This is a genomic window from Solibacillus kalamii, assembly GCF_002174535.1.
Lineage (GTDB): Bacteria > Bacillota > Bacilli > Bacillales_A > Planococcaceae > Solibacillus > Solibacillus silvestris.
Genome location: NZ_NHNT01000015.1, coordinates 1 through 57,671 on the forward strand (window position 1 = coordinate 1; position 57,671 = coordinate 57,671).

At 39.0% G+C, this 57,671-nt stretch carries 50 protein-coding genes and 1 other annotated feature (1 of these 51 running past the window's edge); of the genes, 15 read left to right on the forward strand and 35 right to left on the reverse strand.

The window, feature by feature from the left end:
- The coding region (locus tag CBM15_RS17105; protein WP_140405563.1) for an IS3 family transposase at positions 1-116 on the forward strand (116 nt) is incomplete at its 5' end.
- 61 nt (positions 117-177) lie between these two features.
- On the opposite strand, the gene dnaE is transcribed toward CBM15_RS17105, so the two are convergent.
- Together dnaE and CBM15_RS17115 are read right to left on the reverse strand one after the other, a co-directional pair.
- Positions 178-3,252 (reverse strand): DNA polymerase III subunit alpha, encoded by a 3,075-nt coding sequence (gene dnaE / locus CBM15_RS17110; RefSeq protein ID WP_087618413.1) that lies wholly within the window; start codon positions 3,250-3,252, stop codon positions 178-180.
- Positions 3,253-3,271: 19 nt separating this feature from the next.
- Entirely contained in the window at positions 3,272-4,216 is a 945-nt protein-coding gene (locus tag CBM15_RS17115) for a DHH family phosphoesterase (RefSeq protein ID WP_014823114.1), read from the reverse strand.
- Positions 4,217-4,308: 92 nt separating this feature from the next.
- Here CBM15_RS17115 and CBM15_RS17120 point away from each other — a divergent pair, with 92 nt between their 5' ends.
- On the forward strand, positions 4,309-4,620 hold the full coding sequence (locus CBM15_RS17120) for a YtpI family protein (RefSeq protein WP_087618414.1): 312 nt from the start codon (positions 4,309-4,311) through the stop codon (positions 4,618-4,620).
- A gap of 47 nt (positions 4,621-4,667) precedes the next feature.
- Here the strand turns inward: CBM15_RS17120 and CBM15_RS17125 are convergent, their stop codons facing one another.
- The gene (locus CBM15_RS17125) at positions 4,668-5,975 is read right to left on the reverse strand and encodes a DRTGG domain-containing protein (RefSeq protein ID WP_087618415.1); all 1,308 of its coding nucleotides are present in this window, start codon (positions 5,973-5,975) and stop codon (positions 4,668-4,670) included.
- Positions 5,976-6,190: 215 nt separating this feature from the next.
- The gene (locus CBM15_RS17130) at positions 6,191-6,871 is read right to left on the reverse strand and encodes a metal-dependent hydrolase (protein ID WP_087618416.1); all 681 of its coding nucleotides are present in this window, start codon (positions 6,869-6,871) and stop codon (positions 6,191-6,193) included.
- 118 nt (positions 6,872-6,989) lie between these two features.
- On the opposite strand from CBM15_RS17130, the gene CBM15_RS17135 reads away from it, so the two are divergent.
- Together CBM15_RS17135 and CBM15_RS17140 are read left to right on the forward strand one after the other, a co-directional pair.
- A complete protein-coding gene (locus CBM15_RS17135) occupies positions 6,990-8,078 on the forward strand; it encodes a M24 family metallopeptidase (RefSeq protein ID WP_087618417.1) in 1,089 nt (362 codons plus the stop codon).
- 281 nt (positions 8,079-8,359) lie between these two features.
- Positions 8,360-8,995: a 5,10-methylene tetrahydromethanopterin reductase gene (locus CBM15_RS17140; protein ID WP_087618418.1), complete on the forward strand. Its 636-nt coding sequence runs from the start codon at positions 8,360-8,362 to the stop codon at positions 8,993-8,995.
- Positions 8,996-9,071: 76 nt separating this feature from the next.
- On the opposite strand, the gene ald is transcribed toward CBM15_RS17140, so the two are convergent.
- Entirely contained in the window at positions 9,072-10,205 is a 1,134-nt protein-coding gene (gene ald, locus CBM15_RS17145; RefSeq protein WP_014823109.1) for an alanine dehydrogenase, read from the reverse strand.
- Positions 10,206-10,538: 333 nt separating this feature from the next.
- Here ald and CBM15_RS17150 point away from each other — a divergent pair, with 333 nt between their 5' ends.
- Positions 10,539-10,985 carry a universal stress protein gene (locus CBM15_RS17150; protein WP_008407782.1) on the forward strand — a complete coding sequence of 149 codons (447 nt, stop codon included), beginning with the start codon at positions 10,539-10,541 and terminating at the stop codon, positions 10,983-10,985.
- A 58-nt stretch (positions 10,986-11,043) separates the two neighbouring features.
- On the opposite strand, the gene CBM15_RS17155 is transcribed toward CBM15_RS17150, so the two are convergent.
- From CBM15_RS17155 to ezrA, 9 genes are all read right to left on the reverse strand, one after another.
- Positions 11,044-11,985, reverse strand: coding sequence for a class I SAM-dependent methyltransferase (locus CBM15_RS17155; RefSeq protein WP_087618419.1), 942 nt, complete (start codon positions 11,983-11,985; stop codon positions 11,044-11,046).
- 146 nt (positions 11,986-12,131) lie between these two features.
- Positions 12,132-12,638 carry a thiol peroxidase gene (gene tpx / locus CBM15_RS17160; RefSeq protein ID WP_014823107.1) on the reverse strand — a complete coding sequence of 169 codons (507 nt, stop codon included), beginning with the start codon at positions 12,636-12,638 and terminating at the stop codon, positions 12,132-12,134.
- A 189-nt stretch (positions 12,639-12,827) separates the two neighbouring features.
- Positions 12,828-13,319, reverse strand: coding sequence for an RDD family protein (locus CBM15_RS17165; RefSeq protein ID WP_087618420.1), 492 nt, complete (start codon positions 13,317-13,319; stop codon positions 12,828-12,830).
- A gap of 14 nt (positions 13,320-13,333) precedes the next feature.
- Positions 13,334-14,344, reverse strand: coding sequence for a signal peptide peptidase SppA (gene sppA, locus CBM15_RS17170; protein ID WP_087618421.1), 1,011 nt, complete (start codon positions 14,342-14,344; stop codon positions 13,334-13,336).
- A gap of 249 nt (positions 14,345-14,593) precedes the next feature.
- Positions 14,594-16,156 carry an acyl-CoA synthetase MbcS gene (gene mbcS, locus CBM15_RS17175; protein ID WP_087618422.1) on the reverse strand — a complete coding sequence of 521 codons (1,563 nt, stop codon included), beginning with the start codon at positions 16,154-16,156 and terminating at the stop codon, positions 14,594-14,596.
- 171 nt (positions 16,157-16,327) lie between these two features.
- Positions 16,328-16,534 carry an alpha/beta-type small acid-soluble spore protein gene (locus CBM15_RS17180; RefSeq protein ID WP_008407794.1) on the reverse strand — a complete coding sequence of 69 codons (207 nt, stop codon included), beginning with the start codon at positions 16,532-16,534 and terminating at the stop codon, positions 16,328-16,330.
- Between the two features lie 110 nt (positions 16,535-16,644).
- Positions 16,645-17,856 carry a tRNA uracil 4-sulfurtransferase ThiI gene (gene thiI, locus CBM15_RS17185; protein WP_008407795.1) on the reverse strand — a complete coding sequence of 404 codons (1,212 nt, stop codon included), beginning with the start codon at positions 17,854-17,856 and terminating at the stop codon, positions 16,645-16,647.
- Entirely contained in the window at positions 17,853-19,001 is a 1,149-nt protein-coding gene (locus CBM15_RS17190; protein ID WP_087618423.1) for a cysteine desulfurase family protein, read from the reverse strand. The genes thiI and CBM15_RS17190 overlap by 4 nt, the downstream gene beginning before the upstream one ends.
- A gap of 184 nt (positions 19,002-19,185) precedes the next feature.
- The gene (gene ezrA, locus CBM15_RS17195) at positions 19,186-20,889 is read right to left on the reverse strand and encodes a septation ring formation regulator EzrA (protein ID WP_087618424.1); all 1,704 of its coding nucleotides are present in this window, start codon (positions 20,887-20,889) and stop codon (positions 19,186-19,188) included.
- Positions 20,890-21,030: 141 nt separating this feature from the next.
- Between ezrA and hisJ the strand changes: the two genes are divergently transcribed.
- Positions 21,031-21,834, forward strand: coding sequence for a histidinol-phosphatase HisJ (gene hisJ, locus CBM15_RS17200; protein ID WP_087618425.1), 804 nt, complete (start codon positions 21,031-21,033; stop codon positions 21,832-21,834).
- Between the two features lie 12 nt (positions 21,835-21,846).
- Entirely contained in the window at positions 21,847-22,326 is a 480-nt protein-coding gene (locus CBM15_RS17205; RefSeq protein ID WP_087618426.1) for a GAF domain-containing protein, read from the forward strand.
- Between the two features lie 44 nt (positions 22,327-22,370).
- Here the strand turns inward: CBM15_RS17205 and CBM15_RS17210 are convergent, their stop codons facing one another.
- Positions 22,371-24,233, reverse strand: coding sequence for a sensor domain-containing diguanylate cyclase (locus CBM15_RS17210; RefSeq protein WP_087618427.1), 1,863 nt, complete (start codon positions 24,231-24,233; stop codon positions 22,371-22,373).
- 484 nt (positions 24,234-24,717) lie between these two features.
- On the opposite strand from CBM15_RS17210, the gene rpsD reads away from it, so the two are divergent.
- Positions 24,718-25,320, forward strand: coding sequence for a 30S ribosomal protein S4 (rpsD, locus tag CBM15_RS17215; protein ID WP_008407801.1), 603 nt, complete (start codon positions 24,718-24,720; stop codon positions 25,318-25,320).
- Between the two features lie 170 nt (positions 25,321-25,490).
- Positions 25,491-25,652, forward strand: a complete 162-nt coding sequence (locus CBM15_RS17220; RefSeq protein ID WP_008407802.1) for a YjcZ family sporulation protein — start codon at positions 25,491-25,493, stop codon at positions 25,650-25,652.
- A gap of 244 nt (positions 25,653-25,896) precedes the next feature.
- Here CBM15_RS17220 and CBM15_RS17225 read toward each other — a convergent pair whose 3' ends face one another.
- The 3 genes from CBM15_RS17225 to tyrS all read right to left on the reverse strand — a co-directional run bounded on the left by CBM15_RS17225 (position 25,897) and on the right by tyrS (position 29,145).
- Positions 25,897-26,508, reverse strand: coding sequence for a Yip1 family protein (locus CBM15_RS17225; protein ID WP_008407803.1), 612 nt, complete (start codon positions 26,506-26,508; stop codon positions 25,897-25,899).
- Between the two features lie 97 nt (positions 26,509-26,605).
- On the reverse strand, positions 26,606-27,778 hold the full coding sequence (locus CBM15_RS17230; protein ID WP_087618428.1) for a substrate-binding domain-containing protein: 1,173 nt from the start codon (positions 27,776-27,778) through the stop codon (positions 26,606-26,608).
- A gap of 95 nt (positions 27,779-27,873) precedes the next feature.
- Positions 27,874-29,145, reverse strand: a complete 1,272-nt coding sequence (gene tyrS / locus CBM15_RS17235) for a tyrosine--tRNA ligase (RefSeq protein WP_087618429.1) — start codon at positions 29,143-29,145, stop codon at positions 27,874-27,876.
- Between the two features lie 72 nt (positions 29,146-29,217).
- Positions 29,218-29,425: a binding site (T-box leader), on the reverse strand.
- Between the two features lie 102 nt (positions 29,426-29,527).
- On the opposite strand from tyrS, the gene CBM15_RS17240 reads away from it, so the two are divergent.
- Positions 29,528-32,401: a transglycosylase domain-containing protein gene (locus CBM15_RS17240; RefSeq protein WP_087618430.1), complete on the forward strand. Its 2,874-nt coding sequence runs from the start codon at positions 29,528-29,530 to the stop codon at positions 32,399-32,401.
- A gap of 52 nt (positions 32,402-32,453) precedes the next feature.
- On the opposite strand, the gene CBM15_RS17245 is transcribed toward CBM15_RS17240, so the two are convergent.
- The 5 genes from CBM15_RS17245 to acsA form a co-directional block, all read right to left on the reverse strand.
- The gene (locus tag CBM15_RS17245; protein ID WP_008408241.1) at positions 32,454-33,605 is read right to left on the reverse strand and encodes an acetylornithine transaminase; all 1,152 of its coding nucleotides are present in this window, start codon (positions 33,603-33,605) and stop codon (positions 32,454-32,456) included.
- A complete protein-coding gene (gene argB, locus CBM15_RS17250; protein WP_087618431.1) occupies positions 33,602-34,378 on the reverse strand; it encodes an acetylglutamate kinase in 777 nt (258 codons plus the stop codon). The genes CBM15_RS17245 and argB overlap by 4 nt, the downstream gene beginning before the upstream one ends.
- Positions 34,341-35,564, reverse strand: a complete 1,224-nt coding sequence (gene argJ, locus CBM15_RS17255) for a bifunctional ornithine acetyltransferase/N-acetylglutamate synthase (RefSeq protein WP_087618432.1) — start codon at positions 35,562-35,564, stop codon at positions 34,341-34,343. Before argJ ends, argB begins: the two co-directional genes overlap by 38 nt.
- 74 nt (positions 35,565-35,638) lie before the next feature.
- A complete protein-coding gene (gene argC / locus CBM15_RS17260) occupies positions 35,639-36,673 on the reverse strand; it encodes an N-acetyl-gamma-glutamyl-phosphate reductase (RefSeq protein ID WP_087618433.1) in 1,035 nt (344 codons plus the stop codon).
- A gap of 210 nt (positions 36,674-36,883) precedes the next feature.
- On the reverse strand, positions 36,884-38,611 hold the full coding sequence (gene acsA, locus CBM15_RS17265; RefSeq protein ID WP_420820154.1) for an acetate--CoA ligase: 1,728 nt from the start codon (positions 38,609-38,611) through the stop codon (positions 36,884-36,886).
- 164 nt (positions 38,612-38,775) lie between these two features.
- Here acsA and CBM15_RS17270 point away from each other — a divergent pair, with 164 nt between their 5' ends.
- The 3 genes from CBM15_RS17270 to CBM15_RS17280 are packed head-to-tail and all read left to right on the forward strand — an operon-like array spanning position 38,776 to position 41,241.
- Positions 38,776-39,408, forward strand: a complete 633-nt coding sequence (locus CBM15_RS17270; protein ID WP_087618434.1) for a GNAT family N-acetyltransferase — start codon at positions 38,776-38,778, stop codon at positions 39,406-39,408.
- Between the two features lie 25 nt (positions 39,409-39,433).
- Positions 39,434-40,081, forward strand: a complete 648-nt coding sequence (locus CBM15_RS17275; RefSeq protein WP_008408235.1) for an acetoin utilization AcuB family protein — start codon at positions 39,434-39,436, stop codon at positions 40,079-40,081.
- The gene (locus CBM15_RS17280; RefSeq protein ID WP_087618435.1) at positions 40,078-41,241 is read left to right on the forward strand and encodes an acetoin utilization protein AcuC; all 1,164 of its coding nucleotides are present in this window, start codon (positions 40,078-40,080) and stop codon (positions 41,239-41,241) included. The genes CBM15_RS17275 and CBM15_RS17280 overlap by 4 nt, the downstream gene beginning before the upstream one ends.
- Before the next feature lie 79 nt (positions 41,242-41,320).
- Here the strand turns inward: CBM15_RS17280 and ccpA are convergent, their stop codons facing one another.
- Together ccpA and CBM15_RS17290 are read right to left on the reverse strand one after the other, a co-directional pair.
- Positions 41,321-42,319: a catabolite control protein A gene (gene ccpA, locus CBM15_RS17285; RefSeq protein ID WP_087618436.1), complete on the reverse strand. Its 999-nt coding sequence runs from the start codon at positions 42,317-42,319 to the stop codon at positions 41,321-41,323.
- Positions 42,320-42,606: 287 nt separating this feature from the next.
- The gene (locus tag CBM15_RS17290; protein WP_008408231.1) at positions 42,607-43,692 is read right to left on the reverse strand and encodes a bifunctional 3-deoxy-7-phosphoheptulonate synthase/chorismate mutase; all 1,086 of its coding nucleotides are present in this window, start codon (positions 43,690-43,692) and stop codon (positions 42,607-42,609) included.
- A gap of 177 nt (positions 43,693-43,869) precedes the next feature.
- Here CBM15_RS17290 and CBM15_RS17295 point away from each other — a divergent pair, with 177 nt between their 5' ends.
- Positions 43,870-46,026, forward strand: coding sequence for a cell division FtsA domain-containing protein (locus tag CBM15_RS17295; RefSeq protein WP_087618437.1), 2,157 nt, complete (start codon positions 43,870-43,872; stop codon positions 46,024-46,026).
- Positions 46,027-46,062: 36 nt separating this feature from the next.
- On the opposite strand, the gene CBM15_RS17300 is transcribed toward CBM15_RS17295, so the two are convergent.
- From CBM15_RS17300 to CBM15_RS17340, 9 genes are all read right to left on the reverse strand, one after another.
- Positions 46,063-46,545 (reverse strand): YtxH domain-containing protein, encoded by a 483-nt coding sequence (locus CBM15_RS17300; RefSeq protein WP_087618438.1) that lies wholly within the window; start codon positions 46,543-46,545, stop codon positions 46,063-46,065.
- 38 nt (positions 46,546-46,583) lie between these two features.
- Complete coding sequence (locus CBM15_RS17305; protein ID WP_087618439.1) at positions 46,584-47,093, reverse strand: DUF948 domain-containing protein; 510 nt, start codon at positions 47,091-47,093, stop codon at positions 46,584-46,586.
- A 423-nt stretch (positions 47,094-47,516) separates the two neighbouring features.
- On the reverse strand, positions 47,517-48,815 hold the full coding sequence (gene murC, locus CBM15_RS17310) for a UDP-N-acetylmuramate--L-alanine ligase (RefSeq protein ID WP_065215490.1): 1,299 nt from the start codon (positions 48,813-48,815) through the stop codon (positions 47,517-47,519).
- A 147-nt stretch (positions 48,816-48,962) separates the two neighbouring features.
- Positions 48,963-52,136, reverse strand: a complete 3,174-nt coding sequence (locus CBM15_RS17315; RefSeq protein WP_087618440.1) for a DNA translocase FtsK — start codon at positions 52,134-52,136, stop codon at positions 48,963-48,965.
- Positions 52,137-52,347: 211 nt separating this feature from the next.
- A complete protein-coding gene (ytpR, locus tag CBM15_RS17320; protein WP_087618441.1) occupies positions 52,348-52,962 on the reverse strand; it encodes a YtpR family tRNA-binding protein in 615 nt (204 codons plus the stop codon).
- On the reverse strand, positions 52,959-53,774 hold the full coding sequence (locus CBM15_RS17325) for a DUF1444 domain-containing protein (protein WP_087618442.1): 816 nt from the start codon (positions 53,772-53,774) through the stop codon (positions 52,959-52,961). Before CBM15_RS17325 ends, ytpR begins: the two co-directional genes overlap by 4 nt.
- A 119-nt stretch (positions 53,775-53,893) precedes the next feature.
- Positions 53,894-54,412: a hypothetical protein gene (locus CBM15_RS17330; RefSeq protein WP_087618443.1), complete on the reverse strand. Its 519-nt coding sequence runs from the start codon at positions 54,410-54,412 to the stop codon at positions 53,894-53,896.
- Between the two features lie 71 nt (positions 54,413-54,483).
- A complete protein-coding gene (locus tag CBM15_RS17335) occupies positions 54,484-55,098 on the reverse strand; it encodes a DUF84 family protein (RefSeq protein WP_065215487.1) in 615 nt (204 codons plus the stop codon).
- A 79-nt stretch (positions 55,099-55,177) separates the two neighbouring features.
- Positions 55,178-56,254, reverse strand: coding sequence for a M42 family metallopeptidase (locus CBM15_RS17340; RefSeq protein ID WP_065215486.1), 1,077 nt, complete (start codon positions 56,252-56,254; stop codon positions 55,178-55,180).
- Between the two features lie 146 nt (positions 56,255-56,400).
- On the opposite strand from CBM15_RS17340, the gene CBM15_RS17345 reads away from it, so the two are divergent.
- Entirely contained in the window at positions 56,401-56,715 is a 315-nt protein-coding gene (locus CBM15_RS17345; RefSeq protein ID WP_008408209.1) for a hypothetical protein, read from the forward strand.
- Between the two features lie 157 nt (positions 56,716-56,872).
- Here CBM15_RS17345 and CBM15_RS17350 read toward each other — a convergent pair whose 3' ends face one another.
- On the reverse strand, positions 56,873-57,671 hold the 3' portion of the coding sequence (locus CBM15_RS17350; RefSeq protein WP_087618444.1) for a YtnP family quorum-quenching lactonase. 62 nt of this gene lie beyond the right edge of the window; 799 of the gene's 861 nt are visible here — the last part of the coding sequence; the start codon falls outside the window, past its right edge — the gene reads right to left on this strand; its stop codon occupies positions 56,873-56,875.

A 57,671-nucleotide genomic window follows, 5' to 3' on the forward strand; every position in this document is an offset into this window, starting at 1 on the left:
ACTTCAAGCTTGAACTTGAATTGTATATTGAATATTACAATCACAAACGTATTAAAGGAAAATTAAAAGGATTGAGTCCGGTACAATACCGAATTCAATCCTCCGAAGCTGCTTAACTTAATAATGTCTAACTTTTTGGGGTCACTTCAGCTATTAGAAAGCGCTCTTTATTGCTATTTATTTTATAATAATCTGTTTAACTTTTATTTGTTGTTTATTAAATCGGTGCTCGTAAAAGCCCTCTATATAAAGCAATCCTTCTTCTCGGATTTTCCCGACAACCTGTTCATATTCTTTTGGGAACAAGGTTAAGGATACTGTTCCATACTCATCTTCCATTTGTACAAATGCCATCAATTCACCGCGCTTTGTGCGGAGCTGGCGCATTTCCTTGACTTGACCGATCATTTTTACAAATGCATTGTCTTTATGTTGCGCCAATGTTTGAACAGTTGCAGTTACTTCAGGGAATTGACTTCGTAATTTTACAATTGGATGGTCCGATAAATAAAAACCGAGCACATCCTTTTCGTATTGCAGCTTAATTTTTTCCGGTATTGGCGATGTTTCACTATATTTCGGTTTGCCAAATGCCAGTAATGCCCCTTCAAACAAGTCATCCCCGCCTGGACGTACAAAATCAGCCTGTTTTTGCGCGCCTTCAATAGTTGCAAGTAGTGTGGCACGATCTTTCCCGAATTCATCAAGTGCACCTGCTTTAATGAGCGGTTCGATAATTTTTCTGTTGAAATTTGCTGTCGTCAACGTCACCGCCAAATCAAAAATAGAATCAAACGGCTTTTGTCTTTCTTCACGTGCAAGTAACAGTTTTTGCATAAAAGGCTGTGGTACACCTTTAATGGCTGACAAACTAAATCGGATTTTCCCGCTTTCCACTTTAAAGTGACGCATACTTCGATTAATCGATGGTGGTAAAATTTCGATTCCCTTTGCTTTTGCCTCCATTAAAATTTGGGCAAGCTTGTCCGGGTTTCCTGTTGCATTTGTCAAAAGGGCAGCATAAAAATTCACAGGATAATTGGCTTTTAAGTACGCCATTTGATAAGAAATAATACTATAGGCAACGGCATGGCTTTTCGGGAAACCATAATCGGCAAAACGTACAATTAATGCATACACTTCTTCGGCTGCCTGCTGTGTATAGCCTTTTGTTAAGGCTCCTTTTACGAAAGAAGCTCGCTGCTGCTCCAACACGTCACGTTTCTTTTTACTCACAGCACGACGCAGCAAATCAGCCTGTCCAAAAGAAAAGCCCGCCATTATATTTGCAATTCGCATGATTTGCTCCTGATAAATAATAACGCCGTATGTCTCCTCCAAAATCGGTGTTAAATGCGGATGAGGCATAATTACCTGCTCTTTTTTGTGTTTTCTTCTTGCATACATCGGGATAAATTCCATTGGGCCCGGTCGATACAATGCATTGACCGCAACAATATCTAAAAAGTGGGTTGGTTTAATTTCACGTAGTGCATTTTTCATACCGTCCGACTCAAGCTGGAAAATGCCATTAGTATCGCCATTTTGTAAAAGCTCAAATGTTTTTTCATCATTGAGCGGAATGTGATTAAAATTAATTTGTTTATTATGGGTAAACTGAATCGATTTCCGTATTTGCTCTAAAATCGTTAAATTTCGGAGCCCTAAAAAGTCAATTTTCAACAGCCCGTTTTGCTCCACTTCTTGCATAGGCCACTGTGTTAAAAATATCCCGTCATGTCCTTCTTCAATTGGCACGACATCGACTAATGGAACAGGACTCAATACGACCCCCGCTGCGTGTGTTGACGCATTCCTTGGAAGTCCTTCCAATCGCAGAGATGTTTGAAACCATTTTTGACGGATAGGCTCCGCTGTAATCCATGCTCTCAAGTTTTCCGACATTGCATATGCTTCCTTCAATGTAATGCCAGGTTTATTCGGAATAAGCTTTGAAATCATTTCCAATGCTTCACTTTCAAAATTAAACATACGGGCTACATCTCGGGCAACCGCCTTCGCAGATAATGTACCGAACGTAATAATTTGCGCGACATATTGTTTGCCGTATTTTTTCGCCACATACTGAATGACTTCATGCCGTCTCGTATCTAAAAAGTCGATATCGATATCCGGCAATGTAATACGCTCTGGATTTAAAAAACGCTCAAACAGCAAATCGTATTGCAATGGATCCACCTGTGTAATCTCGAGTGCAAATGCAACAAGAGAAGATGCGGAAGAACCACGACCAGGACCTGTTAATATTTGGGCTTCACGAGCAAACTGCATAAAGTCGGCAACAATCAGAAAATAATCTGAGTAGCCCATCGACTGAATAACATGAAGCTCATAGTTCATCCGTTCAACATAATGACCCGGCAATGTATTCGTATTTAAACGTCGCTGTAAACCAGTCACTACTTGCTGCTGCAGCAAGTTTTCCGCCGTCTCCCCTTCTCCAACCGGAAACTTCGGCATATAAACATTATTTGTGTTTATTTCAATTTGACAGCTTAATAATAAATTTTCCAATTGTACGAGCCATTGTTGCTGATCATGAAATTTTTGCTGCCATTGTTCGGCTGTCAGTAAATGATTTTCCTGTTTATTACTCTGTACAGCATCATTCAGTTTAACACCGGTATGAATGGCCTGTGCCACTTCATAGGCAAAGAAGTCCTCTTCATTGAAAAACAGACTTTCATGTGTAGCAACAATTGGGAGAGCATTTTTTTCAGCGAGCTGGACTGCCGAACTCTCCAAACTTGCTGTTTCGGATAAACGGGAAATCCCGATATACACTTCATCCGGATAAGCCTTCATGAATTCTGCCAATACTGGCTCTGCCATTTGCTGTAACCATATTGCCTGCTGTTCGAGCGCGGGAATCATAAAAGCAATTCCTTTGCCATATGCGAGCAGCCATCGTAACGGAATCGTTTGCTCCGGGCGAATGGCGATACTGCTGGAAATTTTCAATAAATTACGGTATCCTTCATTTGTTTTTGCATATAAAACAAGCGGTAATGATTGTTCTTCTGTCAATTCAAGCTGAATCGTCAAGCCTACTACCGGATGAATACCTGCCCTTTTCAATTCAAACCAAAAAGGCAAAAGTCCGTACAATTTCGTATTAACAATTGCACAGCTTTTTGCCTTTTGATGATGTAAAAAAGGGATGAGCTCTTCTATACGAATTGTACTTTTCAATAAATCGGCACTTGTCCGTACTTGCGGATATACAGTCACCCGTCATCCCTCCATCATATTATTTATATTCACTGCAAATGACTTTCAAATCTTCAATTACTCGATCTGCCTCTTCCCAAGAGTAAGCTGTAGCACCGGATGCCAATGGATGTCCGCCACCATTATACTTTTTCGCAAGCCCGTTGATAACAGGACCTTTTGAACGCAAACGAACACGAATCGCATCATTGTCTTCAATGAACATCACCCATGCTCGGATATTCTTTACATTGCCCAATGAGCTGACTAATAGGGATGTTTCGGAAGGTGTAGCATCATATTGCTGTAAAATAGCTTTAGGTAATTTTATTGAGGCCGCCCCGTCTTCATCCATTTCAAAATGCTGGTATATATAACCTTGAAGATTTAATAGTTTGCGTTCCATTTCGTACATACCATCAAATACTTCGTTACGGTCGAAATTATATTGTACAAGTTGTCCTGCTGTTTCAAACGTTTTCGGGCTCGCACTCGGATATAAGAACCGCCCTGTATCACCGACAATTCCCGAAAATAACAGGCGTGCCGCTTCATCTGACATTTTCCAATCCGCATACGTCTTGCCTTCTTCATAGAGCTCATAAATCATCTCACTGCATGAACTGGCATCCGTATCCACCCATAATAAATCGCCATATGCATCATCATTTGGATGGTGGTCGATTTTAATTAGAAAGTCGCCATTTACATAGCGCTGATCATCAATACGTTCTGTATTCGCTGTGTCTGTCACAATAATCAGTGCCTTTTCAAACTGCGCATCTTCAATTTGCTGCGGAGAAGCCATGAAAGATAATGAGTCGTCATGCTCACCGACCGTGTATACCACTTTTTCGGGATAATTTGTGCGAATTAACTCAGCCAAACCTATTTGTGAACCGTATGCATCTGGATCCGGTCGTACATGGCGATGCAAAATAATTGTTTTATATTGTTTAATTTTGTCAATAATTTGACGTTTCAAAACATTTCCTCCTCGTCCATAATGAATACCTATATCATTTTCCATTAAAAATCGTTACAATATTTAGTAGTTTGGCTATTAGGAGGTTCACTATGGTCTATTTAAATTTTCTGTTTGTTGCCTGTATTATAGCGTCACTCGTATGTTATTTCTATTTTAAAACAAAGCAGTTCCGTTCGACACTGCCTATTCGTCGTAAATGGTATACTGCGAAAGCCGGAGTTGCGCTTGCCGCATTTCTCATCTTCTTTGGTCTTAATGCAACGATTCTGTATCCGGATATTTTAGGGTTTGCCGTTGCTGCTGTTTTCTTTATCATTGGTGCAGGTTTAGGTGTCAATAACTATAAACGCATGCAGCATGAAGGCCGATACATAAAAGAAGAATACGAATTAAACAGGTAAAAGAGCGGGGTCTGTCGAAAGCGTTTTACTTTCAGCAAGACCCTTTTTTATCGTTCTAATAGCTGGAATGTCATCATCGCTTTTCCAACAAGATTTGTCGCGCTGTATACTTCAAAATCCATTTTCACGAATTTACGGGACATGTCCAAAATTCTAGGACGGACTGTTAATACGCTTTCCATCTGTACGGGCTTAATGAAGTAAATGTTCATATTTTCAACTACCGCTTCCCCGCGCTTACGACGCTTCAATGCAAAAGCCCCGACTTCGGATAATAGGATTGTAAAGGCACCATATGAAATCGCACCAAACTGATTTGTCATTTGCGGTGTAACAGTAAATTCAACTTCAATGTCCTCTTCACCCATGACACGCATTTCATTTTTCACTAGATCATCAATCGTTTCGCCATGCTGAGGCTGACGCTGTGCTAACTGAATTGCCTTTAATACATCCTGACGACTGATAACCCCTTTTAATAGCCCTTCTTCATCAATGACAGGAAGCAAGTCGATTCCTTCCCAAATCATTCGGTGTCCTGCTGAAGCGACACTTGTTTTCATTGAAGCAGCAATCGGGTTCTTCGTCATTACTTTATCAATAGGCTCTGACTCTTCTTTCCCGATCACGTCCTTGCTCGTAATCATACCGACAAGTCTGTTTTGGCCTGTCACTACAGGGAAAGCCCCGTGTGTCGTACGACGGTTCTGTCTATGGAAATCGGCAATTGTATCATTATTTTTTAATACAGCTGTATCTTCCATCGGAACATACACATCTTCAATCAGTAAAATGTCTTTTTTAATCAATTGGTCATAGATGGCACGGTTAATCATCGTCGCCACCGTAAATGTATCATACGTTGTCGAAATAATCGGTAAATCCAATTCGTCGGCCAGGTCTTTATTCGATTCTGTTGTATCAAAACCGCCTGTAATTAATACTGCTGCCCCTGTTTTCAATGCATATTCATGGGCCTGTGTACGGTTTCCGACAATGAGCAAGCTCCCCGCATCTGTATAGCGCATCATATCATCAAGCTTCATCGCACCTATTACAAATTTCGTCAATGTTTTATGGAGACCTGATTTTCCACCTAATACTTGACCATCTATAATATTTACAATTTCAGCAAATGTTAAGCGTTCAATATTTTCTTTCTTTTTCTTTTCAATTCGAATCGTTCCTACACGTTCGATTGAGCTTACAAGACGTCGGTTTTCAGCTTCTTTAATCGCTCGGTAAGCTGTCCCTTCACTCACTTGCATTTCCTTTGCAATTTGACGAACCGAAATTTTATCGCCAACTGGTAGTGATTCAATGTATTGTAAAATCTTTTCGTGTTTCGTTGACAATTACATCACCTATTTCTCATCATTCATTTATGTCTTTAGTGTACCATATTTAAACGGCGCAATTATACTATTTTCAATACATATACCCGTATAATTGCTTATAAATGTAAGAAAAAGCTCATCAAATAAATAAGACAAACTGCCCAACAAAATATCTTGTGGGCAGTTTGAGTTTTTAGCACAAATAGTATCAAATTGATTGCGTCAGCAGTAAATTAGAATTTCACATATTCCCCTGGCTGCAATACTTGTACTTCTGCGTCTTCAACAAGATTCGCAAAGGCAGCCGGATTTTGTTCAATCGGCGGGAATGTATTGTAGTGGACAGGCACAACAATTTTCGGTTTTAATAACGAAACCGCATAAGCTGCATCTTCAGGTCCCATCGTAAAGTTGTCGCCAATCGGTAAAAAAGCAATGTCAATTGGATGACGTTTCCCGATTAACTCCATATCTCCAAATAATGCTGTATCACCAGCATGGTAAATTGTTTTTCCCTCTGCCGTAAATAAAATTCCGGCCGGCATTCCCGTATAGATAATTTCATTGTTTTCCGTTACGTATGACGAACCATGAAACGCCTGTGTAAATTTCACTTTTCCAAATTCAAATTGGCGTGCACCACCAATATGCATATTGTGTACTTTGCACCCTTGCCAGCCTAAATAGTCTGCAAGCTCATTTGGTGCAACTACAAGTGCATCATGCGCTTTAGCTAATTGTACAGTATCACCAACATGATCATTATGACCATGCGTCAATAAAATGACATCCGGTTTTTCATTTTCAACCTTTAAATCTGTTTGTCCATTCCCATTAATGAAAGGATCAATTAAAATCGTTGTCCCGTTTGTCACAATTTTTACGACGGAATGTCCGTGAAATGAAATCTGCATTTAACATACCTCCTAAAATAACCTTCCTTGTATCATTCGATAAATATGCACAATTCTCCTTTTTTTGATATGCTTATACCGCGAATTCAATAATTGAATAACAAAGGAGTTTTATACAATGTCGAAATTAAAACAATTACAAAATCATTTAAAAGAAAATGGTTGGGATGCTGCTTTTATTACAACACCTGATAATGTCTTTTACTTTTCCGGTTTTAAAAGTGAGCCGCATGAACGGTTACTTGGTGTTATGGTATTTAAGGACGCGGAGCCGTTTTTAATTTGCCCGAAAATGGAAATGCCTGATGCAGTCGCTGCAGGATGGACCTTCGATGTTGTCGGACATGAAGATACAGAAAATGCCTGGGATGTTGTTGCAAAAAATGTCGCGGCTCGCAACGTTGCCTTCGACACATTGGCTATCGAGAAATCTCATTTAACGGTTGAACGTTTAGAAGCAATTCAAGAACGTTATGAGCAATTGAAATTTGTAAGTATTGATGAAAAAATTAACGCGCTTCGTATTTCCAAAGATGAAGTGGAACTTGAAAAATTACGTAAAGCTGCCCAATTAGCGGACTATGCAATTCAAGTTGGCTGTGACGCAATTGCAGAAGGCGTAACAGAAATGGAAATTTTAAATACAATCGAATCGGCTATTAAAGCAAAAGGCTATGCAATGAGTTTCGAAACGATGGTATTGGCTGGAGAAAAAGCAGCTTCTCCACATGGAACACCAGGAAACCGCAAAATTAAAAAAGGCGACTTAATCTTATTTGACCTAGGGGTTATTTACGAAGGGTATTGTTCGGATATTACGCGAACAGTAGCATTCGGTCAGCCAAATGACGAGCAAATTGAAATTTATAATGCTGTTCGCCGTGCAAACGAAGCAGCAATTGAGGCGGTTAAACCAGGAGTCCGCGCTATGGACTTGGATAAAATTGCCCGTGATGTTATTACAGATGCAGGCTATGGCCAATACTTTACACACCGTTTAGGCCACGGTCTTGGTATTTCTGTTCACGAATTCCCGTCGATCAACGGCGCCAACGAATTCGTTCTAAATGAAGGTACAGTATTTACAATTGAACCTGGCATTTATAAAACAGATGCTGCAGGCGTTCGTATCGAAGACGATGTCGTTGTAACAAATGATGGTGTGGAAGTACTTACATCATTCACAAAAGAACTTGTAATTTTATAAAATTAAACTTCGATTAGTAGGGGCATCATCCCCTTTACCGCTACACTTTCGCGTACTACTCATTAATGCGGGACAAATTATTAAACAAGTAAATTGTATAGAAACTATTAAATTTGCATATACTATAGCGAGCAGTCCTTTACAGAGGTCTGCTCGCTTTTAAATTTTGGTAGGCGTTTCAACCAATTATCCACTTTACAATTTTTAACTTGTTTTCTAAAAGCAAAAATGAGGAATAGACGATTAATTACTTAAAAATAACCGAAAGGAAGTGGTGCATTATGAAAAAATGGTCATTTACAACGCTACTTATAATTGTGCTTACACTATCGCCAATAAGTCAAATTGAATGGAATACGGAAGCCGAAGCGAGTCAAACAAGTAAGGTAAATAATGAAGTCATTTCAAATAGTGCATTGCCGAACAAAACGGTAAAGGAAAAAGCTCCTGTCTCGAATACAGGCTTTATGCCAAAAGTAAATCGCAGCTATACGTATAAACCATCGTTCGAAGATGCCGGACAAAAAACATATACCGCTTCAAAAAATAAAGCGATCGAAAACTCGGTAGAATTGTTGGAAGAAGACTATATCGGCTATACGTATATTGAAGATCAGCAGCAGCTTGCATTAGGAGTTGCCTATTCAGATATATTTTTCTTCTCATTAAGCTACCCGATGAAAGAAAAGACAACAATTACCGATACGAATTATTTATATGACGGTACTACGGAAACAACACCCGTTTACGTTGAAAGCACAAATGCAACAGTTAAAACAAAAGCAGGAACATTCCGTAATGTAGTAGTCTTAAAATATCCAAACGGCTCGAAAATCTACTTAGCAAAAGATCACGGTATTATCCGCATTACCGATTTTGAAGGTAATATTACAACTGAGTTAATCTCGGTTAAATAAAATGACCACATAAAAAAATCCGCTGCGTTTGGTTTTGCCAATCGTAGCGGATTTTATTATTGCTGTGAAATGCTTATTAATTTAATCCTGTCAGTGCACCTAAAACATCTTCTACTTCTGCATATGACAGCCCTTGCGCGTCTGCTACTGCACGGTATACAACTTTACCGTCTAATGTATTAACGCCGCGTTTTAATGCCAGGTTGTCCAGGCATGCACGTAAAAAGCCTTTATTCGCAATTTGTAATGCATAAGGAACTGTATTGTTTGTTAACGCTATTGTCGACGTACGTGGAACCGCGCCTGGCATATTTGCCACCGTATAGTGGACAACACCATATTTAACAAATGTAGGATTGTCATGTGTTGTTACTTTTTCAGATGTTGCAAAACAGCCGCCTTGATCGATTGCAATATCAACAACAACAGATCCAGGTGACATCGATTGAATCATTTCCTCCGTAACCAATTTTGGTGCCTTCGCTCCTGGAATCAGCACTGAGCCAATTACTAAATCAGCAGAACGAACAGCATCTGCAATATTATAAGGATTTGAAATTAATGTTTGAACATCTCGACCGAATAAATCATCAAGTTGGCGTAATCGTTCTGGATTTAAATCGATAATCGTAACATCCGCTCCCATGCCGACTGCTACTTTAGCTGCATTTGTTCCCGCAATACCACCGCCGATTACTGTTACTTTACTGCGAGGGACACCTGATACACCACCAAGCAAGATGCCTTTACCGCCTGGCAGCTTTTCTAAATAATGTGCGCCGATCTGTGTTGCCATTTTACCTGCAACTTCACTCATCGGTGTTAATAATGGTAAAGAACCGTTCGGTAATTGAACTGTTTCATAGGCAATACCGATTACTCGATTTTCAAGTAAAGCTTTAGTCAATTCAGGCTCCGGAGCTAAATGTAAGTACGTAAATAGTATTAATCCTTCACGGAAATACTTGTATTCACTTTGTACAGGTTCTTTTACTTTTAAAACCATTTCTCCTGCCCATGCTTCAGCCGCTGTTTGTACAATATGGGCACCAGCGTCAATATAGTCCTGATCCGTAAATGCAGATCCTAATCCTGCACCTGTTTCAATATATACTTCATGACCATTTGCGATTAATGACAATACCCCTGCTGGTGTCATCGCAACTCGATTTTCGTTGTTCTTTATTTCTTTCGGTACCCCTATTTTCAACGTAATTCCTCCCTTTAACAATCACTTAGAAATATGATTAACATAAATCAAATCCATTTTACCAATTTTACCCGCAAATTAGTAGAGGATTTTGAATGTAAATTCTATTCTGAATAATGAATCGTTAATCATATCTTACTCCTGTATAGAAACTGGCAATATATTGCTGAAAAAAATTTTTTATAATAGTTAAAAAAATTTTTTACATAAATCCAAACTTTGTGACCATTTCATGGAAGTTATTGTATTTCACCTATTTTTCGGCGCAGGAATTATGTTCTTTGAAAAATTATTTGGTATAATATAGTTATAGATAATTAGGAGGTATGGAAAATGGCAAACCATTATAAAAGCATTGTAGTAGCAGTAGACGGCTCGAAAGAAGCAGAATATGCATTCCGTAAATCAATCGATGTTGCAAAACGCAATGAAGGTGCAACAATCAACCTAGTAAATGTTATCGATACACGTTCTTTTGCAGCTATAGAAGCTTATGACCGTTCAATTGCTGAGCGTGCTCAACAACATTCCGAGGAATTGTTAAACGGCTACAAAAAGCAAGCTGAAGCAGAAGGCGTTGAAAACGTTAATCTGATTATTGAATATGGCTCTCCTAAAAATATTATTACAAAAGATCTTTCAAATGTTGTAGAAGCAGATTTAATTATCTGTGGCGCAACTGGTTTAAATGCTGTTGAACGTTTCCTGATCGGTTCTGTATCAGAAGCAATCGTACGTTCAGCTACATGTGACGTTTTAGTAATCCGTACACCCGAGTGATTTAAATAAGTAAAATACAAAATGCCATCTTCTCAATTTGAGTCGATGGCATTTATTATTATCGTTTCTGATTATTGCTTTCTTTCCACATGCGTACTTTTTCGAAGAACATCGCCAGAGCGTCACGGTTTGACATATTCGGTACTTTTGCCAATAAAACCTCACGCGGCGCTTTTAACTGCTCACTTTGCTTTTGTAAAATTAAAATACTTTTCTCATGTGCTTTTGATGAGAACAGGTTGTCAGGCAATTGGATGACTGCCTGAATCCATGCATGTCCTTTAATATACTGGTGAAGCTGTTTTGCCTGATCTGATTCAAATAAATTTGCCGGAATCAGGAAAAATCCAAAGCCACCTTCTTTTGTATAATTTAAAGATTGCTCGATAAACAGATGGTGTGCGTAGCTCATTCCTTCTGCCGCGCATAATTCATAGTCAAGTGCTACTTCTTCATTCGGATAATATCCTACAGGTAAGTCGCAAACCACCGCATCTGCTGGATCGACTAACAGTTTTTCCAGCGCATCTTGACGGAATAATGTAACAGGTTGTTGGATCAGGTCTCCTGTCGCTGCTGCTAGTCGAATTAAGAGATCATCAACTTCCACTCCTGAAGCTGTCACTTTTCCTTCCAATGCATTCATGACTGTAAAGAGTAAATTCCCTGTACCGAGTGCCGGGTCAACAATTGAAATCGTCCGTTCCGATAATTCCTGGTCAAAGCATTGCTCTACAAAGTGGCTTACAATCAGCCCCAGAGTATCCGGTGTCATTTGGTGATTCGGCTGGGCACTTTTACGCATCCCCTTTAAAATCGCGATTTGGATCGCTTTACGCATATCTTCCTTCGTCGCACCTTGGACTTGCCATTCAAATTTCCCGTCCAATGTATCTTCCAGTGTTTGCAGTAAAGCTTCCAAATAATCCTGCTCTTGCTGCCCTGCAATATTTTCTGCGTTGTCATTAATATATTTAAAAATTTGTTCAAACTTTTCCATTAGACTAACTCCCTCATTCCATTCATTTGGATTTTTCGCCTGCTTACGACATATCCACTAAATGAACAACCCACTCAATGATTAATCATTGAGTGGGTGTTAATTATACATGTAATTACTTTACAACAAAATCGTTCAAAACGAAATTATTTTGCAAGAGCTTTTACTGCTTCAATCGCAGCATCATAATTCGGGTGGTCTGTACCTTCTGGAACATATTCCACATAAGCAACTTTGCCAGTTTCATCAACAACAAAAATTGAACGTGCTAAAAGGCGTAATTCTTTCATATGTACGCCATATGCTTCACCGAATGATGCATCGCGGTGGTCTGATACTGTTACAACATTATCGATACCCGCAGCTCCACACCAACGTTTTTGAGCAAATGGTAAATCCATTGACACTGTGTAAATTACAACATTGTCGCCTAAGTTAGCCGCCGCTTCGTTAAAAGTACGCGTTTGCTTATCACAAACACCTGTTTCCAATGAAGGAACAACTGAGAATAATCGAATTTTACCTTCAGAATCTTTTAAAGTTACTTCTGATAAATCGTTTGCAACCACTGTGAAATCCGGTGCTTGATCACCAACTTTTACCTCATTACCGATTAGTGTTACTGGACTGTTTTTAAATGTTACTTGTGCCATATTAAACGCCTCCTTTATATTCCCTAATATTACTAAAAAAGATTTAGCAATTGCAACTAACTGAGCTTATATTCATTAAATAAAGAAATTAAAAAGAAAAGAGCTGTTTTTATAAGACGAATCTTACAAAACAGCTCTTCTCTTGCTTAGAAGGTGTCGATAGTAAATTATTTCCCCTTCTATTCATTTTCAAACATCTTTTGTATAAATATTTTCATGAACAACGACCGTATCCGCAAAATAATCGGCAATACTCTTATTGTTCGGTGAAAAGGCTACGATTAAATACGGCAAGTATAACAATGTGCCGTTGATAAATCGGCCTACCCCTTCACGAAATAGCACGGTCATCCAATCTAGCGCTTCCCCGTCATCTTTTTCAACCTTTATTCCAAACGTCATCTTCCCTAAGGTTTGCTTGAAAAATTTTGTCATGAGCACAAAATAAGCGTAGAAAATAATTCCCGAAAGAATTGTCATCGGCGCGTACCACACATCGCTGGCAACACTCCAATTCATCAATGCAAATACCGGCTTAATCGAGACGCCGATAATGGCACTTATAACAATTGAATCCAACAGGAATGCCCAGAAGCGCATCCAGAAGCCGGCTGTTTTTTGTTTAATAGAAGGCGGCTTTACGACAGATGCTTCATCCACTACTTCGATTATGTCAGTCATCGTAATCCCTCCTATTAGTAGTCACCATATAAATACATCATACGAGGCGAATTTGTCGTTGAAATAATTTTGGACAATACTTCAGACTCAGCAGATGGTCGCAGCATAGAACCTAGTTTTACACCTAATAAAGAACCCCAGCTTGATGTATCCATTGTATATTCAAACAGCTCTGCATCTTCCAATCCGAAATCTTTACGTAATGCATTAATTGTCGTTTCTTCATTTCCAATTTCATCCACCAACCCTGCTCGCAGTGCCTGAGTACCGCCTAATACACGGCCATCCGCCACTTTCTTCACTTGCGCTTCAGACATATTACGCCCAGCTTCGATAATATCGACAAAATGATCATATGATTCATCAATCATTTCCTGCAGCATCGCAAGTTCCTCTTTTGTAGAAGGTCGTACACCGCCAAACATGTCTTTATGTTCGCCTGATTTGATTGTTTCAAACTCTACACCGAAATTTTCGGCTAATTTCCCATAATTAATCGATTGCATAATCACACCGATTGAACCGGTAATTGTTTCTCGTTGTGCAAAAATCTTATCTGCTGGTGCTGAAATATAATAACCTCCGGAAGCAGCCATTGATCCCATTGATACATAAATCGGGATTTGTTTTTCCTCTTTTATTTTCAATAGTTTTTGGTAAATTTCCTCTGATTCAATGACACCGCCACCTGGAGTGTTTACAGATAATACAACCCCTTTAATTGTATCATCTTCCAGTACAGCATCCAATTGTTCCATAAACTGCTGGTGGTTGTAATCAACCGTTTCCCAAATACTTGGTTCTCCTACATCCTGGATTACGCCATCTACCGTTAAATGCGCAATTCGATTCGTTAAGTCTCCCGTTTCCACTACGTTTTCGTATGTGAGCGATTCCGTACCCATCAAATTGTCGATACTAGTAAAGAAATCGGTCTTGAAAATCGAAATAATCGTATTGATCCCAATAGAGAAAAATAATAATACGGCAGCAATAATGAGTGCCACAACTCGTTTTGTATTCATTTTCACGCCTCCTCAATATATGTACGAAACTATTTTACAAAAAGTTTCATCGAAAACCATTTCCTACAGCGATTTTGACATAATCCCACTTGATTAAGCAACCATACTTTAGGTTTTATCACATGGTGAAGCCTCATTTCTATTAATTCAGCTCGGTTTAAACATGAAAACCGGCAGAAAAAAAGGCGGCAAATTTCGCCACCTTTTATTCATTACCCGGGAAATATTTGTCGAGCAATGGTATTTCCCTTACTTTACACGCAATTCAACTCGACGGATTTTCCCTGAAATTGTTTTAGGTAATTCATCTAAAAACTCTATAATTCGAGGATATTTATATGGTGCTGTCAGCTGTTTTACATGATTTTGCAGATCTTCTACAATTGTTGGGCTTTCTTTTAATGTGACATCTTTAAGGACGACAAATGCTTTTACAACATTCCCTCGTATTTCATCCGGACTTGCAACAACAGCACATTCCTGTACAGCAGGGTGCTTCGTTAAAGCATCCTCAACTTCAAATGGCCCAATTGTATAACCTGATGAAATAATAATGTCATCATTACGGCCTTCAAACCAGAAATAGCCGTCTTCATCCTTTATCGCTCGGTCGCCTGTTACATACCAATCCCCGCGATATTGAATCGATGTACGTTCAGGATCTTTATAATACCCTTTAAATAGTGCAGGTGTCGATTTGTGTACTGCGATATCACCAACTTCACCTGCCGGGACAGTCTCACCATCTTCATTGATTAAATCAATGATATTTCCCGGAGTCGGTTTTCCCATCGAGCCGGGACGCAATTCCATGTTTAACAATGTTCCGATCAATAATGTATTTTCTGTTTGGCCATAGCCATCACGGACAGTTAACTGATGTTCACGTTCGAACGTTTCAATTACTTCACGGTTTAATGGCTCACCTGCCGAGACAGCGCTGCGCAATGAAGTTAAATTAAATGTATTTAACTGATCTAACTTCGCCATCATTCGATATTCTGTCGGTGTACAGCAAAGCACATTGATGTGTTGCTGCTCAATTAACTGTAAAAACTGTTTAGGGTCAAACTTCCCTTTGTATACAAATCCTGTTGCGCCACTGCCTAATACAGCAAGAAACGGACTCCAAATCCATTTTTGCCATCCTGGAGCTGCAGTTGCCCATACCGTATCACCATCACGTACGCCAAGCCACTCCGCAGCCGTTGTACGTAAATGTGCATATCCCCATCCATGTGAGTGCATTACAGCTTTAGGATTTCCTGTTGTGCCTGATGTATAGGCTAAAAAAGCAAGATCATGTGCTGTCGTCTCAACAGAATCGAACTCGTTTGACTGTTGCTCTGCAAGCGCCATTAATGAAGTCCATCCTTCTTTTTCTTTTCCGATAATAAAGCATTCTACATTCGCTAAATTTTCTACATGTTCAAATTCATTTACGAATTGTTCCATCACGATAATCGCCTTAGCCTCGGAATGATTTAGTCGATAATCAATATCTTTAGCTCGCAGCAACTCCGAACTTGGAATAATGACCAATCCTGCTTTTAATGCTCCAATATAAGAAACATATGCTTCTAAACAGCGAGGCAGCATAATTAAAATGACATCACCTTTTTTTAGTCCTTGTGCATAAAAAGCATTCGCTGCCTGATTTGCTCTTTGTAGTAACTCTTTGTATGTATAACGCTCTTGGTGTCCATTTTCTTCCTGAAAAATTAATGCTGTTTTCGATCCTTTATTATCGTGTTTTTCAAATTCATTCACAATATTATAAATTTCCGGTGCAACTAATTGATTTTCATTCATTTTTAATACTCCCCTTTGTTTAAAAAAAATGAGCCTTACCTTATTAGTATAATAATCCTTCTCGTTAATATCAAAATATTCCGCCACTTTTTATTGCATAACAAAAAATATTTGTTACCAAAATAAAAAGAAACGCTACTTTAAAAGTAGCGCTCCTTTTTTAAAAACGGATTATTGGTTTTGGTTGCCGCGTAATTGCTGCTCTGCCATCTGTACTAGGCGTTTCGTAATTTCGCCACCTACAGAACCGTTTGCACGAGATGATGCGTCAGGACCTAATTGTACGCCAAATTCTTGTGCGATTTCGTATTTCATTTGGTCTAAAGCTTGTTGTGCACCAGGTACACGTAATTTGTTTGAGCTGTTGTTGTTTGCCATCTGTCTCTCACCTCCTTGTGACATTAGAATGCACCGGGAGGAAAGATTAATACATAAAAAACACAGGTAAATTATAGTTTCATTAGGAAATCATTATCAGTTTCTAAAAATTATAGTAAATCCGCGAATTTATCTTCTTTTACTTCCTTCTGAGGGAACTGATATACTTCGCGGTTTTTAACGGCGCGATCAATTAATTCATCGAATTCCGTAAAGCTTTCAAAACGCTGAACTTTTTCTAATTTCGGTTTTGTTTTCGGACTAGACGGTGTAAATATTGTACAGCAATCCTCAAATGGCTGGATTGATGTTTCGTATGTGCCAATATCTTTTGCGATTTTGATGATGTCATTTTTATCTGCTGAAATTAACGGACGTAAAATTGGTGTATTTGTCACATCATTAATTGCAGTTAGGCTTTCCAATGTTTGTGAAGCGACTTGTCCTAGGCTTTCACCTGTTACAATACCTAATGCGCCAACTTCTTCACGCACTTTATCGGCCACTTTCATCATCATACGACGTGTTGATGTCATTGACATATTGTCTGGCACTGCATCTTTTACTGCTACTTGCAGTTCTGTAAATGGAATAACATGCAGGCGAATATTTGCACCGAATTTTGTTAGTTCATTTGCAAGTTCTTTAACTTTCTGTAAAGCATTATCGCTTGTATACGGAGGACTGAAGAAATGAATCGCATCCAGTCGAACGCCACGTTTCATCATTAAGTAACCGGCAACTGGACTATCGATACCGCCTGAAAGCATTAACAGCGATCGTCCATTTGATCCAATCGGCATTCCTCCAGCACCTTGAATTACTTGCGCCATCATATAGATTGCATCTTCACGAACTTCAATTCGCAATGCGAAATCCGGATTTTTCACCTGTACTTTAAAGTTAGGGAAATTTGGTAAGATTGTAGCTCCCATTTCACGCTGTAATTCATGTGTGTTTAATGGGAATGTTTTATCTGTACGATGTACTTCAACTTTAAACGTTAAATCGCCTTTTTCACGATAGTCTTCTAAAATTTCAAAGGCTAAAGCTTTCATCACATCCAAATCTTTTTCACAAGAAGCGACAGGGCTGATTGATTGAATACCGAAAACATGTGGTAAACGATCCATCAGTACATCAAATTTCTCTTTATTTTCAACTTCAATAAACATACGGTCACGCTCTGCACGAATTTTCAGTGGTGCAATATCGTTAAATGAATAACGGACATTATCGCGTAAACGGCTGATAAAATCTTTTTTGTTTCGACCTTTTGTTGATAATTCACCATAGCGAACTAATATTTCCTTAAATATCATTGCATTATTTCTCCTTTTAATTCTTTCATTACGATTGTAAATTGCTTTTTGAATGAAGCAATATCTTCGTCAGTATTAATTGCGCCTAAACTTAAACGAAGGACACCGTTTTTAAAGCGACTATCGATATTTAATGCTTCTACAACATGGCTTGTTTTAGTTTGTTTTGACGAACATGCGCTTGATGTTGAAACGATAATATCACGTTTTTGTAATGCATTTATTAAAATTTCACCTTTAAGTCCTCTAACACTGAAAGATATAATATGCGGTGCACCATCTTTTGGCGAAAGGACATATACTTCCTGACCAAATTGCTCAAAGAAATGATGCAGATCTGCAGACCATTTTTTAAAGTTCTCAAAATTCCCCGGCATTCCTTCTACTGCTAAACGGGCCGCTTTTGCCAACGAAACAGCTTGCGGTACTGCAACCGTACCACTTCTTAATCCGAATTCTTGTCCACCACCAACAATAAATGCTTTCAGTTGAGGTTTTTTACGGAATGCCAACAGGCCACTGCCTTTTAAGCCTTGAATTTTATGTCCTGAAATCGAAATGACATCGGGACCATTATCCCCATTAAAAAAGACTGGCAGCTTTCCGAAACTTTGAATCGCATCAACATGAAACATTGCCTGGCATGTACGATGAATGATTTGTGCCGCTTCTTTAATTGGCTGAACAGCTCCAATTTCATTGTTTACATGCATAATGCTCACGATGATTGTATCTTTGCGAAGCTTTTGCTGTAATTCCTCTAAAGAAATGACCCCATATTTGTTTACTTTCAAGTAGTCAATTTCATAACCTTCCTCTTCCAAACGCTTGACCGCTTCCAAAATCGAAGGATGTTCTATTTCTGTCGTAATAATATGCTTGCCTCTAAAATTACTAGATTTTGCAATACCAAAAAGCGCGGCATTATTCGATTCCGTACCTCCGGATGTAAATAAAATATTCTTTTCGTCTGTATGAAGAATATTTGCCAATTGCTCACGAGCTTTTGTTAATAAAGCATTTGACTCGACTCCTGCACGGTGAATCGATGCAGGGTTGGCGTAATATTGTTCATTTACTAACATAAATGTAGCCAAGACATCTTTGTGCGGTTTTGTTGTCGCACTATTATCTAAATATATCATCTATACTCAACCTTCTTTATTAAAACTAATTTTCCGTAATCTATTAACATTACAGAGTTGCCTGCAATCATCACTTACCAAAGAGAGAGGTTGTGTTAATAGTCAAACTGACTATTAACACAACCTCATAAATGTGCTTATTTATTATAACGCTAAATGGATCAACATGTAACCGTTATGCTTATTATTTTGTAAGCAGCTGCTCCTGAACGAGCTCCTCAATACGTTTAATCGCATTAGGATCGATAATTTCAACCGCTTTTGCTGCATCTTCCAGTGCTTTTATGTAGCGGAATTTCTTGAATGCGTCTTCAGCTTCAAGTAAATTTTCATGTACTTGTCGGTTAGTTGCTCTGTAGCGGTTTCCAAACTGAATAAGACGCTCAATAATTAATACGTTCTCAATCATTTCCTGTGCTTTTTCATGTGTTTCTTCAATCGATTGCTTTGCACTTAGTAAATGCTGGTTTACTTGGATAATATTCAACGGCACTTCCTGTAAGCTTTGAACAACAACAAAAATCTGCTCTGCCGCCTCTTCTAATCTTGCATCCATTTCTTCCGGTATTCCAGGAATATTGGCACGTCCAAGCAGACGTTCGGTATCTTGCAATAAGCGCTTTAAAGTTTCCAATTCAGCTCTTGCTTTATTTTCATCAATACGGAGATTTTTTAGTTTGTTAGAGAACTTTTCCTGCTCTTCAGCAATTTGCTCGATCTCATCAGTAATTTCTTTTAGCTCTTCCTGTAAGCTGGAGTAGGCAGACTTTTCTTCATGAACACGAGTTGATAACAACTCATAGCGTCTTTGTAGAACTTCCAAGTGCTTTAAGCCCACTTTAGGAATTTCCGCCTCTCTGTCCTGCAAACGGTAGCTATGCTGTACATAAGCGACTTCATCATTAATGTCCTTTGTAAGGCGCATTACATCATTAATCACACTGTACATGCCGGAACAGTTGCGTTCCACATACTTTCTTGCCATTACTTCTTTTTCTAGCAAATTGTAAAAATGGTCGATTTCATCATTAATTGTTTCAATTCGTGGTGATACAGCCGGTAAGTTTAATTCAGCAATTGCCGCTTTTAACATTTCTAGTTCATTCTCAAGCCCATTCAAATATTCAGTCAGTTCTAAATGGCGTAAATAATACTTTTGCTCTTCCATTTCACGCTGTCCATTACGAAGTTCATGAATTGCGGTCGGAATTTTTGTTTGAATTTCCGTAAGCAGTGTCGGCACATCATTTAGTAAGCTGAAAATCTCCTGTGCTTCACTGTTTAACTGAAGAACAATTTCACGTGCCTGCAAATAGTTGCCGTCTTTCGTTAACTCATCGAATTCTTCAAACTTTGGTATAAATTGCTCAAGCTTCTTTTCCAATGCTTCCAAAGCAGGACCAAATGAATGCTGGTGTGCCAAAATCGTCTTACGTGCAGAACGGTAATATTCTTTCAACTGTTCAATTTCAATACGGTTTTTCTCTTCACTGCCAATCAATTCATCCAGCTCTGTAATAATCTGCACACGTACTTGCTCACATTTCGCAAGCTCTTGCTCGATGTCACGTTCTGTATGTGTTGCTTTGTTAAATTTAAATCGGTCGACAAATTCTTCCGCATCAAACAATAATTCGTCAATTTTCGGAATTTGCTTATCGACAACATCCAACCAACGATTACGCCAGTTTTCAAAAAGCTCTTCTGTTTGACCGTTCATATTAAGGGCTTTTACTTTTGCGAGCTCCTCAAAAATCGGGTAATGTTGTATTTGTAGTTTTTCCTTATCTAATCGTCCTATTTCTGCATTATGCTTGCGTCTTACTACTAAGCCTGCCATTAATAATGCTAATAGTACGACGACAACAATGATGATATACTTTATCATTGTAAGCCCCCTAATCCCAAATAAAATCAATATTTTAGCTATATACGTATTATTTATAATAACATGTTTTCTAATATTTGTTTAACTATTTCCAGCTTTTTTTACTTTTAAATACCATATTTTTGAAGGAAGGTCATTCAATTGAAACGAGACGGTCATATACATACACCTTTTTGTCCCCATGGTTCTACAGATTCGATAGAAAAATATATCGAAAAAGCGATAACAAGCGGATTTAAAGAAATCACATTTACGGAGCATGCACCTTTACCTGAAAACTTTGTCGATCCAACACCTGACAAGGATAGCGGAATGAACCCTGCTTATTTGATGGATTACTTTAAACAACTGCAGTGCGCAAAAGAACAGTACGAATCACAAATTAAAATCAACATTGGGCTGGAGGTCGACTATATTGTCGGCTTTGAACATGAAACAAAACAATTTCTCAATGAAGTCGGCCCATTATTGGATGATGCGATATTATCCGTACACTTTTTGAATTTCCAAGACGAATATGTATGTATTGACTTTTCACAAGAAGTATATTTACAATTTGCCAATAAGGTTGGCGGCATTCTTCCTATGTATAAGCTATACTACGAAACCGTGAAAAAGTCGATTATGGCGGATTTAGGTTTATACAAACCTAAGCGGATAGGACATCCTACACTAATTCATAAATTTCAGCTTGCCCACAACGAACAGGTCGATGACGCAGCTGACATAAATGAACTATTAAAGAAGATGCAGAACAGCCATTATGAGCTTGATTTTAATAGTGCTGGCCTAAGTAAACCGTATTGTAAGGAGACATACCCGCCCTATCAATTTGTGAAACAGGCAATTAATTTACAAATTCCAATTGTTTTCGGTTCGGATGCCCATACGGTAGCGGATTTACATCAGCATTATGAAACATTACTGAAAAAAATAACTTTTTAATTGGAGGATTCTATGTTTGGAAATATCACTTATAACGGTTCAATAACAGACCAGTACGAACAGCTATCTAAACAGCTGGATGCATTGCTTGAAGGGGAAAATAACTTAATCGCTAATCTAAGTAACGCTTCAGCTTTATTAAATACTTTTTTAAAAGAAATTAACTGGGTAGGATTCTATTTAATGAATGAAGGCGAATTAGTGCTTGGACCATTCCAAGGCTTACCGGCTTGTGTACGAATTCCTGTCGGGCGCGGTGTTTGCGGTACAACGGTTTCCAAGGAGCAAACAATGGTTGTAGACGATGTTCACGTTTTCCCTGGCCATATTGCTTGTGACGCTGCATCAAAATCGGAAATCGTTATTCCATTAATTAAAAATGGTGTCGTTATAGGTGTTTTAGATATCGACAGCCCGGTTGAAGCACGTTTTACTGCTGAAGATAAAGATGGTTTGGAAAAATTTGTGGATGTACTGTTAAAACATATTTAATTACTAAAAAGGGAGTGCCCGAAAAGTTATTCCGGGTACTCCCTTTAATATTGCAGTTCCATTGGTTTTTCATATACACATAAACGGTTTTTTCCGTTTCGCTTTGCATGATATAACGCAATATCAGCTTGCGCAAACATATTTTTGAAATTAGGACGACTGCTCTTATGCCATGTAATCATACCCGCAGAAACAGTAACTGATGGATTTGATACACTTGGTACCATTTGTACAATCGAATCCGAAATTCCCATCGCTTCACTGTCTGAAATATTCGGAATATAAATGGCAAGCTCTTCACCGCCCCAGCGCGAGCAAATGCCCCTTTTCCCTATTTCATTTTGCAGTCGCCTAGCAATTTGTACGATTACTTCATCCCCGACTTGGTGCCCATATGTGTCATTAACCTTTTTAAAGTTATCGATATCAATTAAAAGGAACATTCCTGAATCGTCCTTTTGAATGGAATTTTCTACGTATGAATCAGAGTAACTTCTTGCGTAAAGCTTTGTTAAATGGTCCCGATCCACCATCTCCTGAAGTTGTTCACGTAAAACAGAATTGGAAATGGCTAATGACGAATGGTGAATAAGCGATTGCATTAGCTTAAAGCTATCAAAGGAGAAAAAATACGGCTCTTTATGCAATACAATGCTAAACCCGATAATATCTTCTTCAACAATCATTGGAATGGCCATTATCGACTTATACTCAATGTCTCCTGAAATAAGACGGCTGAAATCAGCAATAAACAATGGGTCTTGTGTCGTCTGAAAATGTTTTTCCACATGCTGGACATATACATTGCACGCTACATAATCGAAAAGATCTGTACACGCTTCGGTCATGATATACTTTTCATCTTCTTTAAACATGAAACCAATTTCCATAGGCTGAAAAGATTTCAACATTTGCTTTTGTAAAAATAAAAGCATCTCACTGATCGTCAATTTCATATTTAAACGGTGGGAAGTTTCATTGATTAACTGTAAATCCGTGATGAGACGATGTGATTGATGATAGAGTTTTGCGTTTTCCAAGGCATTTCCTGAAGCTTGCGCAAGCATCCGGATAAATTCTTTTTCCGAATTAGCGAATGAGTAATTGATTGGTGCTTTCACCTGTAAAATTCCGTATATTGCTTGTCTCCCTTTTATAGGCACATTTAATAATCGACGGTTTTGTTCAACAGCTATATCTTCTTTCAATTCTCCCGATACAAAAGACTCGATTGTTGCAGGCCGCTCTGATAAATAGTCAAAAGGCTTTATTTTCACTCTCGTTTGACGGTCTTGGTCATTTGACAAGATCAGCTCTACTTCAAGTCCAGGGAAATTTTCTTCTATTGTAATAAGCACATTTTCCAAAATTACATCAATGTCCATCGTTGAATGGAAAAGATCTGTCATCCCATATAATTTACGGTACTTTTGCTCATTCGAGTACACTTCGTATTTTTGGATTAAATATTTATAGGAAGCGGATATTGCCCCTATTATTTCTTCGGTCAGCACTGTTTGTATAGGTGCCTCGACAGGATTATATTTAAATATAATAATAGCTTCTATTTTATCATTTATTATAAGTGGCATAACATCCGTATGGGTTTCAAAATACGGCTGTTCTTTTAAAAACCCGGGTAACTTCACAACTTTGTTACCATTAAAATAGGGTTGTATTAAATCTAATGCTACATCAACATTCAGTAATTCTAAGTTGTCGATCGGTTTCAATTTATTTTCGCTTACATGAAATAAAAAACAATGTTCCATATTAAAGTGTTTATTTAGGCTTTCTTCTAATAGGAAAAAGTAATCATAAAATTTACTTCGTTGTAATTTCTTATTCATACAAAGGCTTAAAATATCCGATTTAAATTGATCAATCTTTTGTTGATTTTCCACCATTAAATCACCTTTTCTTTTACTATTGCGATGTCGGTTCTTTTCACTTAACATCAAGTATACACATTTTATGTCTTATTGACTATTTAAATTTGTTATATTTTTCTAGTAAACACCCCAATTTGGATTGTTTTTTGAATATTAAAGTATTTTTCCGTTCTTATCTACTACCCGCTTTTGTGCTTAAATACCCACAAAACGATAAATTATTTTTATTTTTATTTACTTCATATTATATTCAAAAAGTAAAACACCTTTGTTGACGGATAGATAAAAAAAAGATACAATAGCCTTTGTGTAAAATGAATGCAGTAGTTGTATAACTTAAATGTAGTATTTTATTCCTTCTGTGTAGACAGAATGGTGTATTGTGTAACCCTTTCGGCTGCATGGGCGAAGATACATGAAAATAGAATACCGTTTAATGTCGGGTACAACTGGTTTTTTCTTTTACAACAAAAACCAATTTTAAGGAGGAGACACAATTATGTCTCGTTATACAGGTCCATCTTGGAAACTATCTCGTCGTCTTGGTATTTCATTAAGCGGCACAGGTAAAGAAATCGCAAAACGCCCTTACGCACCAGGTCAACACGGCCCGAACTCTCGTGGTAAAAAATCAGAGTACGGTCTACAATTAACTGAAAAGCAAAAATTACGTCATATGTATGGTATGACTGAACGTCAATTCAAAAACACTTACCTACGTGCTGGTAAATTACAAGGTGTACACGGTGAAAACTTCATGATTTTACTTGAAACTCGCCTTGACAACCTAGTTTACCGTTTAGGTTTAGCTCGCACTCGTCGTGCAGCTCGTCAATTAGTTAACCACGGTCACATCTTAGTTGATGGTAACCGCGTTGACATTCCATCTTACTCAGTAAAACCAGGTCAAACGATCTCTTTACGTGAGAAATCAGCTAACCTTTCAGTTGTTGCTGAATCAATCGAAGTAAACAGCTTCGTACCAGAATATTTATCATTCGATGCAGACTCTAAAGTAGGTACTTTCGTACGTTTACCAGAGCGCTCTGAATTATCTTCTGAAATCAACGAACAATTCATCGTAGAGTTCTACTCTCGTTAATCTTTCGAGCTTCAGATATATATTCGAATCAAACCATCAAGCCCTGTTTATCGGGTGCTTGGTGGTTTTTTATTTAGATTTATTTTCTGCAAAATTTTTTCAAAATTGTTCAATCGCCCCGATCAACCCTTCTTCGTTGAATAGGATAACGAGGAAAGGGGGTGAATATTATGGGTTACGGTTATGAAGGATATCAAAATCAAAACTATAATAACTACGGTGGTTACGGCTGTGGTGGTGGCGGTAACAGCGGCGGTAACAGCTTAACATTCGTTCTAATTGTTGTTCTATTCATTCTTTTAATTATTGTCGGTGCTACTTTCGCTTACTAATAACTCCGATTCCAAAGAAGGCTTATAGCTAGCCAGAAATAAATCCAACTACTTATTACTGCTTCTCGCCCTTAGGGTCACTTCCCCCAGTGACCCTTTTTATTTTGAATTTCATCGATTATTTATTCAGCTCTCCTGCTTGTAGACGTAAACTTTACACCCGCAAACAATAAAAAAAGATGCTGTACGCTATATAGCTGCAGCATCCTTTCTATTAACTCGTAACAATCCTTACTAAATACGCTTAAAACAAAAAGTAAGTTGCTCCTAGTACCGCAATTACTATAAACGAAGCAAAAAATGCTTTCCACTTAGATATACGGTGCACTTCCGAAATCCCTATAACTGTGATGACATATGTCCAAATACTGCTAATAATAATCAGTGTCCCACAAACAAATTGCAGAATCAAATCACCTAGTGATGTCTCCATATAGGAAATAGAGAAAAATGACTGTGGTGCGAATTGCATCCAGAACAGAAGAACCGGCAATATCCAAATATAAGGAATCATTGTCACACTGATCATGCGGAACATTTCTTTAAACTTCCCTGTACCACCGAATGCTTTTGCTGATAGTGTCAATACGCCTGCCGATAAAACTGTTGAAAGAAAATATAGTACTAAACTTAAAAGAAATGTTGAATAAACGATATCTCCCAGCGTATATTGCCCTGTAAATTCACTACCGATAAAGCTGACTAAATTACTAGCAAACACTCCGATAATACCAACGAAAATGAAATAAGATAACTTTTTAGTTGTTAACACATAACGAATAGTATCTCGGGGTTTAACAGCAATGCTTAATATTGCATGTCGATCATCGACTGTACCTGTTAATTGCTCACTCAAAATAACATCCCCCTAAAAATATGTATACAATCTATTATACTGATATTTTTAAGGTGATACAAAATTATTGCTTCTTTAGTAGCATACCAATCTTTTACTATTCGGCAGATTTAAGAGATACATAGCCCGCCTTTTCCACTAATGCCTGCCCTTCATCCGAGAGCACCCAATCAATCACCTGTTTAACATTTCCTGTTGGCTCGCCTGCTGTCACAATATAAAATTCAGAAGCAATTGGATACGCATTGTTGCGAATTGTTTCTCTTGTCGGTGCAACCCCATCGATTTCCAAAAGTTTAATTTCTTTATTTTTTACCATCTCATTTGAATAATAGCGGAAAGTATAACCGATTGCGTTTTTATAATTTTTATATTGGGACACTTCATTGATAATTCCGCCCATTCCTGTCGCTATATCTTCCGTTGGGGCTTCCATTAACGGTTTATCCCCCATAAGCCGTTGTAATGCTGTTTGTGATCCGCTGTCCTCAGGTCTTTGGAATGCACGGATCGCATCGTCTTGTCCGCCAACTTCAGACCAGTTTGTAATTTCCCCTGCATAGATTCCCTTAATTTGTTCGAGCGATAAACGATCGACTTTGTTTTTACTGTTCACGAAAAAGACAAATGCTTCTTTTCCAATAGGCGTCAAATGAAGTTTAATCCCCTGTTGTTCTGCCTGGTGAATTTGTGAATCGGATGGGCCCGCTACAAATATCATATTCGTATTACCAAAAATCAGGTTCGTATAGGCTTCGTGCGTCTGATTCACCATCACTTCACTCTTATAAGGATTATATTCTCTTTCAGGATAAAGGTGCTCTGTAATGGCTGCATACAATGGATACAAAGCCGTTGCACCATCCATCTTCGGTAAAGGTTCCTCTATTTTTAAACTCGGTTTCTTATCCAATTGCACTAATTTATTCTGATCTGTAAATGGCTCATATTGATAAATATTCACTTCCGCGTCAACAGTCGGTACCCTGCCATCGAACCATTTATAAATTGGTTGTATCGAGGTGATGACCAAAACAATTCCGGCAATTGACCAAAATATTTTTATACGCTTACTGTTTTTGTAAAATACATCAAAAATCACAAGGACAAAACCAATATATAAAATGACCGCAGCAGAAACTACTAACGGTATATAATGAATCTTGCCGCTAAATGCTACAAAAAATAACAATATGAAAGTGAAAAAGCAAACCGTCAGTAAGACAAAAATCGAAATGACAATTTTCCCTAAATAAGATTTATTTTCCATACTTCCACCCCTCTCCCCTATACGTTCTTTATGAAACGAAATATTCCTTTTAAAAAAACGTCCTGGAAAACTACTTCCCAAGACGTTTAATTTAATTAAGCAAATTTCACCATATGGTATTTTTTCTTACCGCGACGAATAATGGCAAAGGCGTCTTCCAAACGGTCCTTCGCATCGATTACATATTCCAGATCCGTAATTTTTTCTCCGTTCACGCTAATTGCACCGTTCGTAACATCTTCACGCGCCTGACGCTTTGATGAAGAAATTCCTGCTTCTACGATTAACTCCACGATATTTTTGTCTTCTTTCGCCACTTCTACAGAAGGTACACCAGAGAAGGCTACTTTCATTTCCTCCACTGACAATGCTTTTAAGTCACCGGAGAATAATGCTTTTGTAATACGCTCTGCGGCTTCCAGACCTTCCTCACCGTGGATCAGACGTGTCATTTCTTCAGCCAACGCTTTTTGCGCTTTACGTAAATGCGGCTCTTCTTCAACACTTACTGCAAGGCCTTCAATTTCTTCACGTGTCAGGAATGTGAAGATTTTTAAGTATTTCACAACATCTGCATCCGCAGTATTGATCCAGAACTGGTAAAACTCGTATGGAGATGTTTTCGCAGCATCGAGCCATACAGCGCCGCCCGCTGTTTTACCGAATTTTGTACCATCCGCTTTTGTTACAAGAGGAATTGTAATACCGAACGCTTTCGCATTTTCATCATGCGTTTTACGAATCATTTCCAATCCTGTTGTAATATTGCCCCACTGATCCGAACCACCTACTTGAATTCGAACGTTGTGATGATCGTATAAATGATTGAAGTCAATACCTTGGATTAATGTGTAAGCAAATTCAGTAAATGAAATACCTGAATCCAGGCGTGACGCAACTGTATCTTTATTTAAGATGTAGTTTACATTGATCAGTTTCCCATAATCACGAAGGAAATCGATTAATGTCATTGGACCTACCCAATCATTATTGTTTACAAGAACAGCTCCATTTGCAGCATCCGATGAAAAGTCGAATAAGCGCTCCATTTGCTTTTTAAGACCCTGCACATTTTTATCGATCTGGTCCATCGTCTGTAATTGACGCTCTTCTGAACGGCCAGATGGATCCCCAACTGTACCTGTAGCTCCACCAACTAATAAAATCGGTGTATGACCTGCTTTTTGGAAACGGCGTAACGTAAGCAATGGCACGATATGTCCGATATGCATCGAATCCGCTGTCGGGTCAACACCTACATACAGGGAAACCTTCTCTTCGTTTAATAACTTTTCCATACCTTCCGCGTCTGTTTGCTGGTATAACAATCCGCGCCATTCCAAGTCTTGCAGTAATTCGTTTGTCATTTATTTTCTCTCCTTTTACATGATACGTCATTTACTTGTAAGGAAATAAAAAAGTCCCTACACGCAAATGCATGCAGGGACGTCAAATTTTTATTTAACGCGGTACCACCCGGCTTGAAGAAATTTAAATCTCTTTCTTCCACTTTAAGCGTCTATAACGTGACGATCCGTTCAGGCTCCAAGTACGTAATTCATAAATGCGCTATGTCTAGCTTTCACCAACCGCTAGCTCTCTATGCAGGGAACACATTTATTACTGCAAACTCTTCGTTGCCTGAAATTTATATTTTCTATTCTACCTAGAAAATAGTTGATGTCAATATTTATATTCGTTTATATATCAAATATGCTATAATAAACAAGATTTTAGGAGGTCGATGATGTGAAACAATGGCTTGAAAAATTAAATAAAAAAATCGAAATCCTTGCTTCTTCAGAAAGAATGCGCTTCGTCAGAATTGGAGGCGGTGTATTCTGGAATTTAACTTTACTGGCTATTATTTTTATAGCTGCGACACTGTTGTTTGTCGGAGGTGTAGGCGCAGGTTACTTCGCATCATTAACAAAGGATGAACCTTTGCGATCGAAAGAAGAGATGCGCGAACAAATTTTCAGCTATGAAGAAACAAGTGAACTTTATTTTGCGAACGATATTTACATAGGAAAGATCAGAACTGATTTAGATCGACGTGAAACATCGCTAGCTAATATATCCCCATCCTTAATTAATGCTGTTCTTGCTACAGAGGATGAATATTTCCGTGAGCACACCGGCATTGTGCCGAAAGCGGTATTACGTGGATTACTGCAAGACGTATCCAACTCGTCTACACAGACAGGTGGCTCTACCCTAACACAGCAATTAATAAAAAACCAAATATTAACGAATGAAGTTTCTTATGAACGTAAAGCGAAGGAAATTTTACTTGCGTACCGTTTGGAACATTTTATGACAAAAGAAGAAATACTCGAAGCCTATTTAAATATCATCCCGTATGGCCGAAATTCTTCAGGTCGTAACATTGCCGGTATCGAAACGGCTGCACAGGGGATTTTTAGTGTGTCCGCATCTAAATTAAATTTACCGCAGGCAGCTTATATTGCCGGTATCCCTCAGGCACCTTTCACATACACGCCTTTCACAAATAAAGGTGAGCAAAAAAGTGCGGAAGGGATGCAGCCAGGTATTGACCGTATGAAAACGGTTCTTTATCGTATGCAGGAAGCAGGCTATATTACGAAGAAAGAATATGACGAAGCAATTGCCTATGATATTTCGAAAGACTTCAAAGGATATGAAATCCGTCCGGAAGAAAAATATCCTTGGTTAACAGCAGAGCTTGAGCTGCGTTCAAAAGAAATTTTCGCGAAAATACTTGCCGAAAAAGACGGCATTGACCCGGACCGTTTAAAAGAAGAAGAGAACTTAAATGAAAAATATACAATACTGGCAGACCGTACAATACGTTCAGGCGGTTACCGTATTTACTCAACGATTAATAAAGACATGTATGATGCCATGAAAAAAGTGACGGAAGAATTCACTTTATACGGACAAACATACAAGAAAAAAGAAAAAGATCCTGAAACAGGCGAAGAAATCGAAGTGGATGTTCCCGTACAAACAGGAAGTATGGTAATCGAAAACAAAACGGGCCGTATTTTAAGTTTTGTTGGCGGGCGTGACCATGAAATTGAACAATTGAATCATGCGACACAAGCTTACCGTTCAAACGGTTCAACGATGAAACCGTTACTTGCCTATGCACCAGCGCTTGATTACGGTGTCATTGGTGCAGGAAGCCCTGTAGTGGATGTGAAATTCAAACGTAGTTATGACAACTATGAACCCGTCAACTATATTCCAACACAGGAACTAGGAATTATTCCAGCACGACAAGCAGTTGCATCATCACAAAACTTAGCAGTACTGCGTTTGTATGATTCAATTTTAGATCGTCGTCCAGCAACCTATTTGGAAAAAATGGGCTTCTCAAAGTTGACTGAAGGAGATTATGTCAATCTTTCTACATCTATTGGCGGGATCACTCACGGGGCAACTGTCGAAGAAAATACAAATGCCTATACAACCTTTGCAAATAACGGACAATTTAACGATGCCTACATGATTGAACGCATTGAAGATCTGGATGGCAATATTATTTATGAACATGAAGCTACTCCAGTTGATGTATTTGCACCGGAAACTGCCTATATGATGACTGATATGCTACGAGGTGTTATGAAGCAAGGTGGTACCGCAACATTGGCGAAGAGCCAATTGAAATTCTCATCTGACTTTGCCGCAAAGACAGGGACTACACAGGACCATAAAGATGTTTGGCTAGTAGGATACAATCCGAATATTTCTGTTGGCGTTTGGTTAGGTTATGACCAGCCACGCACACTTTATGCATTTAATAACCGTTACCAGCATCCAAGTCAGCGTGTAAACCGGTTATGGGCTAATTACCTGAATACGCTTTATGACATTGACCCGGAATTAGTCGGTACGAAAGAAACTTTCAAAAAACCTGAAGGCGTTGTAACACGATCATTTTGCGGCATTTCAGGTCTGGCACCTTCTACTTCATGTGCCAATGCCGGTTTAGTTACGTCAGATTTATTTAATAAAAATGTATTTTTACCGTCTCAGCCGGATGACAGCTTTGTATCTTCTACATCGGTTGTTATCAACGGCAACACATATGCCGCATTACCGAATACACCTACTGAATTTGTCCAAATGAGCGGATTCGGATTAAATCAGGCATTTGTTGACCGTATGTTAGGCAGACTGGGTGGTGACGCATCGAAATTATTGTCATTCACATCAGGTAAAGGTGTTGTAACCGGTGCACCATTCTCGGCAGACAGTGCACCACCGCAACCTGTTTATGCTACATTGGCAAACGGTTCACTTTCGTGGACAGCCTCTTCATCAAATGATGTCGTCGGCTATCGTGTTTATAGTGTTACCGATCAAGGAAGATCGCTCGTACGCTCATTAAAATCTTATGAAGGGTACCGGGTATCTGTTTCACCAGGTGTTCGCTACATCGTCGTAGCAGTTGATATTACAGGATTGGAATCAGGCTATTCGAACGAAGTTGGAGAAGTTGTCGAAACGGCTCCACCGGAAACGGAAGATGAGGAAAATGTTGTACCTGGAGAGGTAATTGAAGAACCCGAAGAGCCCGAAGATCTTGACGAAATTGAAGTTGACGTTGATCCTGTCGAACCATCAGGAGAATAACAAAAAAATCTCACCAACTAGTAAAAATAGTTGGTGAGATTTTTTAATGTAATTAAATTGATACCTGTTCCTCTTTTAATACACCTTTTAATAAATTGACCGCTTCATCAATTTCTTGTTCGCTAACTGTTAAAGGCGGTAATAGACGAATCACTTTCGGTCCGGCTGCAACCGTTAATAGACCGGCTTCATCCAATGCGGCAACATAAGGTGCGACATCTTCGCCACCGAGACTTAACCCCAGCATTAACCCTTTACCTTGAACCGAATATTTTTCTTCCGGAAATGCTTCTTCCAGTTTATTTACAAAGTACGCTGATTTTTGTTTCACATTATCCAAAAAGGCATCATTGAATATTTGATCGATAACTGTTTGCGCAACGGCAACGCCCAATGGATTTCCGCCGAACGTCGTACCGTGTGTCCCTGCACTAAACGTGTTAAAGAGCTTTTCTGTCCCAAGTATCCCCCCAATCGGGAATCCGCCACCTAGACCTTTTGCCATTGAAACAATATCGGGTTTGATAACTGTCTGTTCAAATGCAAAACGAGTTCCTGTACGTCCGATACCCGTTTGTACTTCATCAACAATGACTAAAATATCCGACGATTGCTGTATTTCATGAATGGCTTTCGCGAATTCCTCCGTTACGGGATTTACGCCACCTTCACCTTGAATCATTTCCAGCATAATCGCAGCAGTATCAGCATCAGCTGCTGCTTTTAATGCTGTAACATCATTAAACGGCAATGTTACAAACTCGCTTACTAAAGGACCGAAGCCGTTACGTACTTTATCTTGCCCTGTTGCACTCATCGCTCCAAATGTACGTCCATGAAAGCTCTGTTCAAAAACAATGATTTTATGTTTTCCTGTATGCTTACGTACTAGTTTAATAGCCGCTTCGTTCGCCTCTGCACCGCTATTACAGAAAAATGCATACGATAAATGCAAATCTTCCACTAATGATGCAGCAAGCTTTTCCTGTCCTGGACTTTCAAATAAGTTACTAATATGCCATAACTTTTGACTTTGTTTTTGAATGGTTTCGACAATCGACGGATGTGCATGCCCTAAACTACATACGGCAATACCGCTCGTAAAATCTAAATATCGTTTCCCTGTCGTATCAAATACTTCTGTTCCTTTTCCTTCGACAATAGCGAAAGGTCTTCTTGCGTAATTTTGGAATAATGCACTCATTTCACTAGCTCCTCACTTAAAATAGTCGTCCCGGTTAAAGTTTCATTTACAATTTGTACAGAAGGAATGCCTGCCTTCAAACAGTTAAGAGCGCCCTGTACTTTCGGAATCATACCGCCGTAAATATGCCCGTCGTTAATCCATTGTTCGATTAATCTTGGTGTCACTTCCGTCTGATATTCATCCTTTATGCGAATACCGGCAACATCTGTCACAAGCAGGAGACAATCCGCGCCGAATGCCAATGCAATTTCACTCGCAACTGTATCGCCATTAATGTTCAGCGCCTGCCCGTCCTTCGTTGCACCGATACAGGCAACGACAGGTACAATACCAGCTTCTGTCAAAGTATTTAACATATTTATATTAACATGCTTCACTTCTCCTACATATGCGTAAGTTTCGTAATTTAAAAATTCACTTTCGAGCAGCCCGTCATCAAAACCATTTAGTCCAATGGCAGAAATATTTGCTGAATGAAGTTCATGGACGAGTGAAGGATTTACTTTTCCGATTAATGTTGACTGCACAATGCCGATCATTTCTTTACTCGTTACACGCAGTCCGTTTACTGTATGGGACTCAATTCCTGCAGCGGCTAATTCGCGATTAATCGCAGGCCCTCCGCCATGTGTAATAATGAGTTGAATTCCTTGTTCCTGCAATGCTTTAAAATTGCGAAAGAAGGCCTCGTTAAGACCTTCTAATGTACTGCCACCAAGCTTGATGACCATTTTACGAGCGGTATGATGCGTTGATTTGAACGTAGTCATAAGTCAGGTCACACCCCCATGCAAATCCGTGTCCTTTTCCAACTTCCAGTGACACAAATATTTTCACTTCATGCTGTTTTAATATTTCGATGAGTGCTTCTTCGGAAAACTGAATTGGTTCGCCGTTTTCCACCATTGTAGCTCCACCGATTTTAATTGTAATTTTATCAGGATCGATTACAGCTCCAGAATAGCCAACTGCTGCAATAATACGCCCCCAGTTTGCGTCACAGCCAAACACCGCTGTTTTCACAAGTGGTGAACCTACAACTGTTTTTGCGATTTTACGCGCTTCTTCATCTGAAACCGCTCCATCCACTTCTACTTCGATTAGCTTAGTCGCACCTTCCCCATCACGTGCAATTGACTTTGCCAAGTCTTCTGATACGAGACGTAGTGCTGTGTAAAAGTTTTCCCAGTCCGGGTGAGCAGGTGATAATGGGTCATTTCCTGCTAAGCCGTTTGCCATTACAATAACCGTATCGTTCGTTGACGTATCACCGTCAACTGTAATCGAGTTGAACGTGCAATCCGTTACACTCGATAACGCTTTTTGCAGTTCTTCTGATTCTATATTGGCATCTGTCGTAATAAATCCAAGCATTGTCGCCATATTCGGTTCAATCATGCCAGAGCCCTTTGCTGTTCCTGAAACAATTACTTCCTTGCCATCAATGATCGTTGCATAAGTTGTGTTTTTCATTACTGTATCGGTCGTTAATATTGCTTGAGAAAAATCAATACCGCTTTCTAGCTTAGAATCCGGATTTAATAGCTCTACACCTTTTTTTACTGGTTCCATCTTCATAATTTCCCCGATGACACCTGTAGAGGCTACCCCTACCAAACTAGATTCGATGCCAAGCTTTTGTGCTGCAAGCAGTTGCATTTCATATGCGTCCAATAATCCTTGTTTGCCTGTGCATGCATTGGCATTTCCTGAATTTACGATTACCGCCTGCATTTTTTTCGTTTCATATACAACTTCTTTTGTCACTTTCAACGGTGCTGCCTGGACTGCATTTGTCGTAAATACGCCCGCAACACTTGCTGGTACTTCACTTACCAAAATTGCTAAATCTTTTTTCTTATGTTTAAGCCCACAATGAACACCTGCTGCAGTAAACCCTTTTGGTGACACGATATTTTTACTTGATAGTTTTTTCATCTCTATTGTTGAAGTCATCTAGTGACCCTCCCTTAATTTAAAGTCCTCGTCATAATATGGGGGTTGATTTCCATCTTTCTCTTCTTTATCAGTTAAATAAAATACGGAACGAGTTGTAAGCCTGTTTGCTGCGGGAGCCCGAATTGGACGTTCATGTTCTGAATTGCCTGACCAGCCGCTCCTTTAACTAAATTATCGATGACTCCGATAATCGTTGCCCGGTTTGTTCTTTCATCAAGCTTCACGTATATGTCACAGTAGTTAGAACCTTTTACTCGGTTTGTTCCTACAGCGGATGCCTCTTGAATTACCCGGACAAATGGGTGATTTTTATACGTTTCTGACAAACAGTCCACTAACTGCTTTTGTGTTACACCGTCCGTCACTTGTGCATAGGAAGTTGCTAAAATCCCACGTGTCATCGGTACAAGATGAGTATTAAACGTTATTGTTGTTTCAATATCGGTAAACATTGAAATTGCTTGTTCGATTTCGGGAATATGCTGGTGTTCATTAATTTTATATATGGAGAAGCTTTCATTTGCTTCACTGAAATGTGTTGCTTGTGAAGGTTTATTACCTGCTCCCGAAATACCGCTCTTAGCATCGATGACCAAAAAGCTCGGATCAATTAATCGATTTTTTATAAGAGGCAGAATGGATAATAAAACTGCCGTTGGATAACAGCCAGGGTTGGCAATTAAATCAGCCTTTTCAATTGCTCGTTCATTCCACTCCGTTAGGCCGTATACACTTCGCTCCACTACTTCCTGTGGCGCCGGAGTTTTTTTATACCAAGTTTCATAACTTGCTAAATTTTTAAGTCTGAAATCCCCCGATAAATCAATTAATTTTGGTCCTCGTTCAACTAAAGACGGAAAAATCGTACTCGATACCCCAGACGGCGTACTTGCGAAAACGACATCGTACTCCGCCAATGCATCATCTTCCAATTTAAGTAATGGTTGATCATAAATATCCGTTAAGTGTGGAAATTTGTCCGAAAATTGAGTTCCTACTTCTGAGGATGTAAATAACCCGATTTCTTCTACTTCTTTATGATTATGCAAAAATCGTAATAGTTCCAATCCTCCGTACCCTGTTGCACCGATAATACCTGCTTTCATGTTGTCACCTCGTCATTTTTGTATGGCAGAAAATTTTATACGAATTCTAAATGATAAAAATAAGTATAAGTATGTATATTTATTTAGTCAACTGTATTTTTATATAATTGTAGATTATTCTAAATTATCGTTCAATAATAATAACCGCAATAATATAAAAGGCGCCTACATATGTAAGCGCCCCGATTCAAGAAGTACTGCCATTTAAAGTTACTCTTCCATTGTTGATAAATCGCCTGCTGGCAAGTCAAGTTCCCAAGCCTTTAGCACACGGCGCATAATCTTTCCGCTTCGAGTTTTTGGCAGCTTATCTCTGAATTCAATTTCACGTGGTGCTGAATGGGCCGATAACCCTATTTTTACAAAGTCTCGAATATTCGCTTCAAGTACTTCACTCGGCTCTACCCCTTCACGTAATGATATAAATGCCTTAATAATTTCGCCGCGGACCGGATCAGGTTTTCCAATTACTCCTGCTTCCACTACATCAGGATGTTCAAGCAGTTTACTTTCCACTTCAAATGGTCCAACCCGCTCTCCCGCTGTCATAATCACATCGTCTACACGACCTTGGAACCAGAAATAGCCTTCCTCATCCATAAATGCAGAATCTCCTGAAACATACCATTCTCCTTTTAAAAAATAAGATTCATACCGTTCAGGATTTCCCCATATTTGACGCATCATCGCCGGCCACCCTTTTTTGATCGCCAAATTCCCCATCGTATATGGCGGCACTTCATTGCCTTGGTCATCTACAATCGTTGCATAAATTCCCGGCACAGGTTTGCCCATTGAGCCTGGCTTAATCTCCATCGATGGGTAGTTGCAGATCATATGGCCACCTGTTTCCGTCATCCACCAGGTATCGTGAATACGATGGTTCAAAATCTCCAATCCCCACTTCACAACTTCCGGATTCAATGGTTCACCGACCGATAAAACATGACGAAGCGTAGAAAGATTATATTTACCGATAATATTTGGGCCTGCCCCCATCAACATACGAAATGCAGTTGGCGCACTATACCATACCGTGACGCCATATTCTTCAATTGCCCCATACCATGCTTGCGGACTGAAGCGCCCCCCTACAACGACATTTGTCACCCCATTTAGCCATGGACCGAAAATGCCGTAAGCTGTTCCAGTCACCCATCCGGGATCGGCTGTGCACCAGTAAATATCGTCTTCCTTTAAATCCAGTACCCACTGTGCTGTCTGGTATTGCTGAACCATTGCATAATGGACTTGCAATACCCCTTTTGGAGCACCTGTCGATCCGGATGTATAATGCAAAATGGAGCCATCCTCCTTATCGACCCATTCAATGTCAAAATCCTGAGATGCCTCTGCAAAGTATTTATTAAAATCTAAGATCTTATCCGTTTCTTCAATATTTTCCCCGACTACAAATACCGTCTTTAAATGCGGCAGCTTTTCCAGTGGCACTCTGCTCAACAGTGCAGGCGTTGTAATGATCACTGTCGCCTCACTATCCATTAACCGGTCATATACGGCACCTTCCATAAACGCTTCGAATAACGGACCAACTATCGCGCCAATTTTCAATGCACCAATTAAGCTGAAATAAAGCTCCGGCGTACGTGGCATAAAAATAAAAACACGGTCGCCTTTTTTTAATTCCGCCCTTTCTTTCAACACATTCGCCGCTTTATTCGAATGACGTTTCATATCAAAAAAAGAATATGTCTCTTTTCGGTTCCCATCATTATAATAAAGAGCCACTTTGTTTTTGCGGTGTGTTGTTGCATGTCGGTCTATTGCCTCATACGCAATATTGACTTTCCCCGTTTCAAACCAAGAAAATGCTTTTTCACTATGTTGCCAATCATGATTTGCAGCTGTTTCCTCATAATTTTTCAAATTATGTTCCCCTGGAATAACTGCTAGCTTTTCCATCGTTTTCATCCCCATGAAAAATCCCCTTTCATTAAAAACTACAATCATTTTACAATAAAAATACTATAATAGGCAAAATATTTAAAACTTTCAATCAATTTAGTGACATCTCGCGAATTTAAGCGTATTTTCGCATGAAATAGAGTATAATAGATGTATTAAAAGCAGGTGGTGTGATTATGATTCATGTGAAAAATTATTATCGTCTTGAATTCAAAACGAGGAATGGTAATGTTTTAGTAGAAGGGCCCGTTCCTTCCGAAAAACTTGCTACCTACACATTACATGAAGATTTAAAAGCTTTTAGACCTTCCCATCAGCAGCATGAAGCACTTGTTGGGATTGCTAAACTGGAAGAAGGACGCATTATTGTCATTCGACAGGATAATATAATTGTCGGCTATGTTACGTATCTCTATCCAGACCCGTTGGAACGCTGGTCAGAAGACCGTATTCCAGATATGATTGAGCTAGGTGCCATTGAAGTCATTCCTACTTTTAGAGGATCCGGCGCAGGCAAAAAATTATTGGAAGTGTCATTTATGGATGATGCAATGGAAGATTATTTAGTGATTACAACTGAATATTACTGGCATTGGGATTTAAAAGGAACAGGTTTATCTGTTTGGGAATATCGGAATATGATGGAGAGAATGATGACCTCAGTTAATTTTGAGTATTATGCGACAGATGATCCTGAAATAACTTCTCATCCTGCCAATTGTCTAATGGCGCGTGTGGGGGCACGTGTCGGAAATGAGACATTGGAGAGATTTGACAGACTTCGCTTTAGAAATCGTTTCATGTATTAATTCTTATCACAAAGGGGAATGAACTATGATTGTCGAAGAAATCATGCAAAGAGAGATACATACACTCCTGCCTGAAAACACTGTACGCGATGCTGTGCGCCTTATGCGAGAGGAAAATATCCGTCATGTGCCAATTGTAAACAAAGAAAATGTGGTTGTGGGAATCATTACAGACCATGACTTGAAAAATGCTTTGCCTTCTCGATTGCGCGAAGAACCCGACTCTACGATTTATGATGCCCCAATCGAGAAAATCATGGTTAAAAATCCGATTGTCGGTCATCCGCTAGACTTCGTTGAAGAAGTTGCCATGACTTTTTATGATGCTAAAATCAGCTGTTTACCCATAGTTACTGCCGGAAAACTGGTCGGCATCGTAACTACGACTGATTTACTATATACTTACATCGAATTAACAGGCGCACATAAGCCCGGCTCTAAAATTGATATTCGGGTAAATGACAAACCTGGCATGCTTTTTGAAATTACAAAAGTATTCCACGAAAACAAGGCAAATGTATTAAGTGTACTCGTATATCCTGATGGTGAAAATGTGAAAACCCGAATTGTAAGTGTCCGTCTGCAAGTAATCAATCCGCTGCATATTATTGAAGATTTGCGAAAGCAAGGATACGATGTATTGTGGCCAAACTTACCTGGCGTCACATTATGAAAAAAGCTGTATTTATTTATTCACCAGAACAACTCACTTACAAATTTTCGGACACACACCCGTTTAACCATAAGCGATTACACTTAACGATAGATTTACTGAAAAATATTGGTGCACTTCAAGATGGAGATATCGTCCCTGCTCGAATTGCAACAGATGAAGAAATTGGGCTGGCTCATGATTTGCAGTATATAGAGATCGTAAAAAAGGCAGGCCATGGCGAGTTAACCGCCCAGCAAGGGGAACCATATGGTATTGGAACAGAAGATACCCCCATTTTTAAAAATATGCACGAAGCAAGCGCGCTTTTAGTTGGCGGTACATTACAGGCGGTCGACCAGGTACTGCAGGGAAAAGCGCAGCACGCATTAAACTTGGGCGGTGGTCTCCATCACGGTTTCCGCGGAAAAGCATCCGGTTTTTGCATTTATAATGATAGCAGTGTAGCGATAAAATATATCCAGGAAAAGTACGGACTGCGTGTTTTATATGTAGATACTGATGCCCATCATGGAGACGGCGTTCAATGGTCCTTTTATGATGACCCGAATGTATGTACATTATCGATCCATGAGACCGGCCGCTATTTATTTCCGGGTACAGGCAATATAACAGAGCGCGGGAATGGTGAAGGTTACGGGACTTCTTTTAACTTCCCGATTGATGCATTTACGGAAGATGAGAGCTTTTTGGAAATTTACGAGCAGGCAATGCGGGAAGTATTTGAATTTTTCAAACCGGATGTCGTTTTGACACAAAATGGTGCAGATGCACATTATTTTGATCCGCTCACACATTTGTACGGCACAATGAACATTTATAAAGAAATACCGAAGCTTGCTCATAAATTGGCACATGAATATTGTGGCGGACGCTGGATTGCAGTTGGTGGCGGAGGCTATGATATTTGGCGGGTCGTCCCACGAGCATGGTCACATATTTGGACGGAGATGACCGATCAGCCTGCTCCGAATGGACCGTTGCCACAGCAATGGCTTGATAAATGGCAATCGGAATCACCTGTTCCGCTAATACCGACATGGAATGATCCACATCCCTTATATGATCCCATTCCGCGCAAAGCAGAAATTGAGGAAAAAAATATACGAATGCTTGAAAAAGCACTACATATTATTCGTACAGAAAAAAACCGTTCATAACATTTGCTATGAAGTTCGAACAAAACTATAAGGCTATAAATAAAACAAAGCGCCTGTCAGCTTTTGCCAGGCGCTTTTGTTATTTACTCGAACCACGCTTCTCTATGCGATGAGGTAAGATGACATGTTGCTGTTCAACTTCCTCTTTGTTCATATACTTCGTTAATAAGCGCATTGCGACAGCTCCAATATCGTATAAAGGCAATACAACACTTGTAAGTTTTGGTCGTACCATGCGCGCTAGTTTTGAATTTTCGAAGCTGATAATTTCAACATCATTCGGCACATTTTTTCCGCTATCTTGAATGCCATGGACTAGTCCAATTGCAAGCTCATCATTTCCGACAAAAATAGCTGTAGGCGGTTGCTGTAATTCACTTAAATTCTCCCAGCTTTCCAATCCGTCATCATAAGAGCCATCTCCAGCAACAATCAATGCATCATCTATTTCAATGTTTGCTTTTTCAAGCGCATCTTTATAGGCTGCAAGTTTATGCTGACCATTCACTGTATACTGTAGCGGACCAGAGACAAAGGCAATTCTCTTATGTCCATTATCAATTAGTGTTTCTACAGCTTCAAATGCCGCATTATAATAATCAATGTTTACAGAAGCTACTTTTTCAGTTGAACTGATCGATCCTGCCAATACAATCGGTACAGGACATGCTTCTACCGCGCGTTGAATATTGTCTGTTACCTCTTCACTCATCATGACAATACCGTCAACCTGCTTTCCTAGCATTGTATCAAGCAGAGACAACTCTTTTTCTTCATTTTGATCTGAATTTGCTAAAATGATATTATAGCGGTACATTGTCGCAATATCTTCAATACCTCGTGCCAGCTCAGCATTTAAATTATTCGAAATATCAGGGATGATGACTCCTACTGATGTTGTTTTTTTACTTGCTAAGCCACGTGCTACTGCATTTGGACGATATTCGAGACGCTCAATCACTTCCAACACTTTTTTTCTTGTTGCAGGCTTAACATTTTGATTTCCATTTACTACGCGAGATACGGTTGCCATTGATACATTCGCCTCACGTGCAACATCATAAATTGTGACAGTCAAAAGTTTCTCCCCCTTTTTATCATAGTGATACAAATTTTTATAAACGACTAGTAGAACTAATTGTTATGTATAGCTTCATCATATAATATTTCCATTTCTATTTTCAATCTAAAACCCAGTGAATACGTGGTTTTTTCGTCAATTGTCTTAAAATATTCAAAAAGTATGCTACCAAAACGATAGCACTTGTTAAAAATTGTAAATTACTATACCACTTCCGTCAAATTAATATGTACAGACATATTGAAAGCCCATGTTGAAATTACTCAACATGGGCTTATTAATGATTATTTTGACACTTCGTATTGCTTCATGAATTTTAAAAGTTCTTCATAGTAAGCATTGAAAGTTGGAATATCCATTTGCTGCTGCTGATCCGATAATGCAACTGATGGATCTGGATGCACTTCTGCCATTACTCCATCTGCTCCAATAGCGATTGCCGCTTTTGAACATGGCAATAATAAATCACGACGTCCTGTAGAGTGCGTCACGTCCACCATTACCGGTAAATGTGTTTCTTGTTTTAAAATCGGAACTGCAGAAATATCCAATGTGTTACGAGTTGCTTTTTCGTATGTGCGAATTCCGCGTTCACATAAAATAATGTTTTCATTACCTTTTGACATAATGTATTCTGCTGCATGGATAAACTCATCGATTGTCGCTGCTAAACCGCGTTTTAATAAAACAGGTTTATTTGTTGCTCCAGCCGCTTTTAACAGTTCAAAGTTTTGCATATTGCGGGCACCAATTTGAATAACATCGATGTAGTCCAATGCATGGTCTAAATCAGCCGGTGTTACGATTTCTGTGATGACACCTAAACCGTATTCTTTAGACACATCTTTTAAAATCTTTAGACCTTCCAGACCTAAGCCTTGGAAATCATATGGAGATGTACGTGGTTTGTATGCACCACCGCGAATTAATTTTAAGCCTTTTTCCTGAATTGTTGCAGCAACTGCAGCAACTTGCTCATATGACTCAACCGCACACGGTCCAAATACGAAAGAAGGAGCTCCTGTACCAATTAATTCACCATTCACATTAATGACAGTATCTTCTGACTTTTCTTTACGTGAAACGAGTAATTCCTTTTTCTTTTCTGCTTCTAATTGTTTAAGGGCTGTTTTGAAGATTTGTTTAAAAATATAATCAACCGTCATTTGATTTAAAGGACCGTTATTATTTTCCTTAATTAAGTCAAGCATGTGACGCTCACGAAGTGGATCATAGCGATTGACACCTTGCTTTTCTTTAATTTTACCGATTTCTTCTACTACTGATGCACGTTCATTAATTAAACGTAAAATTTCTAAGTTCAAGCTGTCAATCTGGCTGCGTAAGCTTTCTAAATCTTGTTGATGCATATTCCTCTACCCCTCTTCTTTGCGTATCCGGCACTTTCAGATAAATAAAAAGTATGATACATTTTTAAGTAATAAACTTATTATAATCAAACTATTGTAGAATGTCACGTCTTTTTAATTTAGCGATTCAACTCGCTAAAGTATATTGTGATAATAATTGAAAGGAAGCGTTTTCATATGGCAAACAAATTGTTCGCACTTGATATCGGAACACGCTCCGTTGTCGGCATTATTTTAGAGCAACATGCAGATACCCATCATGTGGCCGATATTTTAGTAAGAGAACATAAAGAACGGGCAATGGTTGATGGTCAAATACATAATGTTTTGTATGTAGCTGAGCTTATACAGGAAATTAAGAATGAATTGGAAGAGACGCATGGACCTTTGGAGAAAGTAAGTGTTGCAGCAGCAGGACGTGCATTAAAAACCGAACAGGCCAGTGTTTCCATTTCTATTAAAAACCGACCGATCTTTACGGAAGAAGATATTAACCGCCTGGAACTGCAAGCAGTACAACAGGCTCAGCAACAATTATTGCTTCATAAGGAAGATACAAAAAATAATCATTATTACTGTGTCGGCTATTCTGTTTTGTATTTCCGTCTGGATGGTGAAGAAATTGGAAGTCTTCTCGATCAGCAAGGTGAGGAAGCATCAGTAGAAGTAATTGCCACTTTCCTACCACGTGTTGTTGTGGAATCATTGCTTGCTGCATTAAAACGGGCCAATTTGGAAATGGAAGCACTCACTTTAGAACCGATTGCCGCAATAAATGTGCTGATCCCTCCCTCAATGCGCCGTTTGAATGTAGCACTTGTTGATATTGGTGCGGGAACATCGGATATTGCTATTACAGATAAAAGTACGGTTGTAGCATATGGGATGGTGCCGACTGCTGGCGATGAAATTACGGAAAGTTTAAGTGACCATTATTTATTGGATTTTCCGGTCGCTGAAATGGCCAAACGACAATTACATACGAGCAATGAAATTCTTATTCAGGATATTTTGGGATTTGACGAATATTTTCCACGTGAAGAAGTAATCAAAGCAATATATCCTGCCATTGAAAACTTGGCAAAGTCCATCGGAGAAGAAATTTTGCGGTTAAACAACAACACGCCTCCAAAAGCGGTCATGCTAGTAGGTGGAGGAAGTTTAACCCCCCACTTAACAGAAGAAATCGGGAAAATATTAAATTTACCGGCTAATCGTGTGGCGATACGTGATGTGAATGCCATTCAGAATTTAACACGCGCCCCACATATTGCAGCAACGCCTGAGCTTGTGACACCGATCGGGATTGCGATTGCCGCACAAAAATCACCGATTCATTACATGTCTATTAAAGTAAACGAACAAGTTGTACGCCTCTTTGAGTTGAAGGAAATGACAGTCGGGGATGCTTTTTTGGCTGCGAACGTCAGAGCAAAACAACTATACGGAAAGCCAGGACATGGTTTGTCGATTACAGTGAACGGTCAAAATGTTTTCGTACCTGGTGAGCATGGGCAGCCAGCGCAGATCATATTAAATGGTGAAAATGCATCGATTAAATCCCTTATTAAAAATGGAGATCAAATACAACTGATTCCCGGAAAAGATGGGTCAGGCGCATCTGTTACGATAGGGGAAATTATTGATCATGCTTCCGTAAAGATTGTGACAATCCAAGAAACACAATATACTATTGGACCGAAAATATTCGTAAACGGTCAAATCGGAAAAATGGATTTGCTTTTACAGGACCGCGATGTAATTGTCGTCGAAACAAGCGAAACGGTGGAAGATGTATTGAAATCAATAAACTATTCTATACATGCACAGCAGTTCCAGCCGTATTTTGTCCATATCGATGGAAAACCTGTATCCTTCCCTGATTTTTCATCTCAGCTTTTCATTAATGGTAAGCCAGGGAAACTGCATTACCCTGTTCAAAATGGTGATATCATTACATTTGAACAGCGTCATTTACCCACTGCTGAGCAAATTGCGGCCCATTTGAATTTGTTATTGGAAGAAAAGGTGATTGTTACGTTCCAGCAAGAACAGGTGGAACTTGTAAAAACAGCGAGAGAGTTTTCGGTAAACGGTCAAGTGGTACCGCGTGAAGCAACAATGCCGAATGGAGCTACAATTAGTATTATGGAAAAAGATTCAAGAAAATGGATTTATCAGGATGTCTTTCGATTTTCCAGCTGGCAGCTTCCTGCGTCATTTAAAGGGTCATTTACGATTTTAAAGAATGGGCAGCCTTCTTCATTTGATGCTGAAATATTTGGTGGCGATCAACTGGAAATCCATCTAACCGATCAACCGATTGTTGGTTAATAAAAAAAAGGCCCCCAAATATTTGGGAGCCTTTTTTTATTGAACATCTGAATGACGAGTTGAGTTTGCTGCGATATCTGGATCTGTATTTACGCTATCTGGATCCGGAGATTCGGCAGCGAGTACTTCTTCATCTACCATTTTATCTAATGGCAATGGTTCTTCACCTTCTGATGAAGCTGTTCCATCATCGAAAGCAGGTGGTTGTTTTGCTGTTTTGGCTTTAACTTTCTCAACAATTGAAGAAGATTGTTCTTTTAATTGCGATGAAAGTTGTGCAGTCTTTTCCTTTGCCGTGCCGGAAAGCTCAATGCCTTTATCCTTTAATGTAACAGCTTGTACTGCTACATCGTTACGCATTTCACTGCCTGTCTTCGGTGTGAGTAATAAGGCTGTCGCTACACCGACAATACCGCCTACTAAAGTGCCAATGACAAAATCCTTTACATGAATTTTTTCATCATCATAAATCGAATCATTTAATCGGTTATAATCATAGTTTACGCGTTTTTCTTCCATTTTAAAAATCCCCCTTGTGATTGAGTGTCATTTTCCCATTACTTACGTTTTAAGAAACCAAATTTCGGCTTTTCACCTAAGCTTGGTGGTGTTTCATTTGTTTTAGTACTTGTATAAATTACATCTTCTTCATTAATCGGCTTGCGCTGACGCCATTGGTCTGCAATCCCCATCGCTACATTACTCCATTGAACGACTTGCGCAATTTTATCTTCATTTTTATGCACTTCTGTTGAAATCGATGTTGTAATGCGTTGAACTGATGAATTCAAGTTATTAACAGAATCGCCAACACCTTTAACAGCATGCATTACTGAATTTAACTTCTCCGATTTATCTGAAATATCATCTGCCAATGCGTTTGTTTTTGTAAGCAGGCTCGTCGTCTCACGTGTAATGCCTTCCATTTGTCCTTCGATACCAGCAACTGTTCCCGCAATTGAATTTAACGTATTCTTAACAGAAAACAATGTCATACCAATACTTACACATAGGACTAAAAATCCGATTGCAGCCACTAATGCCGCAATATAAAGTAATACTTCCATCAAAAATAACCTCCTCTATCTAGTTCCAATTAATACATTCGACAAAAATTGCGACAATCCTTTTCCTAGAAAAGCATTTTTTTCGCTAAAACCTCATGAAATTCAAGCTTTTCATACGTGAATACTTCTAATTTGTTATTTATTTATTCACTAAAGGCGAATGACCATTTTGTCCATGCTTTCATATTCCCCAATCTCTTGATGAATAAAACCCTTAATGAATAGAAGTTCCAACATTTATCCCGATTAACGTGAAGTAAGACTTCCGCCTCTAGTCTTTAACAGGGCAAAAAGGATAGGAAAATGCCCGATTGGTGAAACTAACAATCAATAGGGGATGAAGAAACCCCTACTGATTAAAGTTTCATTTTATGTAAGGAAAAACAGCTTATCCTTCTACTTCCAGGTTAAGCTGTTTTTCAATTAATTCAAAATTGCTTCAAATGCATCTTGATATTTATGAACATCTCCCGCTCCCATAAACAGGAACACGGCATTTTCATGTTTTTTAAGTTGATCTACTGTTTCAATTGTTAAAACAGTACAGCCATCAATTAAGTTAGCTAAATCGTTAATCGTAAGCTCTCCTTGCTTTTCGCGTGCAGAACCAAAAATATCACATAAATAGGCTGCGTCGGCACCGCTCAAACTATCCGCAAAGTTTTGTAAAAATGCTTTAGTTCGAGTAAACGTATGTGGCTGGAATACCGCTACAACTTCACGCTCAGGATATTTTTGTCGAGCTGATTGCAGAGTTGCCGCAATTTCTGTCGGGTGGTGTGCATAATCATCCACTAAGATCGCATTGCCAACTTTCGTTTCAGTAAAGCGACGTTTTACCCCGCCATACGTATTTAGGCGTTCTTGGATCAGTTTTGCCGGAACTCCTTCATAATGACACAGAGAAATTACCGCCAACGTGTTTAAAATCGTATGGTCACCGAATAACGGAATAAAGAATTTACTGTAAAACTCATTACGTACATAAACATCAAATTCCGTACCTTCCGATGTTTTAACAATATTACGCGCAGAAAAATCATTTGCAGGATCAAAACCATAATAAACAACGGGTACATTGGCTTGAATTTTCTGAAGCTGTTCATCATCCCCACAGGCAATAATTGCTTTATTCACTTGTAAAGCCAGCTGTTGGAAAGCATCATATACATCATCAATGCTCGTGAAATAATCCGGGTGATCAAAATCGATATTCGTCATGATTGCATAATCCGGATGATACGCTAAAAAGTGGCGACGGTATTCACATGCTTCCATAACAAAATAGGAAGCATCTTCTTTACCTGAACCAGTACCATCACCGATTAAATATGATGTCGGCATATAACCGCCTACAACATGGCTCATTAAACCAGTCGTAGACGTTTTACCGTGTGCACCTGTAATGGCAATTGAAGTATAGCGATTGCTGTACTCGCCTAAAAACTTATGATAGCGAATGACTTCAACACCTAGCTCGCGTGCACGCACTAATTCTGGATGATCATCATTAAATGCATTCCCTGCAATAACTGTTAAACCTTCTTTAATATTGTTTTCATCAAAATTTAAAATTTCTATTCCTCGGTCACGTAATGGTTGCTCCGTGAAATAATATGTTTCATAGTCGGAACCTTGAACTTGTTCTCCTGCATCAAATAGGATTTGCGCCAGGGAACTCATGCCTGAACCTTTAATACCGGTAAAATGATAGCGTGTCATTATTTATAAAACCCTCCTAGGATACGAAGACCCCATTGAATTATCAATTTTATTGTTTCAAAGTATGCCTACATTATAGCACTAAATACACGTTACGATAATTGAACGACAATTCAAATTTTTTCTTTTGTCCAATTACCTAGTCCTTTAGCCTCCAAATTGCTCAAACAGCTCTTCTTCTGTAATATATACATCTCTCGGTTTGCTTCCTTTTGGTTCTGAAACATAACCATGTCGCTCTAACATATCGATTAATCTAGCTGCTCGATTATAGCCAATATGATAACGGCGTTGTAAAAGTGATGTCGATGCTGAGCCTTGTTCAAACACAAATCGGCATGCCTCTTCAAACAACTCATCTTGTTCCTCTATTGTTTCTGAGCGTTTTAATAATTCTTCCTGTTTAAAAATATATTGTGGCTCTCCTTGTTCACGTACATACTCGATAATTTCTTCGATTTCGTCATCTGTAACAAATGTACCTTGAATACGGGTTGGAGCCGACATTCCATTTCCTAAATAAAGCATATCTCCGCGACCAAGTAATCGTTCTGCGCCCTGCGAATCCAATATTGTGCGAGAGTCGATCTGCGATGATACGGAAAAGGCGATACGCGTTGGAATATTTGATTTTATCAGGCCTGTAATAACATCTACAGAAGGGCGCTGTGTAGCAACAATCAAATGAATTCCTGCAGCACGGGCCTTTTGCGTAATTCGCACAATGCTATCTTCCACATCTTGTGGAGACATCATCATTAAATCTGCCAACTCATCGATGACAATCAATAAGTAAGGTAGCTTCTGTGCATACATACCATTCGCATCACACATTTTATTATATGCTTCTATTTTACGTGCACCGCTGTGCATAAATAACTCATAACGTCTTTCCATTTCTTCTACTGCCCACTTTAATGCTGCAGTAGCCGCTTTAACATCTGTAATAACAGGGCTGACTAAATGCGGAATATGGTTAAATGGAGCAAGTTCCACCATTTTCGGGTCAATCAGCATCAGCTTTAATTCATTTGGATTTGCTTTATAAAGCAGACTGACTAAAATCGAGTTAATACATACCGATTTACCCGATCCTGTCGCTCCGGCAATTAAACCATGCGGCATTTTTCGTAAGTCGATCGTGACAGGCTTCCCTGTTAAATCCAAGCCTAGTGCTGCCTCTAATGGGGAATCAGAATCTTTAAACGAAGCTGATTCTGTCACTTCAGAAAGACGGACCGAACGCGAAATCCGGTTCGGAATTTCAATTCCGATTGAACGTTTCCCCGGAATTGGCGCATCGATACGAATATCCTTTGCAGCCAATGCCAATTTAATATCATCCGTTAAATTGCGGACTTTACTTACTTTCGTCCCGTGCCCTACTGTAATTTCGAATTGCGTAACAGCCGGTCCCTGTACGATCGATTCAATTTGCGCCTGAACCTGGAAATGCGATAGTGCTTCCACTAAATTTTCGCCTTGCTCATCCATCCAGTCGCGGTCTTCTACCATTTCCTCCGGTGGTACTAAATATTCAAGAGGTGGTTTTACATAAGGTATTCTTTTAACTGGAGGTGCTTCTATTACAGTTTCCGCTTCCTCCACTGCCAATTCTTGTGAAGTAGATTCTTTTATGTCTGACGTTTCTTCAACAATTGGATCTTCCTCTTCATTAACTAAAGGAAGTACGGTCACTTCTTGAATTTCGGGTACTCCTTGAATATCCAATGTTACTGGAACTTCTTCCACTATCGCTTCCGTAGTTGCTGCAACTTCTAACAGTTCATCTACTTGTGCCGGTACAACGGATTCACGTTCCAGCAATCCAATTGATGTAGAAGTAGAATTCCTCATCGTTTTCTCTTCAAGCTGACTGTTTGGTTCATGCTTTACGACTTGCTCGTTAAAAGTAATGACTTGATCATTTTCATGTGCTTCTCGTGCATCATTCTGAGTTGTTTGAGTATCTTGATAAATAGTTTCCACTTCAACATCGTTTTCAAGGTGCACAAAATTCTCTCGTTCAGTAAAAGCTTCATTTGGCTCTTCAAACGTATTTACACTCTCTTCATGCTTAACTTCGTCTTCTTTATTTTTTTTACTTTGTAGACTTAGTTGCTGCTCGACAAATTGCTTCGTCATTAATTTTTGCTTATCTGACTTCAGCATTACCACATTAAAAGGAACACGGCTTCTTGTGCTGATCGGCTGTACTATGTCCGTTTCTTCCTTATTCTGCTCAATGATAGTCGCTTCCTCAGATGGTGGCATTTGCTCTACATTCAATTGTCCAATGTGAATCGTCGAGTTTTCAATTGTCACATGCTTCACTTGTACATCATTGATTGTTTCTGCAACAGAAGTGTCACCTTTTACAGTATCTTCCTGTTCATTTCCGATGTCGGTCACTGCTTCGTTCTGTTGTTCAAGTATCGTTTCTTCCATTGGTTGTTGGTCTACCTCAGCTGGTTCGTCCTTTTCGACTAAAACCACTTCTTCATGCTCAAGTTCAGGTTCTGTTTCTGATTCAACTGGTTCTGTTTGTGGAATCTCAACTGCTGAAGAAGACTCGTGAATTACATGTTCCTGCTGCTCTATTACGGTCTGTTGATCTTCATCTGGTGATGGTACAGCAACTGGTTCGACCAGCTGTTCTGCCGTTTCATTATGCACAGGTTCAATTATTGATGATTGTTGCTGTTCCTTATTTTTAAGCTTTTCTTCCTGCTGTTTTTCGATTAATGTTTCAATCGATGACGGCTTTTTAAAACCGTGTACAGGCGACGGAACATCGGTAGGAATAAAACGTTTCCTAATTTCGATCGGTTTTAGAATTTGTTTGTTTTCCATTCTCTCCGCGCGTACAGGTTTATTATGGCGTATTGCTTCCCGTTCTTCCTTTAAATTCGGCAAGCGACGAACAGGATCTCTCGTGTGCACGACATTTGTTTGACCTTTCCCTTTACGGCGGCGTTCCAGTAAATCTCGTATACCAGATACTTCGACATCATATACTTCCTGTACTGTATGCTTTTGCAAATAATTTGGTAATGTCAATTTTTCCTTGTCATCATCATAAAAGCGCGTCGTTTGTCTCTGCTCATTTTCTTGATTCGCTGTTTCCTCATAATCATCTTCTATTAAAGGGAACCGGAATGCTTTTTTCGGTGCTTCTTTTTCTTCCTGATAATTTTGCTGCGCCTCTGTTTGTTTTGATTGATTTATATCATCCAGTTGGGAATACTCTTCATAATCATCATATTCCTCATCTGGATCCATTTTAAATAGTTTATTAAATTTATTTTTAATCCAACTCATAATTACCACTTCTTTCCTTAAAAACATTGCCGTACAAATTCCACTATTTGAGACGGTCTTTATTTCTTATATTAAATGCAGTATATAAATAATATACACCTCAAAAGCATATCATATTTGCCGGGTAAATGCGCTTTGTCGCTGATATTTTTACGGATAAAAAAAAGTTAGTATGAGAGACTCAGCTCAACATACTAACTTTTCGTACTAATTAACGAGTTGAAACCTCAAATGGGCTTCCTACTTCTGCAGAATCATCCAGTACTAAAATACCTTTTACTTCCGGTGCGCCTGGAATTGCCAGTTCACGTGCAGAGCAAAGCATACCGAATGAATCCTCACCACGTAAATTGCCTTCTTTGATCAATAAACCAGAAGGCATCACAGCACCAACTTTTGCGACAACTACTTTTTGGCCTGCATCTACATTCGGTGCACCACATACGATTTGTAATGTTTCATCCCCAATGTTCACTTTACAAACACTTAGTTTATCTGCATTTGGATGCTTTTCTTTTGATTCAACATAGCCGACTACAAATTTTGGAGAAAAATCTACTTCTAAAGAAATTTCTGCGCCATTTGCTTGTAAAGCCGCTTCTAATTTATCTACAAGTTTCGGTGTTACTTCTACATTCCCTGCAACATCCAGTTCTACGTATTTGCTTGCATTAAAAAGGTTGAATGCTTTCACTTCACCAGTTGTTTCTTCTTTTAGGATGGCTACATCGCCAGCGCGATCCATCGCTGTTTTTACGATTGGCTCCAATGCTAATTGAACTAGTAGGACATCTCCTACATGTGCTTTGTTGTAAGCTACTTTCATTTTTCTTCTTGCTCCTTTTTTACTTTGTTTTTCGCTAAAATAAATATTGGTTCTAAATGACCGTTTTCATATACAAATGACAAGCTCGTAATCGGAACCGCGCCAACTGTAAAGAAATGCATCGTCATCTGCGCTAATACATCATACCCTACTTCATTCCGAATATCACCAATAATTAATACATCCTGGTGTGGGACAGATACCGTCATTTCGCCTTCAATTTGGCTTTCCATTTCCTTTAAAAAGCTTTCATTTAGTATTCGGCTTGCATCATAGCCGTCATTCTGATTTAAAAAGTAATAAATATTGCCTGAAACTTCATCCCGTTTTACAGAAGTCGGCAATTTTTTTACAGAAAAACGGGCTGCTTCGCGTATATGCTCTTCTGTTACGTTTAATTTCGGCAACATTGATTCATCAATTAAACGATAAGTTGTGCCTAGATCGAGCGCATAATAAATACGTGTTTCCGCCGTATGGTCTGTCATTACAAATGCATGTCCATCATTTGATTTTTTAGGGAAGGACGTTGAGCGGATGATCGGATAAACAGAAGCAAGTCCGCCAAAGCCCTTTTCTTCTTCTTGTTGCATCGCTAAAAACGTTTGCTCAATTGTATAAATCACTTCATCAATTGCCTGCTGTTTTTTCGTTTCGTACTTCGTTAAAATTTCGGGTAAAGAGATATCCATCCCTCGTCCGATTTTTTTATGTTCAAGACGTAATTTATCATGCTTTTCATCGAATGTGAATGTAAAGTTTGCCTCACCTAATTTAGTCTTCAGTTCAGCTACTAACTGTTTCGATTCCATTCAACCACTCCTTTATCTAATCAAAAACGGCTCACAAATGTGAACCGTTCCATTTACTTCTTCTATTGTAACAAAAAAGCCATGTGATTACTTTACTCAATGCTTGTACAATGCTTCAACTAATCAATCACTTTCACTGTTTTTACAATTTCCATCATTTCCTGGATTTTATCGTCAATCTTCTTATCCACGGAAATAGTCGACAGCTTTACGCCGCCTAAATTAACAATCAGCTCATATTTCTCTTCAGGAAATTTTGTGACAGCAGAAAATCCGAATTGGCCATCCGCATCGAAAGTCTTCTCTTCAACGATTTCATTTTTATTCTCCTGCTTTAATAGATCATACTGTAACTGACTGTCTTCCGGTTCGTTTTGATTGACGAATAGTATATAGGAATCTTTACCGTTCAGAATCGTATAATTCAATTCATCGATTCCTTTTTCAATACTATATCCTTTTGGTAAGTATAACTCTATATGTCCAATCGTTTTGTTTGCTTTATTCGGTTCGCTGCTAAATATTGTTTCAGCATTTTCCATTCCTGCTTGTGCCTGTTCTTCGACTGTTTGACTACATGCTGATAATATAACAACAAGTGAAGTAAGCAAAAACGCATGTATCCATTTACGACTCATTGTTTTCCCTCTCTTTCAAACGTTCAATCGTATCATAAATATTTTTCAAGCCGTAATGCAACAAATGTGCTCTATATCTGGTCCTTTTGATCTTTATTCATTTTAAACAGTATTTGGCCAACTAATAACTTAACAATGTGTTCAAACATTTCTTTTCGGTCAATCAGATTATTTGAAAAAATACCCACTGCTCCTTGATGATGACGAATATTTTCGCTATTTGTATAGACGTCCATCACTGGTCCAAGTTCCTTTCCCATACGAAGCTCCTGTGCAATTTCTTCAGGTAAGGCAAATTGTGCTCCTGAGCTGGCTATGACTGTGCCATCCTTTAAAACAGCCGCCCCCCAATTACAGCAATACATTGTTCCTTCAATTTCATCGACGCCGCCTTCAAGTCCAAATGTTATATCAGCATTTGTCAGCATCATCGTATGACGTGCACGATTGATTGCACCCTGTCTTGTTTCTTCATTTGAGAATGGCTGAATCGACACATCAGAAGGTACATCCATATTTTCTATTGCCGCTTCCGGGAAATACTGTTTAACAATTGCTTCAACGGCACCTAATTTTGCTTTATTTTTCGATCCGACTGCTACTTTCATTATTTCATCTCCAAGCTGTTCATTTTTTAAACGGTCTATACCAATAAAAACTGGTTTACCGATTTTTATGTAAGTCACGTTAAACCTATTTCCGCAACTAAAAAACAAGAATGCGATAAGTTCGCATCCTTGTATTATAATATAATATTGACTTTTTTTATACGTTTGCGCGAATAGATTCGATTGTAGAACGGTCTGCACTTTGGATTAATTTCACTAGCAGTTCTTTCGCCGCTGCATAGTCATCTACATGAATAATCGAAGCAGAAGTGTGAATATATCGTGAGCAAACCCCGATTACTGCCGATGGAATTCCGTCATTTTGTGTGTGTACACGTCCTGCATCTGTACCACCTTGAGAAACGAAATATTGGTATGGAATATTGTTTGATTCTGCTGTGTCCAGCACAAATTCACGCATACCTCGGTGTGTAACCATTGAACGGTCCAGGATTCGGAGTAATGTCCCTTTACCTAGTTGACCGAATTCATTTTTATCACCCGATGTATCGTTCGCCGGGGAAGCATCTAATGCAAAAAACAGATCAGGCTTGATCATATTCGATGAAACCGCTGCTCCGCGTAGACCGACCTCTTCCATAACATTTGCTCCGGAATAAATATGGCTCTTCACTTCCTGACCGTGAATCTCTTTTAAAAGTTCGATCGCTAATCCACAGCCGTAACGGTTATCCCAGGCTTTCGCCATAATTTTTTTCGGGTTGGCCATCGGTGTGAAAGGACATACCGGAATAATGGATTGACCTGGTCGTACACCTAAATTCATCGCATCTTCTTTTGAATCCGCTCCGATATCGATCAGCATATTTTTTATATCCATCGGTTTAGAACGTTCCGCATCTGTCAGTAAGTGTGGCGGAATTGACGCAATAACACCCGGAATTTCACGATCTTTCGTATAAACTGTAACGCGTTGTGCCAGCATTACCTGGTTCCACCAGCCGCCAAGTGTTTGGAAACGGATCATGCCGTTTTCAGTAATGGAAGTAACCATAAACGCGACTTCATCCATATGACCAGCGACTAAAATTTTTGGCGCTTGTTCATCTTTAGCTTTACGCACGCCGAATACGCCGCCTAAATTATCCTGAATAACTTCATCAGAATATTTCGCTAATTCTGAGCGCATAAAATTTCGGACTGCACGTTCATTCCCTGGTGCACCAGGCAATTCTGTTAATGTTTTAAAAAGAGCAAGTGTATCTTGATTCATTCTGCAACACCTCTAAATGTAGATTTGCCTTCATTATACCACAAATTGCAAGCAATATTTCGACTTTCGAACCTTCTATTATTTTTACTCTATTTTCAGAATATGATAAAGTAGAGGTAGTCACTATTTTGAGGAGGTATTTTGAAATGAATTTAAAAGACTTTACAATAGGGGTTGTAACAGGGATAGCAGCAGCTGTCATTGTTAAAGAAATGAGCAATCGTGTCGCACCATTTGCGAATCCAGATCATATTTTAGCCAACATTAAAGATGAATTTAAAAAGCATGCACCAATTGATGGTTCTTGGATTTACATGAAAACTGAAAACTTCAGTAATGGCTTTACAGAAACACCGGTCTATCGTGGAGGTATTTCTCGTACAATTAACGGCGAACTTGAGAACTACGAGTTCGCAGCAGATGCCCGTTCCGGTGCCATTGTAGATATTAAACAAATATAATGTAAAGGATGCGATGACGTAATTTTGTCATCGCATTTTTTCTGCTTTACATCAAAGTATTTTCTTTACCTTTAATCATTGTGAAAACAATTATGCTAAAAGTACACAACCGATAAGAAAAGCACCTGCATCGAAAATTATGCAGGTGCTTTCGTGTTTACTTAATCAATGCCGGTTTCGAACGTTCCAGGCTGTCTTTTACTTCTTTGCCTGTTGTATCCCATTGAATCATGCGGTAATACGCATCATGATAGAAAATAAAGCGGTAGCCATTTTCAAGTGCTTCTTTCATCAACTTTTCCTTCGCAAATACGCTTGTCATCGGGTAATCATCATACGCCAATACCCAAAGCGGATTTTGGTGGGCATGTGTCGGCATAATATCCGCCATATGTAGCGCCACTTCCCCATTTTGCTCCAGGCGAACAATCGCATGCCCTTCACTATGACCACCCGTATGGATTAATTTTAAGCCCGGAGCTACTTCCAGCTCCCCTTCATATGTTGAAACTAAATGCTGTACAGGCTCCCAGTTTTCTTTCCAGTACGTATTTTTTGAACGAATATTCGGATTGCGCATCTCATCCCATTCAATTTGCGTCGTGTGAATAACTGCATTCGGGAAAACCGGAACAAGCTTGTCTCCTTCCCACTTCGTTAAACCGCCAGCGTGATCAAAATGAAGATGTGTCATTAAAATTGCATCAATATCACTTGGCTTTAATCCAGCTTCAGCTAAGCTTTTTTCAATTGTTGATTCTTCGGAAACACCGAAATTGCGAAGCTGCTTTTCATTTAATTTACCGGCACCTACACCTGAATCGATTAAATAATTTTTCCCCTCGTATTGAATTAAGATTGGTTCACATGCTAATTCAATCTGGTTCAGTTCATTTACCGGATATTTACGAGACCACAGTGCTTTTGGCACTACCCCAAACATAGCCCCGCCATCC

Excerpts from the sequence above, each read along its gene's own strand:
- CBM15_RS17120 (WP_087618414.1), top strand. The coding sequence starts at position 4,309 with ATGGTCTATTTAAATTTTCTGTTTGTTGCCTGTATTATAGCGTCACTC.
- CBM15_RS17130 (WP_087618416.1), bottom strand. The coding sequence starts at position 6,871 with ATGCAGATTTCATTTCACGGACATTCCGTCGTAAAAATTGTGACAAAC.
- CBM15_RS17135 (WP_087618417.1), top strand. The coding sequence starts at position 6,990 with ATGTCGAAATTAAAACAATTACAAAATCATTTAAAAGAAAATGGTTGG.
- CBM15_RS17140 (WP_087618418.1), top strand. The coding sequence starts at position 8,360 with ATGAAAAAATGGTCATTTACAACGCTACTTATAATTGTGCTTACACTA.
- CBM15_RS17150 (WP_008407782.1), top strand. The coding sequence starts at position 10,539 with ATGGCAAACCATTATAAAAGCATTGTAGTAGCAGTAGACGGCTCGAAA.
- CBM15_RS17155 (WP_087618419.1), bottom strand. The coding sequence starts at position 11,985 with ATGGAAAAGTTTGAACAAATTTTTAAATATATTAATGACAACGCAGAA.
- tpx (WP_014823107.1), bottom strand. The coding sequence starts at position 12,638 with ATGGCACAAGTAACATTTAAAAACAGTCCAGTAACACTAATCGGTAAT.
- CBM15_RS17165 (WP_087618420.1), bottom strand. The coding sequence starts at position 13,319 with ATGACTGACATAATCGAAGTAGTGGATGAAGCATCTGTCGTAAAGCCG.
- sppA (WP_087618421.1), bottom strand. The coding sequence starts at position 14,344 with ATGAATACAAAACGAGTTGTGGCACTCATTATTGCTGCCGTATTATTA.
- mbcS (WP_087618422.1), bottom strand. The coding sequence starts at position 16,156 with ATGAATGAAAATCAATTAGTTGCACCGGAAATTTATAATATTGTGAAT.
- CBM15_RS17180 (WP_008407794.1), bottom strand. The coding sequence starts at position 16,534 with ATGGCAAACAACAACAGCTCAAACAAATTACGTGTACCTGGTGCACAA.
- thiI (WP_008407795.1), bottom strand. The coding sequence starts at position 17,856 with ATGATATTTAAGGAAATATTAGTTCGCTATGGTGAATTATCAACAAAA.
- CBM15_RS17190 (WP_087618423.1), bottom strand. The coding sequence starts at position 19,001 with ATGATATATTTAGATAATAGTGCGACAACAAAACCGCACAAAGATGTC.
- ezrA (WP_087618424.1), bottom strand. The coding sequence starts at position 20,889 with ATGATAAAGTATATCATCATTGTTGTCGTCGTACTATTAGCATTATTA.
- CBM15_RS17205 (WP_087618426.1), top strand. The coding sequence starts at position 21,847 with ATGTTTGGAAATATCACTTATAACGGTTCAATAACAGACCAGTACGAA.
- CBM15_RS17210 (WP_087618427.1), bottom strand. The coding sequence starts at position 24,233 with ATGGTGGAAAATCAACAAAAGATTGATCAATTTAAATCGGATATTTTA.
- rpsD (WP_008407801.1), top strand. The coding sequence starts at position 24,718 with ATGTCTCGTTATACAGGTCCATCTTGGAAACTATCTCGTCGTCTTGGT.
- CBM15_RS17220 (WP_008407802.1), top strand. The coding sequence starts at position 25,491 with ATGGGTTACGGTTATGAAGGATATCAAAATCAAAACTATAATAACTAC.
- CBM15_RS17230 (WP_087618428.1), bottom strand. The coding sequence starts at position 27,778 with ATGGAAAATAAATCTTATTTAGGGAAAATTGTCATTTCGATTTTTGTC.
- tyrS (WP_087618429.1), bottom strand. The coding sequence starts at position 29,145 with ATGACAAACGAATTACTGCAAGACTTGGAATGGCGCGGATTGTTATAC.
- CBM15_RS17245 (WP_008408241.1), bottom strand. The coding sequence starts at position 33,605 with ATGAGTGCATTATTCCAAAATTACGCAAGAAGACCTTTCGCTATTGTC.
- argB (WP_087618431.1), bottom strand. The coding sequence starts at position 34,378 with ATGACTACGTTCAAATCAACGCATCATACCGCTCGTAAAATGGTCATC.
- argJ (WP_087618432.1), bottom strand. The coding sequence starts at position 35,564 with ATGACTTCAACAATAGAGATGAAAAAACTATCAAGTAAAAATATCGTG.
- argC (WP_087618433.1), bottom strand. The coding sequence starts at position 36,673 with ATGAAAGCAGGTATTATCGGTGCAACAGGGTACGGAGGATTGGAACTA.
- acsA (WP_420820154.1), bottom strand. The coding sequence starts at position 38,611 with ATGGGGATGAAAACGATGGAAAAGCTAGCAGTTATTCCAGGGGAACAT.
- CBM15_RS17270 (WP_087618434.1), top strand. The coding sequence starts at position 38,776 with ATGATTCATGTGAAAAATTATTATCGTCTTGAATTCAAAACGAGGAAT.
- CBM15_RS17275 (WP_008408235.1), top strand. The coding sequence starts at position 39,434 with ATGATTGTCGAAGAAATCATGCAAAGAGAGATACATACACTCCTGCCT.
- CBM15_RS17280 (WP_087618435.1), top strand. The coding sequence starts at position 40,078 with ATGAAAAAAGCTGTATTTATTTATTCACCAGAACAACTCACTTACAAA.
- CBM15_RS17290 (WP_008408231.1), bottom strand. The coding sequence starts at position 43,692 with ATGCATCAACAAGATTTAGAAAGCTTACGCAGCCAGATTGACAGCTTG.
- CBM15_RS17295 (WP_087618437.1), top strand. The coding sequence starts at position 43,870 with ATGGCAAACAAATTGTTCGCACTTGATATCGGAACACGCTCCGTTGTC.
- CBM15_RS17300 (WP_087618438.1), bottom strand. The coding sequence starts at position 46,545 with ATGGAAGAAAAACGCGTAAACTATGATTATAACCGATTAAATGATTCG.
- CBM15_RS17305 (WP_087618439.1), bottom strand. The coding sequence starts at position 47,093 with ATGGAAGTATTACTTTATATTGCGGCATTAGTGGCTGCAATCGGATTT.
- murC (WP_065215490.1), bottom strand. The coding sequence starts at position 48,815 with ATGACACGCTATCATTTTACCGGTATTAAAGGTTCAGGCATGAGTTCC.
- CBM15_RS17315 (WP_087618440.1), bottom strand. The coding sequence starts at position 52,136 with ATGAGTTGGATTAAAAATAAATTTAATAAACTATTTAAAATGGATCCA.
- ytpR (WP_087618441.1), bottom strand. The coding sequence starts at position 52,962 with ATGAAAGTAGCTTACAACAAAGCACATGTAGGAGATGTCCTACTAGTT.
- CBM15_RS17325 (WP_087618442.1), bottom strand. The coding sequence starts at position 53,774 with ATGGAATCGAAACAGTTAGTAGCTGAACTGAAGACTAAATTAGGTGAG.
- CBM15_RS17330 (WP_087618443.1), bottom strand. The coding sequence starts at position 54,412 with ATGAGTCGTAAATGGATACATGCGTTTTTGCTTACTTCACTTGTTGTT.
- CBM15_RS17340 (WP_065215486.1), bottom strand. The coding sequence starts at position 56,254 with ATGAATCAAGATACACTTGCTCTTTTTAAAACATTAACAGAATTGCCT.
- CBM15_RS17345 (WP_008408209.1), top strand. The coding sequence starts at position 56,401 with ATGAATTTAAAAGACTTTACAATAGGGGTTGTAACAGGGATAGCAGCA.